Annotated in this window: 35 protein-coding genes and 2 riboswitches (1 of these 37 cut by a window edge); of the genes, 20 read left to right on the plus strand and 15 right to left on the minus strand. The window is 66.6% G+C overall.

Features of this window, described 5'->3' with window-relative positions:
• The 4 genes from ABIB26_RS17970 to ABIB26_RS17985 all read left to right on the plus strand — a co-directional run.
• Window positions 1–363 carry the 3' end of a glycine C-acetyltransferase gene (locus ABIB26_RS17970; RefSeq protein WP_354246143.1) on the plus strand. It extends 846 nt beyond the left edge of the window, so 363 of the gene's 1209 nt are visible here — the last part of the coding sequence; its start codon lies off the left edge, out of view; it ends in the stop codon at window positions 361–363.
• A 615-nt stretch (window positions 364–978) separates the two neighbouring features.
• Window positions 979–2106, plus strand: coding sequence for an NAD(P)/FAD-dependent oxidoreductase (locus ABIB26_RS17975; RefSeq protein ID WP_354246145.1), 1128 nt, complete (start codon window positions 979–981; stop codon window positions 2104–2106).
• Between the two features lie 11 nt (window positions 2107–2117).
• Window positions 2118–3350 carry an amidohydrolase family protein gene (locus tag ABIB26_RS17980; RefSeq protein ID WP_354246148.1) on the plus strand — a complete coding sequence of 411 codons (1233 nt, stop codon included), beginning with the start codon at window positions 2118–2120 and terminating at the stop codon, window positions 3348–3350.
• Between the two features lie 189 nt (window positions 3351–3539).
• The gene (locus tag ABIB26_RS17985) at window positions 3540–6713 is read left to right on the plus strand and encodes a bifunctional cytochrome P450/NADPH--P450 reductase (protein ID WP_354246151.1); all 3174 of its coding nucleotides are present in this window, start codon (window positions 3540–3542) and stop codon (window positions 6711–6713) included.
• 28 nt (window positions 6714–6741) lie between these two features.
• On the opposite strand, the gene ABIB26_RS17990 is transcribed toward ABIB26_RS17985, so the two are convergent.
• Window positions 6742–7422 carry a histidine phosphatase family protein gene (locus ABIB26_RS17990; RefSeq protein ID WP_354246154.1) on the minus strand — a complete coding sequence of 227 codons (681 nt, stop codon included), beginning with the start codon at window positions 7420–7422 and terminating at the stop codon, window positions 6742–6744.
• An 88-nt stretch (window positions 7423–7510) separates the two neighbouring features.
• On the opposite strand from ABIB26_RS17990, the gene ABIB26_RS17995 reads away from it, so the two are divergent.
• The gene (locus ABIB26_RS17995; RefSeq protein WP_354246156.1) at window positions 7511–8344 is read left to right on the plus strand and encodes a CPBP family intramembrane glutamic endopeptidase; all 834 of its coding nucleotides are present in this window, start codon (window positions 7511–7513) and stop codon (window positions 8342–8344) included.
• A 149-nt stretch (window positions 8345–8493) separates the two neighbouring features.
• Here ABIB26_RS17995 and ABIB26_RS18000 read toward each other — a convergent pair whose 3' ends face one another.
• Window positions 8494–9132: a VOC family protein gene (locus ABIB26_RS18000; RefSeq protein ID WP_354246159.1), complete on the minus strand. Its 639-nt coding sequence runs from the start codon at window positions 9130–9132 to the stop codon at window positions 8494–8496.
• Between the two features lie 201 nt (window positions 9133–9333).
• Window positions 9334–9449: riboswitch (SAM riboswitch) on the plus strand.
• A gap of 62 nt (window positions 9450–9511) precedes the next feature.
• Between ABIB26_RS18000 and ABIB26_RS18005 the strand changes: the two genes are divergently transcribed.
• The 3 genes from ABIB26_RS18005 (at window position 9512) to ABIB26_RS18015 (ending at window position 13909) form a co-directional block, all read left to right on the plus strand.
• Window positions 9512–10828, plus strand: coding sequence for a bifunctional o-acetylhomoserine/o-acetylserine sulfhydrylase (locus ABIB26_RS18005; RefSeq protein ID WP_354246162.1), 1317 nt, complete (start codon window positions 9512–9514; stop codon window positions 10826–10828).
• A 129-nt stretch (window positions 10829–10957) separates the two neighbouring features.
• Window positions 10958–11073: riboswitch (SAM riboswitch) on the plus strand.
• Between the two features lie 11 nt (window positions 11074–11084).
• The gene (metX, locus tag ABIB26_RS18010) at window positions 11085–12308 is read left to right on the plus strand and encodes a homoserine O-acetyltransferase MetX (RefSeq protein ID WP_354246165.1); all 1224 of its coding nucleotides are present in this window, start codon (window positions 11085–11087) and stop codon (window positions 12306–12308) included.
• Window positions 12309–12526: 218 nt separating this feature from the next.
• Window positions 12527–13909: an MFS transporter gene (locus tag ABIB26_RS18015; protein WP_354246167.1), complete on the plus strand. Its 1383-nt coding sequence runs from the start codon at window positions 12527–12529 to the stop codon at window positions 13907–13909.
• Between the two features lie 124 nt (window positions 13910–14033).
• On the opposite strand, the gene ABIB26_RS18020 is transcribed toward ABIB26_RS18015, so the two are convergent.
• The gene (locus ABIB26_RS18020) at window positions 14034–14933 is read right to left on the minus strand and encodes a LysR family transcriptional regulator (protein WP_354246236.1); all 900 of its coding nucleotides are present in this window, start codon (window positions 14931–14933) and stop codon (window positions 14034–14036) included.
• A gap of 159 nt (window positions 14934–15092) precedes the next feature.
• Here ABIB26_RS18020 and mmsB point away from each other — a divergent pair, with 159 nt between their 5' ends.
• Both mmsB and ABIB26_RS18030 read left to right on the plus strand, forming a co-directional pair.
• Window positions 15093–15995: a 3-hydroxyisobutyrate dehydrogenase gene (gene mmsB, locus ABIB26_RS18025; RefSeq protein ID WP_354246170.1), complete on the plus strand. Its 903-nt coding sequence runs from the start codon at window positions 15093–15095 to the stop codon at window positions 15993–15995.
• 77 nt (window positions 15996–16072) lie between these two features.
• Window positions 16073–17557, plus strand: a complete 1485-nt coding sequence (locus tag ABIB26_RS18030; RefSeq protein ID WP_354246173.1) for a CoA-acylating methylmalonate-semialdehyde dehydrogenase — start codon at window positions 16073–16075, stop codon at window positions 17555–17557.
• 91 nt (window positions 17558–17648) lie between these two features.
• Here ABIB26_RS18030 and ABIB26_RS18035 read toward each other — a convergent pair whose 3' ends face one another.
• The 6 genes from ABIB26_RS18035 to ABIB26_RS18060 all read right to left on the minus strand — a co-directional run bounded on the left by ABIB26_RS18035 (window position 17649) and on the right by ABIB26_RS18060 (window position 25517).
• A complete protein-coding gene (locus ABIB26_RS18035) occupies window positions 17649–18233 on the minus strand; it encodes a hypothetical protein (RefSeq protein WP_354246176.1) in 585 nt (194 codons plus the stop codon).
• 206 nt (window positions 18234–18439) lie between these two features.
• The gene (locus ABIB26_RS18040) at window positions 18440–20626 is read right to left on the minus strand and encodes a putative bifunctional diguanylate cyclase/phosphodiesterase (protein WP_354246178.1); all 2187 of its coding nucleotides are present in this window, start codon (window positions 20624–20626) and stop codon (window positions 18440–18442) included.
• Between the two features lie 610 nt (window positions 20627–21236).
• Complete coding sequence (locus ABIB26_RS18045) at window positions 21237–21935, minus strand: response regulator (protein ID WP_354246181.1); 699 nt, start codon at window positions 21933–21935, stop codon at window positions 21237–21239.
• Entirely contained in the window at window positions 21923–23128 is a 1206-nt protein-coding gene (locus ABIB26_RS18050) for a sensor histidine kinase (protein ID WP_502913704.1), read from the minus strand. Before ABIB26_RS18050 ends, ABIB26_RS18045 begins: the two co-directional genes overlap by 13 nt.
• Window positions 23129–23301: 173 nt before the next feature.
• Window positions 23302–23688: a hypothetical protein gene (locus ABIB26_RS18055; RefSeq protein ID WP_354246186.1), complete on the minus strand. Its 387-nt coding sequence runs from the start codon at window positions 23686–23688 to the stop codon at window positions 23302–23304.
• Window positions 23689–24152: 464 nt separating this feature from the next.
• A complete protein-coding gene (locus ABIB26_RS18060; protein ID WP_354246188.1) occupies window positions 24153–25517 on the minus strand; it encodes a DJ-1/PfpI family protein in 1365 nt (454 codons plus the stop codon).
• Between the two features lie 230 nt (window positions 25518–25747).
• On the opposite strand from ABIB26_RS18060, the gene ABIB26_RS18065 reads away from it, so the two are divergent.
• Both ABIB26_RS18065 and ABIB26_RS18070 read left to right on the plus strand, forming a co-directional pair.
• Window positions 25748–25996, plus strand: a complete 249-nt coding sequence (locus tag ABIB26_RS18065) for a ribbon-helix-helix domain-containing protein (RefSeq protein WP_354246191.1) — start codon at window positions 25748–25750, stop codon at window positions 25994–25996.
• 14 nt (window positions 25997–26010) lie between these two features.
• Window positions 26011–26334 (plus strand): type II toxin-antitoxin system PemK/MazF family toxin, encoded by a 324-nt coding sequence (locus ABIB26_RS18070; protein WP_354246194.1) that lies wholly within the window; start codon window positions 26011–26013, stop codon window positions 26332–26334.
• Here the strand turns inward: ABIB26_RS18070 and ABIB26_RS18075 are convergent.
• The 5 genes from ABIB26_RS18075 to ABIB26_RS18095 all read right to left on the minus strand — a co-directional run bounded on the left by ABIB26_RS18075 (window position 26323) and on the right by ABIB26_RS18095 (window position 29124).
• Window positions 26323–26835, minus strand: coding sequence for a hypothetical protein (locus ABIB26_RS18075; protein ID WP_354246197.1), 513 nt, complete (start codon window positions 26833–26835; stop codon window positions 26323–26325). The two genes, ABIB26_RS18070 and ABIB26_RS18075, sit on opposite strands and share 12 nt — an antisense overlap.
• Window positions 26836–26920: 85 nt before the next feature.
• Window positions 26921–27367 (minus strand): DUF5956 family protein, encoded by a 447-nt coding sequence (locus tag ABIB26_RS18080; protein WP_354246200.1) that lies wholly within the window; start codon window positions 27365–27367, stop codon window positions 26921–26923.
• 83 nt (window positions 27368–27450) lie between these two features.
• Window positions 27451–27771, minus strand: a complete 321-nt coding sequence (locus ABIB26_RS18085; protein WP_354246202.1) for a hypothetical protein — start codon at window positions 27769–27771, stop codon at window positions 27451–27453.
• A 325-nt stretch (window positions 27772–28096) separates the two neighbouring features.
• On the minus strand, window positions 28097–28462 hold the full coding sequence (locus ABIB26_RS18090; protein WP_354246205.1) for a YciI family protein: 366 nt from the start codon (window positions 28460–28462) through the stop codon (window positions 28097–28099).
• Between the two features lie 383 nt (window positions 28463–28845).
• Window positions 28846–29124: a helix-hairpin-helix domain-containing protein gene (locus ABIB26_RS18095; RefSeq protein WP_354246239.1), complete on the minus strand. Its 279-nt coding sequence runs from the start codon at window positions 29122–29124 to the stop codon at window positions 28846–28848.
• Window positions 29125–29398: 274 nt separating this feature from the next.
• Between ABIB26_RS18095 and ABIB26_RS18100 the strand changes: the two genes are divergently transcribed.
• Window positions 29399–30034 (plus strand): LysE family translocator, encoded by a 636-nt coding sequence (locus tag ABIB26_RS18100; RefSeq protein ID WP_354246208.1) that lies wholly within the window; start codon window positions 29399–29401, stop codon window positions 30032–30034.
• A 218-nt stretch (window positions 30035–30252) separates the two neighbouring features.
• On the opposite strand, the gene ABIB26_RS18105 is transcribed toward ABIB26_RS18100, so the two are convergent.
• Window positions 30253–30468: a hypothetical protein gene (locus tag ABIB26_RS18105; protein ID WP_354246210.1), complete on the minus strand. Its 216-nt coding sequence runs from the start codon at window positions 30466–30468 to the stop codon at window positions 30253–30255.
• 333 nt (window positions 30469–30801) lie between these two features.
• Here ABIB26_RS18105 and ABIB26_RS18110 point away from each other — a divergent pair, with 333 nt between their 5' ends.
• The 7 genes from ABIB26_RS18110 (at window position 30802) to ABIB26_RS18140 (ending at window position 41006) form a co-directional block, all read left to right on the plus strand.
• Window positions 30802–31449, plus strand: a complete 648-nt coding sequence (locus ABIB26_RS18110; protein WP_354246213.1) for a hypothetical protein — start codon at window positions 30802–30804, stop codon at window positions 31447–31449.
• A 410-nt stretch (window positions 31450–31859) separates the two neighbouring features.
• Entirely contained in the window at window positions 31860–33857 is a 1998-nt protein-coding gene (locus ABIB26_RS18115; RefSeq protein WP_354246215.1) for a glycosyltransferase family 2 protein, read from the plus strand.
• A 746-nt stretch (window positions 33858–34603) separates the two neighbouring features.
• Window positions 34604–34987: a hypothetical protein gene (locus ABIB26_RS18120; protein ID WP_354246217.1), complete on the plus strand. Its 384-nt coding sequence runs from the start codon at window positions 34604–34606 to the stop codon at window positions 34985–34987.
• The gene (locus tag ABIB26_RS18125) at window positions 34984–38298 is read left to right on the plus strand and encodes a hybrid sensor histidine kinase/response regulator (RefSeq protein WP_354246219.1); all 3315 of its coding nucleotides are present in this window, start codon (window positions 34984–34986) and stop codon (window positions 38296–38298) included. The genes ABIB26_RS18120 and ABIB26_RS18125 overlap by 4 nt, the downstream gene beginning before the upstream one ends.
• On the plus strand, window positions 38295–39227 hold the full coding sequence (locus ABIB26_RS18130) for a GGDEF domain-containing response regulator (RefSeq protein ID WP_354246222.1): 933 nt from the start codon (window positions 38295–38297) through the stop codon (window positions 39225–39227). The genes ABIB26_RS18125 and ABIB26_RS18130 overlap by 4 nt, the downstream gene beginning before the upstream one ends.
• Window positions 39228–39688: 461 nt before the next feature.
• Window positions 39689–40321 (plus strand): Type 1 glutamine amidotransferase-like domain-containing protein, encoded by a 633-nt coding sequence (locus tag ABIB26_RS18135; RefSeq protein ID WP_354246225.1) that lies wholly within the window; start codon window positions 39689–39691, stop codon window positions 40319–40321.
• Between the two features lie 226 nt (window positions 40322–40547).
• Window positions 40548–41006 (plus strand): hypothetical protein, encoded by a 459-nt coding sequence (locus ABIB26_RS18140; RefSeq protein WP_354246228.1) that lies wholly within the window; start codon window positions 40548–40550, stop codon window positions 41004–41006.
• The last annotated feature ends 75 nt before the right edge of the window (window positions 41007–41081 follow it).

The raw sequence follows: 41081 nt of genomic DNA on the forward strand, positions 1-41081 counted from the left end.
CTCGCCCCGGCCATTGTCGCGGCCACGCTCACGGCCCTGGACCTCGTGGAGAACTCCGGCGAACTGCGCAGCAAGCTCTTCGCCAATGCGGAGCTGTTCCGGAACCGCATGGGCGACGAGGGCTTCGAGCTGCTCCCGGGCGAACACGCGATCGTCCCGGTCATGTTCGGCGACGCCGTGATGGCCGCCAAGGTCGCGGACCAGATGCTGCACAACGGAGTCTTCGTCACGGCGTTCAGCTACCCGGTGGTGCCCAAGGGCGCCGCCCGGATCCGGGTGCAGCTCTCCGCCGCGCACAGCGCCGAAGACGTCGAGGCCTGTGTGCAGGCGTTCGTCCGCAGCCGGGACGCCGTGGCCGCCTAACCGGGAAGTCGCCGGCTAGTGGTCATTTTTCGTTAGTTCGTCCGGGGTTTAGGGGCCACGACCTCTTCGCGTCGGAGGACATGCCCAGTCTTCGGGCCCGGGACCGGGCACAACCGGAATATGTCCTCGCGCCGGCCCTGGCATAGGGCATGCCCCGTCCGGTGGGCATTTTCGTTTCCTTGGTCGTGCGCAGGCAGCCAGCGGGGCGCTCCTTCCCGGTTGCCCGCCGCCCGGCCGCTTGCCGGCCCTGGCAAAGCCCGGAATCCCGCGCGCGTTTGGCGCCCGGCGCCGAAGCAACTGGGCAGGACCGTCACGGCATGGGCGCGTGGGGCCGGTCCCGTCAAGCGTGGGGCGTGTCCGGCGGCGGGGCGTCGGGCTGCTCCCCGGGAGGACATGCCCAATTCTCGCGCCCTGGAGAGGGCACAAGCGGAATATGCCCATCCGCCGACCCCGGCGCGGGGCATGTCCTTAAGCCCGGGCACCCCACCGCCTGAACCTGAACCCCCGACGAACCAACAAAAATGCCTACTAGCCGGGGAGTCGCCCGCCCAGCGGGAATCTGTTTGCGGCGCCGCAACCCGTGCCGCAACCAAGTCCGTCTGCAAGGATGGAGCCATGTCAGCTCATTACGATGTCGTGATTGTCGGCGGCGGTATCGCCGGCCTGTCCCTTGCCTCCACCCTCGCCGGACAATGCAGCGTCGCCCTGGTCGAGGCCGAGCAGACCCTGGCATACCACACCTCCGCGCGCTCGGCCCGGCAGCTGATTCCCAGCTACGGCCCGCCCGTGGTCCAGGAGCTCACCCTCCGCACCCTGGAACTGATCGCCGCGCGCGACGTCGAACTGCCGGAGCCGGTGCTCTCGCCCCGCAGTTTCATGCTGATCGGGGACGACGCCGACGTCGGTGCGGCAGCAAGCGGCCACATGCGCCGGATCACCCACGCTGAGGCCCTGGAGCTGTGCCCGGTCCTGGTCCGCGAATCCTTCAGCGCCGCAGGCCTGGATGCCGGATCCTTCGCCTGCAACGCCCCCGTTCTGCTCGAGGACCACCGCCAACGTGCCGAGGCCGGCGGCGTGGACATCATCACCGGCGCCAGGGTCCATTCCGCCCAGCGCCTCGGCACCGGCTGGGAACTCGGCGCCGGGCAGGAAGGCTTCCAGGCCGCCGTCGTGGTCAACGCCGCCGGTGCCTGGGCGGACGAACTCGCCGTCCTCAGCGGTGTCGAGAAGGTCCAGCTGCAGCCGTACCGGCGCACCGCGGCGATCGTCGACGTCGAACATCCCCTTCCGGACGGCACCCCCATGGTGGCCGCTGCCGACAAGTCGTTCTATTTCAGGCGTGACGGCGAGCAGGTGCTGATCTCTCCCTCGGAGTCCGTTCCGAGCGGCCCCGAGGACGCCCAGCCGATTCCGGGCGACGTCGAGGCCCTGATCGCCCGGCTAAACAGCATCACCACCCTGGGGATCCGCGGTGTCCGCAAGGCGTGGACAGGGCTTAGGACCGAGGCGGCCGACGGCGTCCCGGTGGTGGGATTCGACGCCGAGGCCACCGGATTCTTCTGGCTCGCAGGCCAGGGCGGTTACGGGTTCCAGACCTCCTCCGGCCTCGCGGAACTGGCCGCCGGGCTGATCCTGGCCGGACAAGGAGCCGGCACCGGCACCGCGGCCCCGGCCCGAGCCGCCAGTCCGGCATCCCGGACAGTGGAGGCGCTGGCGGCTATGCGCTGGTCCATCCGGCGCTGAAGAATGGACTCATGAGCACCCTCATCACCAACATCGCCGAACTGATGACCCAGGACGCGGATCACCGGGTCCTGAAGAACGCGGCAGTGGTGATCGAGGGGGAGCGGATCGCCTGGCTCGGCGCCGCTGCCGATGCGCCGGCCGCGGACGGGGCTGTCGACGCCGGCGGCCGTGCCCTGCTGCCGGGCTGGGTGGATTCGCACACCCACCTGATCTTCGCCGGGGACCGGACCGCCGAGTTCGAGGCCCGGATGGCGGGGGAGAGCTACAGTGCCGGGGGCATTGCCGTCACCACCGGCGCCACCCGCAGCACAAGCGACTTCGACCTGACGCGGCTGGCGATGGGCCGGGTGGCGGAGGCCGTCTCGCAGGGCACCACGTACCTGGAGACCAAGACCGGCTACGGACTGGACGTGGAAAATGAGGCCCGCAGCGCCCGGATCGCCTCGACCGTGGTGGACGAGGTGACCTACCTCGGCGCGCACCTCGTGCCCGACGGCGTGGATTCCGAGGAGTACACGGACCTCGTCTGCGGACCCATGCTTGCGGCGGTCCGCCCCTACGTCCGCTGGGCGGATGTCTTCTGTGAACGCGGTGCCTTCACCGAGGACCAGTCCCGCCGCGTGCTCCGGGCCTGCAAGGAGGCCGGCCTGGGGCTGCGCGTCCACGGCAACCAGCTGGGCGTTGGCCCCGGCGTGCAGCTCGCCGTCGAATTCGGCGCGGCCAGTGTGGACCACGTGAACTACCTCTCCGCCGCCGACGTCGATTCCCTCGCCGCTAGCTGGACCGGCTGGGACGCCGCGGACGGTGCCGGCGGTGTTGACGGTGCCGGCGGCAAACGGGGAACAGTGGCCACCTGCCTGCCGGCCTGCGACCTCTCCACCCGGCAGCCGCTGGCTCCGGGCCGGGAGCTGCTCGACGCCGGGGTGCAGCTGGCGCTGGCCTCCAACTGCAACCCGGGCACCTCCTACACGAGCTCCATGGCGTTCTGCGTCACCACCGCGGTGCTGCAGATGCGGCTCAGCGTCCACGAGGCCGTGCGCGCGGCGACCTACGGCGGCGCACTGGCTCTCGGCCGGGAGTCCGGGAACGACGCCGACGGCGAGCGCGCCGTCGGTTCGATCGCCGTCGGACACCGCGCGGATCTGCACCTGCTCAACGCGCCTTCCGCAACCCACCTGGCCTACCGGCCGGGCATCCCGCTCACCCACGCCGTGTGGCGGGCGGGCGTCCGCGCCCGCTGACTGTGCCGCCAGGTCATCGCGCGGCCCCGGCCAGGCTGACGGTCACCCGGGAGGCTTCCCCGCGACGTCACCGGACCCATAGTGCCCTTGATCTGGCCGGAGTATCGTGGATCGAAGCCGGACAGTCTCGTCGGTTCAGGCAGCAAACGTAGCTCACAAGCGTCGATTGGCGACCGCCCAGGAGGGCCCATGCCTTCGCCCAGCGTCCCCATACCCCAGCCTCCGCCGCGGCCGGTGGTCGGCAACCTGCCCGATATCGACTCCAGCAAGGGCGTCCTGGGAATAGTCGAGGTGGCCGAGCAGTATGGCCCCATCGTCCGCATCCAGTTCTTCAACCGCAGCGTCGTCGCCGTCTCCTCCCAGCAGCTCGTCAACGAGGTGTGCGATGAATCCCGTTTTGGCAAGGTGCTGGGGATTGCCCTGCGGGAGGTCCGGCAGTTCGCCGGCGACGGCCTGTTCACCGCAGAAACACAGGAACCCAACTGGCAAAAGGCACACCGGATCCTGATGCCGGCGTTCGGGCCCGCGGCGCTGAAGCGCATGTTCGCGGGCATGGACGACATCGTCGAGCAGCTGCTGCTCAAGTGGGAGAGGCTCGGCCCCACCGCCCGGATCGACGTTCCGGACAACACCACCCGGCTGACGCTGGACACCATCGCGCTGTGCTCGTTCAGCTACCGGTTCAACAGTCTCTACCGGGCGGAGATGCACCCCTTCGTCGGCGCCATGGTCCGCGCCCTGGTCGAATCCAGGGACCGAGCGCGCAGGCTCCCTGTGCAGAACAAGATCATGCTGCGCAGACGGCACCAGCTCGAGGAAGACAATGCCCTGATGTTCGAGGTAGCCGAGCAGATCATCAGCGACCGGCGGCGCAATCCCAGCCCGGCGGGCAGCGAGGACATCCTCGACACCATGCTCAGCGCGGCGGACCCGGTGACCGGTGAGCGGCTGTCCGAGGAAAACATCCGCTATCAGATGGTCACCTTCCTGATCGCCGGGCATGAGACCACCAGCGGCCTGCTGTCCTTTGCGCTCTACGAACTGCTGCGCCATCCGGGCGTCCTGGCCAAGGCGCACGCCGTGGTGGACGAGGTTCTTGGCACCGACAGCGCCACGTTCGAACACCTGCCCCGGCTGGGGTACCTGGACCAGATCCTCAAGGAGACGCTTCGGCTGTGGCCCACCGCCCCGGCATTCAACGTCGCTCCATACGAGGACACGACGCTCGGCGGCCGCTACGAAGTCCCCGCGGGCCAGCCCATCCTTGTCCTGATCCCGCAGCTGCACCGGGACAAGGCGGCGTGGGGCGAGGACGCCGGCATCTTCGATCCGGAGCGGTTCTCCCCGGAACGGGCCGCGGAAATCCCCGCCAATGCCTGGAAGCCTTTCGGCAACGGGCAGCGCTCCTGCATCGGCCGGGGTTTTGCCCTGCAGGAGGCCATGCTGTTCCTGGCCAAGCTCCTGCAGCGCTTCGAGATCACGGCGGCGGACCCGGGCTATGAACTGCAGATCAAGCACACCCTGACGATGAAGCCTGAAGGGCTGTTCATCCACGTGCGCCGGCGGGACGTCCGGATCAACACGGCAAGCCAGGCCGCCGTCGAACATGCCCGGCAGGCGGAAGCGCCAGCCGCCGCCCCCAATGGTGTCCCGATCCGGGTGCTCTACGGTTCCAATGCAGGCACGTCCAGGGATTTCGCCCAGCGCATTGCCAACGACGCCGGACGGCGCGGCTACAGCCCCACCATCGCTCCGCTCGACGAGGCAGCCGGCGGACTGCCGACGGCGGGGCTCGTCACCATCGTGGCCTCCTCCTACGAGGGGCAGCCGCCGGACAACGCCCGGAAGTTCCTGACCTGGACCGAGGGCCTGCAGCCCGGCGGCCTCGCCGGGGTGCGGTACACGGTCTTCGGCAACGGCAACAAGGACTGGGCGCGGACCTACCAGCAGGTGCCCAAGGCCATTGACGCCCGGCTCGAGGACGCCGGTGCCGAGCGGATCTATGCCCGCGGAGAGGCCAACGCCCGCGGCGACTTCTTCGGCGATTTCGACGAGTGGTACGCGGGATTCTGGCCCGCCGTGGACGCCGCCCTCGGGCAGAGCACCAGCCCGCCGGCCGCGCAGCGCCAGCTGGAGCTGCAGTTCGTGGGCAACGTCCGGGACCCGCTGCTGCGCGAGAGCGGGCTGGCACTGGGTACCGTCGTGGTGAACCGGGAACTGGTCGATCTGTCGAAGCCCGGCGCCCGGTCCAAGCGGCATGTCGAGATCGCCCTGCCAGACGGGATGAGCTACCGGACCGGCGACTATCTGGCCGTACTGCCGCTGAATCCCAGCGACCTCGTGCAGCGCGCGCTGGCCCGCCTCAGCCTCGACTACGACTCGCACGTCCTGTTGAGCATGGAGCAGGGAGACACTTTCCTGCCTACGGGTACTCCCGTGGCCGTGGGTGAGCTGCTGAGCAGTTATGTCGAACTTGCGGTCCCGGCCACGCGGACCCAGCTCGAGTACCTGGCCGAGGTCGCGGCGGATCCTGCCCACCGCCGGGAGCTCGAGGCACTGGCGCAGGACCGCGGGCGCCATGCGGCGGAGATCCTCGACAAGCGGGTCTCCATCCTGGACCTGCTCGAGACGTATCCGTCATGCCAGCTGTCGTTCACCTCGTTCCTGCAGCTGCTGACCCAGCTGACGCCTCGGCGGTACTCCATCTCCTCGTCCCCGCTCTGGAGCCCCGACCACGCAACCCTGACCTTCGCCGTCATCCAGGCCCCGGCGTGGTCGGGCCGCGGCGTCTTCGAAGGTGCCTCATCCACCTACCTCGCCCAGGCCAGGCCCGGTTCAAGGGTTGCGGTCAATGTCTGTCCCTCGAATGCGGCCTTCCACCCGCCCCCGTCCCTGGACGTCCCGCTCATCATGGTCTGTGCAGGAACCGGGCTGGCACCCTTCCGCGGATTCGTCCAGGACCGGGCGCTGCGGGCCGAGGCCGAGGATACGACTCCGGCGCCCGCTTTGTTGTTCTTCGGCTGCCGTGCCCCGGATGCCGATTTCCTCTACCGTGCGGAGCTTGCGTCGTGGGCGGGCCAAGCCAATCTCGATCTCCGGCCGGTCTTTTCCACCGCGCCCGAGGACGGCCTGAAGTACGTTCAGGACCGGCTCTGGGCAGACCGGGCCGACGTCGTCGAGCTGGTCAAACAGGGCGCCACGGTCTACGTCTGCGGCGACGGCAAGCACATGGCGCCGCAGGTCCGCGACACGTGCGCGCTCATCTACCGGGAGGCCACCGGGGCCTCGGCGGCGGACGCCGAGGCGTGGATGGACGAGGTGGAACGCACCCACGGCAGGTACGTGGCCGACATCTTCACGTGAAGATGCCACCGCTCAGGAGAACATCGGCTCAGAAGAACATCGGCGGGGCGTCCAGGACGGTCTCGTCCACGCGCCGGTCCACCCACTGGCTGAAGGGCTTGTCCAGTTCATACTTGCCGCGGCTGGTCCGCAGCAGCGTCCGGACCTCGGCGTTGTCCGGGTTGTTCAAGGACTCGAAGTACTCCACGGACCAATGGAACCAGCGCATGCAGAACAGCCGCATGGTGAGCCCGTGTGTCACGAACAGGGCGTTCGGGGCATAACTGGGCTTGGACCAGTGCCGGTACAGCGTCTCCATGAACGAGGAGATCCTGTCGTACACATCGGAGCCGGACTCGCCCTCCCGGAAACGGTAGAAGAAGTGGCCGTAGGCGTTCCGGAGCTCCTTCTGGTCCTCGATGTCGCCGGCGATCTGGAAGTTCGCCCAGTCCTGCTCGCGCAGCCGCGGCTCCTCGATGACCCGCTCTGTCAGCGGGCCCAGGTTCAGGGCCTCGAGGGTCTGGTACGCCCGTAGATACGGGGAGACATAAACGCAGACCTGGCGGCCATCGAGCAGGCGCCGGACCTGCTCGCCGGCGGCCCGGGCCTGCTCGAGGCCCAGCCCCGTGAGCGGGATCCGGTAGTCCGGCACCCGGTTGTAAATGGAGGTGTCGGCGTTGGCGGCAGACTGGCCGTGCCGGATCATGATGATTTTCCCGGGCGCACTCATACATCCCAAGCATAGGGCCCTGCCATCCGGCGGCCCCGCCAGAGCCCGGAAGCAGGCAACTGCCAGCAACTGCAGGCAAGATAGGAACATGTTGGTTCCCTCCCGCCGTCGGCTGCGGATAGAAGTGTTGATTGTGCTGGGCCTGTCGCTGGGGCAGTCGGCTGTGTATTCCGTGGTGCAGCTGCTGGACAAGATGACCAGGGCGCCGCTGGCGCAGGGGACCTCCACGCTGAACCGCTCGCAAAGCAGCCGCGAGTACTTCGACCTCACCTACCAGCTGCTGGACATCATCTTCGCGCTGGTGCCGGTGGCCCTGGTGATCTACTTCCTCACCGAGCACCGGGCCGGCCTGACCGTGAACAGCAGCCTGTCCGGAAACGGCAGCCTGTCCGGAAGCAGCAGCGTGACCGGAAGTAGCAGCCACGGCGCCACCGCCTTCGGCAAGCTGGGCTTCAATTTCGCCCGGCCCGGCAAGGACCTGCTGCAGGGACTCGGCCTGGCCGCGCTGATCGGGATCCCCTCGCTGGGCCTGTACGCCGCCGGCCGGGCGCTGGGGATCACGACGGCGATCATCCCCAGTGCGCTGGACTCCTATTGGTGGACGGTGCCGGTGCTGATCCTCTCCGCGGTCCGGCACGGGATCGTGGAGGAGGTCATTGTGGTGGGCTACCTGCTGGACCGGCTGGGCAAGTTCGGCTGGAGCATGCCCGTGGCAATCTTTGCCAGCTCCATGCTGCGCGGCAGCTACCACCTGTACCAGGGCTTCGGGCCGTTCATCGGCAATGCGGTCATGGGCGTGATCTTCGCGCTGATCTACACCCGGACCCGCCGGGTGATGCCGCTCGTCATTGCCCACGCGCTGCTGGACATCGTGGCGTTCGTCGGGTTCAGCCTCTTCGGCAAGGCCATCGGCCTGGGCTGAGCCGGCCGGGGCTGAGCCGCCCCGGCCCGCGCCTGGCTGAGTAGCGCCCGGCCCGCCCGCGCCCGCCGTTAAACGATCTCGGCCGCCATCAATGGGTGACGTCATTGGCACCCGCTGATGGCGGCCGAAGTGTTAGGGCGGTGAAGGCCTCAGATGGTGACGGCTCCGGAAGCGGTTTCGAAGGTGACGGAGAGGATGCCGGGCGTGCCGTGCGGGGCAAGCCAGTTGACGGCGACATCTTCCAGCGGGTTCTCCACCTGTTCACCCAGCCATTCCGTGACGCGGTCCGCCGAGCCGGCGATGGTCAGGGCCGTCATCTTGACGTCGCTCGGGTAGGCGTTGGAGGGGTGCAGCTCCGGATCGCCCTCCCACTTGAGCATGTACGGGACCTGGGGGTCGGCGATGAGTCCCAGGATGCCGATCTGCTTCCAGACCAGCTCGCGGCCGTCGGGGAACTTCCGGTTGCCGTTGGCGGCAGCGCGGCCGAGCCGCTGCTCGAACGGCGCCAGGTCGTCAACCTCGACGCACCAGCCCATCCAGCCGCCGCCCGCTTCGGAGCGGGCGCGTACGGCCTGGCCGAAGGGAGCCTTGTCCGAGGCCGGGTGGTTCAGGACCTCGACGACTTCCAGGTACTTGTGTCCCGCGAGCGGGATAATCATGTTGCGGGTCCCGAAACGGGGGTGTATTCCGCCCTTTACGGCTTCGACGCCGAGGGCGGACGCAATACGGTCGGTGGTGGCTGCCAAACCATCTCGTTCACAGGCGTAAGAGACGTGATCCATGCGCATGCCATCATCTTGGCACTTTGTGATGGAGCTCTCAGCTTAGGGCAGCCTAAGCGAGATGGGATGTCATTCTGTGGTGGTGCGGGGACCATCGTTGCGCCCGACGCGGCAGGACCCGCCCCCGGACCCGGGGCGCCGGAGGGCGGGCTTCATCTTCGTCACAAAGCTATCCAAGGCCCGCACAGCGTTCCTACACTGAAGCCAGGTCATGAGTGCCAGCGGATAGCCCCGGCTTGCTGGCCGGCAACCCTCGTATCGCGGTGGGGTGCCCCGGGTGAAGACCTGGCCGTCCGGCGCCCGCCGGAGGGCAAGCGCGGCGCCTGCACCGCCCCGGGCCGATGGCCTGTGGGTGGCCTGTGCCCGGTCCTTGAGGAGTATCCCGATGTCCAATGCCTGGTCCTTCGAAACCCGCCAGATCCACGCCGGCCAGGAGCCGGACAGCGCGACCGGCGCGCGTTCCCTGCCCATCTACCAGACGACGTCGTTCGTGTTCCCCAGCGCCGAAAGCGCCGCCAACCGCTTCGCGCTTGCCGAACTCGCCCCTATCTACACCCGGATCGGCAATCCCACCCAGGACGCGGTGGAGCAGCGGGTGGCGAGCCTGGAAGGCGGTCTCGGGGCGCTGCTGCTCAGTTCCGGCCAGGCTGCGGAGACCTTCGCGATCCTGAACGTCGCCGAGGCCGGCGACCACGTGGTGGCCAGCCCCAGCCTTTACGGCGGAACCTACAACCTGCTGGCCCACACGCTGAAGAAGTTCGGCATCTCCGTGACCTTCGTGGAGGACCCGGACAACCTGGAGCAGTGGCGCGACGCCGTCCGGCCCAACACCAAGCTGTTCTTCGGCGAAGTGGTCTCCAACCCCCGCCAGGACGTCCTGGACCTCGAGGGCATCTCGAAGGTGGCCCACGGGGCCGGGGTCCCGCTGATCGTGGACAACACCCTCTCCACGCCGTACCTGATCCGGCCGATCGAGTGGGGTGCGGACATCGTGGTCCACTCCGCCACCAAGTACCTCGGCGGCCACGGTGCCGCAATCGCCGGCGTGATCGTGGACTCCGGCAACTTCGACTTCGGCAAGGACCCGGAGCGGTTCCCCGGCTTCAACACCCCGGACCCCAGCTACAACGGACTCGTCTACGCCCGGGACCTCGGGGCGGACGGCGCCCTGGGCGCGAATCTCTCCTACATCCTCAAGGCCCGCGTCCAGCTCCTGCGTGACCTCGGCTCCGCCGTGTCGCCGTTCAACGCCTTCCTCATCGCCCAGGGCATCGAGACCCTGAGCCTGCGCGTCGAACGCCACGTCGCCAACGCCACCCGGGTGGCCGAATGGCTCGAGGCCCGGGCCGACGTCGAATCGGTCGCCTACGCCGGGCTGCCCTCCAGCCCCTGGTACGAGCGCGGCCGCAAGTACGGGCCCAAGGGAACGGGCGCCGTCGTGGCGTTCAACATCGCCGGGGGAGCAGAGGCCGGCAAGCGCTTCGTCGACGCCCTCGAACTGCACTCGCACGTGGCGAACATCGGCGACGTGCGCTCGCTGGTCATCCACCCGGCGTCGACCACCCACAGCCAGCTCTCGCCCGAACAGCAGACAATTGCCGGCGTCAATCCCGGACTCGTACGGCTTTCGGTGGGTCTGGAACACATTGACGACATCATCGCGGACCTCGACGCCGGCTTCCGCGCGGCCAAGGGCGTCTGAATCCGCCAGGTTCCCGGCACCCTGCCCCAGGGGTGCCGGGAACTTCCCCGGTGCCGGGCACCCGGCCTCGAGTCACATAGCCGTCACAATCTTCGCCGCACCGGCGCCTCGTTTCGTAAGCTAGTTGCAGGTCATGAGTGCCAGTGACAGCCCCGGCTTGCTGGCCGGCAACCCTCCTTTTGCGGCGGGGTGCCCCGGGTGAAGACCGGGCCTGCCGGTCTGCCGACGGCGGGCAAGCGCGAAGTTAGGTCCTTACATGACGATTGCCGCCACCCGCACGGGTGTACCCGGAAGCAAAACCGCCCATACGCCAGCCACCGGCCCGGCCGCCGCGCTGCCCGAAACAGTGCCAGCCACAGTTCCCGAAACACTGCCCGGCACAGTTCCCGATACCGTTCCGGACGGGACCGTCCGGTACCTCCGGACCGGCGGCCTGGAACTCGAATCCGGCGCCCGGCTGCCCGATGTCACCCTCGCCTATGAAACGTGGGGGACCCTCAACGCGGACCGCTCCAATGCGGTGCTGATCGAGCATGCCCTCACCGGGGACACCCACGTCACCCGCGGTGCCGGCGAGGAGCCCGGCTGGTGGGAACAGCTCGCCGGGCCCGGCGCCCCCGTGGACACCGACAGGTTCTTTGTTGTCTCCATCAACATCCTCGGCGGCTGCTACGGCTCCACCGGACCCTCGACGCCGGCTCCTGACGGCCGGCCCTGGGGCTCCCGCTTTCCGCTGGTCACCCTGCGGGACACCACCGCCGCCGAAGCCCGGCTGGCCGACGCCCTGGGCATCCGCAGCTGGTACGCCGTGCTCGGCGGATCCCTCGGCGGGGCCCGGGCCCTCGAGTGGGCCGTGACCTTCCCGGAGCGGGTCCGGCGCTGTGCCGTGATTTCCATCGGGGCCAGCAGCACCGCCGAACAGATCGCCTTTGCCCAGGCCCAGACGCTCGCCATCCGCCAGGATCCGAGTTTCAGGGGCGGGGACTACTACGGCGGCCCGGGGCCTGTTGCGGGCCTGGCCCTGGCGCGCCGGATCGCGCACATCACGTACCGCTCCGCCGCCGAACTGGACGGACGCTTCGGCCGGAATCCCCAGGCGTCCGAGGCTCCGCTGGAAGCCGGATCGCTGGCGGGCCGGGGGCGCTACCAGGTGGAGAGCTACCTCGACCACCAAGGCAGCAAGCTGGTCCGGCGCTTCGACGCGAACAGCTACATCGCCATCACCGAGGCCCTCATGAGCCACGACATCAGCCGCGGCCGCGGGGCGCTCGAGGAGGCCCTGGCGCCGGCCACGGCCGAGTTCCTGGTGGCGGCCGTGGACTCGGACCGGTTGTATTTCCCGGCGCAGTCCCGGGCGCTCGCCGAGGCGCTGCCCGGCGAGGTGGAGGTGCAGCTGATCGAGGCGCCGATCGGCCACGACGGCTTCCTGACCGAGATTGGCCAGCTCAGCGGCCAGCTCCGGGAAGGTTTCTTCAGCTGACCCCTGCCCGCCGCCCGTCAATGGCCTCAAACCGCCATCGCCTCGGCCGAAACGGCCGCCGATTGTGCATTTTTGCAGACGCGCCCTGCACTAATGGCCGTTGAGGCCGGGGCCGGGAGGGACCATACTCATTGGGAATGATGCCGCGTGTCACAAATCACAGGCGTCCTCTGCCCAATGGTCCACAGGGTGTCGACGGAGACACCGAAGGAGTCACGATGAGTACGGAAAACGCGGCCGCGAGGCGCGCAGAAGAGCCCGACGTCAAAACGTCCGGCCTGAAGAAGGTGGTTGCCGCCTCGATGGCCGGCACCGTGGTGGAGTGGTACGAGTTCTTCCTCTACGCGTCCGCCGCCACCCTGATCTTCGGCAAGATGTTCTTCCCCAACTCGGGGACCGAACTGGACGGCATCCTCGCCGCCTTCCTCACCTATGCGGTCGGCTTCATTGCCCGCCCCATCGGCGGGATCGTCTTCGGCCACTTCGGCGACAAGTTCGGCCGCAAGCAGCTCCTCCAGCTCAGCATCATCCTGGTCGGTGCCTCCACCTTCGCGATGGGCTGCCTGCCGGGCTTTGCCCAGATCGGCTACTGGGCCCCGGCCCTGCTGGTCTTCCTGCGCTTCGTTCAGGGCTTCGCCGTCGGTGGTGAATGGGGCGGCGCCGTCCTGCTCGTCGCCGAGCACAGCCCCAGCAAGTCCCGCGGCTTCTGGGCCAGCTGGCCGCAGTCGGCGGTTCCGATGGGCAACTTGCTCGCCACCGGTGTGCTGTTCCTGCTCTCCTCGGTCCTGTCCTCCGCTGACTTCCTCGGCTGGGGCTGGCGCATCGCGTTCTGGCTCTCCGCCGTGATCGTGGTTATCGGTTACTACATCCGCACCAAGGTCAGTGACGCCCCCATCTTCCTGGAAGCCCGCAAGGAGGTCGAGGCCGGCAAGAAGGGCTACGGTGTCGCCGAGGTTTTCCGCCGCTACCCGCGGGGCGTCTTCACCGCCATGGGATTGCGTTTCGCGGAGAACATCCTGTACTACCTCGTGGTCACGTTCTCCATCACCTACCTCAAGACGGTGGTCCACACGGACACTTCGCGGATCCTGCTGCTGTTGCTCGTTGCGCACTTCGTGCACTTCTGTGCCGTACCGATGGTCGGCAAGCTTTCGGACCAGTTCGGCCGCAAGCCCGTCTATATGGCCGGCGCTGTCCTCGGCGCCACCTGGGGTTTCTTCGCCTTCCCGATGATGGACACCGGGAACGATCTCGTCATCCTCGCCGCGATCACCATCGGCCTGCTGTTCCACTCGCTGATGTACGCCGGCCAGCCGGCCATCATGGCCGAGATGTTCCCGACCCGGATGCGCTACTCCGGTGTCTCGCTGGGCTACCAGGTCACGTCGATCGTCGCCGGCTCGCTGGCCCCGATCATCGCCGTCGCGCTGCTGAGCGCCTTCGGCTCCTCCACCCCGGTGGCCATCTACCTGCTGATCGCCTGCGCCATCACGGCAGTCGCGGTCTTCTTCCTGAAGGAAACCCGCGGCATCTCGCTGCACGACGTCGACGCCGCCGACGCCCAGGGCACGGCCGACCTGCTTGCCGCAGGCAAGAAATAACAGGCAGGAAGTAACAGGCAGAAAGTAGCAGGCAAGAAATAACAGGCAAAAAGTAACAGGCAAGAAACGACAGCCCCTGTCCCGCACTGCGGGAACAGGGGCTGTTGTTCTGTGCGTGCTGTGCTCAACCTGCCAGGACTGCCTGGCGCTCGGCGACCTCGGTGCGGATCGCTTCGAGCACGGCCTGCACGGGGGCCGAGCGCAGCGATTCCGAGCGCGCCACGGCCCAGATGGGGAGTTGCCGCTGGAAGTCGTCCGGCAGCACCGGCAGGAAGTCGGGATTCCCCACCACCAGGAAATTGGGCAGCAGCCCGATCCCGCCGCCCCGGCGCACGGCCTCGAGCTGGGCGAAGATGCTGGTGGCCTGGAAGCTGGACCGGGGCACGGGAAGCTGGGTGGAGCGGTGGCCGAGTTCGGCGACCTGCAGTGCCGATTCCACGTAGGAGACAAAGCCGTGCTGCCTCACGTCGTCGAGCGTGAGGGGCAGCCCACGCTCCTGCGCGTACTGCGGGCTCGCATACAGCCGGAGGAAGTAGTTGCTCAGGAAGATGGTCTGGGCGTTGCTGACGTCCAGGTTCCCCACCACCACCTCGAGGTCCACGCCGGAGCGGTTCTGGCTGACCTTGCGCGTGGCGCTGAGCAATTCCACGTTGAGCGTCGGATGTTCCTGCTGCAGCCGCACCAGCGCCGGTGCGACGAAGCCGGCGCCGAAGCCGTCCGGCGTCGCCATCCGGACCAGGCCGGAGAGCAGGTCCCCCGTCCGGGTGATGCGGCTGGACAGCGCGCCGAGGGTGCCCTCGATAGCCTCGGCCGCGGCGACCGCCTGGCTGCCGAGCTCCGTCAGCTCCCAGCCGTGCGGGTTCCGTTCCAGGGTGCGCCCGCCCAGCTGCTTGTCCAGGGCGAGGATCCGGCGGGAGATGGTGGTGTGGGTGGTGCCGAGTGTCTCCGCGACCGCATTGAACCGGCCCAGCCGCGCCACGGTCAGCAGGATCAGCAGGTCATCGGGGCTCGGAAGCCGCCTCAAGTCCACAATGCCTCTCCTCCAACGGGCCGATGTGCATCCATGCACATGCCGTCTGTAGTTTTTTGCCTTGATTGCACTGTAGCAGGGTGTGATGCTGGACACGGAACATCCCGGCGTTCCGGCCGGATGATGCGGACTTAAAGCAAAGGAGCTTTCGCCATGGCAGTAATCGCTTGGATCGGACTGGGGAACATGGGCGGGTCCATGTCGGTGAATCTCGCCCAGGCCGGGCATGACGTCCGCGGCTTCGACCTCAACACCGAGGCCCTCTCCGCCGCCGAAGCAGGCGGCGTGAAGCCGGCCGGCAGCATTGCCGAAGCCGTCGACGGCGCCGACGTCGTCTTCACCATGCTCCCCAAGGGCGAGCACGCCCGCGCCGTCTACCTCGGCGAGGACGGCGTCCTGGCCCACGCGGAGACCCGCACGCTCCTGGTGGATTCCTCCACCATCGACATCGCCTCCGCCCAGGCCCTGCACGACGCCGCCGCTGCCGCCGGCTTCCGCTTCGTCGACGCCCCGGTCTCCGGCGGGATGAGCGGCGCGAAGGCCGCAACCCTGACGTTCATGATCGGCGGCGAGGCAGGCGCCGTTGCCGAGGCCACCGAGTACATCCGTCCGATGGCGGCGAACATCATCCCGACCGGCGGCGCCACCACCGGCCAGGCCGCGAAGATCTGCAACAACCTCATGCTCTTCATCAACCTGGCCTCGACGGCGGAGGGTGCAGTGCTTGCCGAGCGGCTCGGCCTGGACAAGCAGGTGTTCTGGGACATCGCCTCCGTATCCTCCGGTGACAGCTGGGCCCTGCGGACCTGGTACCCGGTGGCCGGCGTCGTCCCCACCGCGGCCTCGAACAACCACTTCGCGCCGACCTTCACCACCGAGCTGGCCAACAAGGACATCGGGCTCGCCATCAGCGCCGCACGCGACACCGGCACCCCGCTGGAAATCGGCGAGCACGTCCAGCAGCTCTTCCAGCGGCTCATCGACTCCGGCCAGTCCGGCAAGGACTGCTCAATGATCATCAAACTCGTCGACGGCTCCCTCGAGTCCGCCAACTAGCCAAGCTGCACTGCGCCAAACTGCACTGCACCAAGCCGCACGCTTCGAACCCGCACCACACGAAAGAGACCCACCCCATGGAACGCATTCCGCACTTCATCAACGGCGCCCTGATTTCCGACGCCGACCGCTTCGGCCCCGTCTTCAACCCGGCCACCGGCGAACAGGAGAAAGAGGTCGCCCTGGCGTCCGCCGCCCGCGTCGAGGAGGCCGTCCAGGCTGCCCGCGCCGCCCTGCCGGGCTGGCGCGCCACGAGCCTGGCCAAGCGCACCGGCATCTTCTTCAAGGTCCGTGAACTGCTGATGCAGCGCCGTCCCGAGCTGGCAGCCCTGCTGACCAGCGAGCACGGCAAGGTCCTCTCCGACGCCGAAGGCGAAATCACCCGCGGCCTGGAGAACATCGAATTCGCCACCGGACTGTCCCACGCGCTCAAGGGCGAGCGCTCCGAACAGGTGTCCGGCGGCGTCGACGTCCACTCGGTGCGCCAGCCGGTCGGCGTCGTCGCCTGCATCACGCCGTTCAATTTCCCCGCCATGGTGCCGCTGTGGATGATCGGCAGCGCCCTGGCCTGCGGCAACACCGTGCTGCTCAAGCCGAGCGAGAAGGACCCGTCCTCCGCCCTCTTCATCGCCCAGGTCTTCGCCGAGGCCGGCCTGCCCGCCGGTGTGCTGAACGTGGTGCACGGGGACAAGGAAGCCGTGGATGTCCTCCTGGAACACCCGGACGTCAAGGCCGTCAGCTTCGTCGGCTCCACGCCGATCGCCCAGTCCATCTACAAGCGTGCCGCGGACCACGGCAAGCGCGTGCAGGCCCTGGGCGGCGCCAAGAACCACATGGTGGTCCTGCCCGACGCGGACCTGAGCATGGCCGCCGACGCCGCCGTCTCCGCCGCGTACGGTTCCGCCGGCGAGCGCTGCATGGCGGTCAGCGTGCTGGTGGCCGTCGGGAACATCGCCGACGAGTTGGTGGACGCGATCACCACCCGGATGGCCACGCTCAAGATCGGCCCCGGCACGGACCCTGCCTCGCAGATGGGACCGCTCATCACGGCCGAGCACCGCGACAAGGTGGCCTCCTACGTGGCCGGCGCGGCCAACGAAGGGGCCACCGTGGTGGTGGACGGACGCACGCAGGAGTTCGACTCCAAGGGCTTCTTCATCGGCGTCAGCCTCATCGACAACGTCAAGCCCGGCATGAAAGTCTACGACGACGAGATCTTCGGCCCCGTGCTTTCGGTGGTCCGGGTCGAGACGTACGCCGATGCGGTCAAGCTCGTCAACGACAACGAGTTCGGCAACGGTGTGGCGATCTTCACCCGCGACGGCGGCGCCGCCCGGCAGTTCGAGTTCGACGTCGAGGCCGGCATGGTGGGCGTCAACGTGCCCATCCCGGTGCCGGTGGGAACCTTCTCCTTCGGCGGCTGGAAGAACTCGCTCTTCGGCGACACCCACATGTACGGCCCCGAGAGCATCCGCTTCTACACCCGCGGCAAGGTGGTCACCACCCGCTGGCCGGACCCGTCCACCTCGGTGATCGACCTCGGTTTCCCGCAGGTCGACTGACACCGGCCGGCCCGGCGCCGGTGCACGTACGAAGAGAGGCCCCGCAGCTGCGGGGCCTCTCTTCGTTCGTGCCTGGCATGCGTGGGCACGGCTAGCCCTTCATGATCTCCGCGCGCTGGGCCATGTAGTCTTCCATGGCGAGCTCGCCGTTGCTGTAGCGCTGGTCCAGTTCCGCCAGTTTCCGCGCCCGGAAGCCCTGCGGGGCCGACGGCACGGGCGGCACCACCGGCGGGCTCTGCTGCCAGGACGGCTGCTGCGGGGGGTGCTGCTGTTCCGGTCGCTGTTCCGATCTCGGTTGCGGTTGCGGCGGATTGTTCAGGTACTCGGGGCTGTCCTCATAGGGCACCGGGGGCTGGTAGCCCTGTTGTCCGGGATAGCCTGGTTGTCCGGGGTAGCCCGGCTGTCCGGGGTACGGCTGGTTTGCTGGCGGCTGCGGGGCGCCCAGCTGGCCGAACCCGCCATAGTAGTCCCGCTGCGTGAAGCCGTCCCGCGGCTGGTTGCTTTGCTGGCCGGGGAACTTCCCGAACTGCGTGGGGAACGGGCCGCCCTGCTGGTCCGGGTACCCGCCGGGCATGCCCTGGTCCTGGTTCCGGCGTCGCACGGATTTCTTATACAGGCGCATCGCCATCGGGACCAGGAATGACAAAACGATGATCCAAAAGAACAAACTGTTCACGGGGCCGCGCCTTTCAAAGGGTGTCCTTTCAGCTTAACCCCATCGTCTCCGGGTCAGCGCCGGACAGCCGGCATCCCGAGATAGCTGCGTACGCCGCCACCGCGGCGCCGACCGACTGCCCACCGTCGGCCCCGGTGCCCGGCTGCGGCCGGATATCCAGTTCGCAGCTGCGGCAGCCCAGCCAGACCGTCGACGCGTGCCAGCGCCTATCCAGTCAGACAGTCCAGGCCCGGACCTTTGTGGGACCGCGCCAGCGAAGACTGTGAGTCCGGCTGGTTGGCCCCGCTTGTGGGCCTGTTCTGTTCGGTGAGGTGGCGTTGAAGGTCGGCCGCGGGCATCGGCCGGTTGAGAAGAAAGCCCTGGACGGCGTCACAGCCCAGTTCGCGTAGTTGGGCGAGTTGGGCGGAGGTTTCGACTCCTTCGGCGACGACGCGCAGGCCCATGCCGTGGGCCATGGCCACGACGGCGTTGACGATGATGTCTTTCGGACCGGTGTCGGTGAGTTCGTCGATGAAGGATTTGTCGATCTTGAGGGTGGTGAAGGGAAGGTTGCGCAGCCGGGCGAGTGAGGAGTGTCCGGTGCCGAAGTCATCGACCGCCAGCTTCACGCCGAGAGCGCGCAGTTCCCGCAGTTGGACCGCGATGGCGGCATCGGGTCCGGCGAGCATGCTCTCGGTGACTTCCAGTGTGAGGCGGTGGGCGGGCAGCCCGGCTTGGTCGAGGGCGCGAGTGACGATGTCGACGAACCCGGGTGATGCGAGTTGCCTGATGGACAAGTTCACCGCGACCGTGATCTCGCCTGTGACGGTGGGCATCTGGGTGACCTGACGGCATGCTTCGTTGAGTACCCAGGCGCCGATGGGCACGATCAGCCCAGTCTGTTCGGCGATCGGGATGAACTCAACCGGAGGGATCGAGCCGAGGGTGGGGTGCTGCCAGCGCAGCAGGGCCTCTACAGCGCGGGTCTGGCCGGTAGCAACGTCGCAGATGGGCTGGTAGAACACAGTGAACTGGCCAGCCTCCAGGGCGGTGCGCAGGTCGGTCTCAAGCTGCACCCGCGCGGTAAGCGCGTGGTGCATTTCGGGCTGAAAGGCGCACCAGTGGGCTTTGCCGGCCGTTTTGGCCGCATACATGGCCAGGTCGGCGTTGCGGAGAATTTCCTCAGGGCTGACTGGCCGTGCCGCGTCGGTCACGGCGAGCCCGATGCTGGCACGTGGGATGATGCGCTGGCCGCCGATCTCCACCGGAGTGGCCAACGTGTCCACGATCCTTTGAGCCAGCCTTTGGCCGTGGCCGGTCGAGGTCTGCTCGGCGAGGACCGCGAACTCGTCACCGCCGAGCCGGGCCACGGTGTCGCCGGCTCGAACGATCGCACCCAGCCGTGCCGCGATCTCGCAGAGCAGCAGGTCGCCGGCGTTGTGCCCGAGGGTGTCGTTGACGTCCTTGAAGTCATCGACGTCGATCATCAGCAGCGTCATGGTGGCGCCGGTGCGCCCGGCTTGGGCCAGCGCGAGCCCGAGCCGGTCCATCAGCAACGCCCGGTTCGCGACCCCCGTCAGTGGGTCATGAAAGGCCCGGTGCTCCATCTCCGCGGCCTGCCGGGCCAAGGCGTCCCTCGTCTCGCGCAGCCGCCGATCGGCGGCCTTGGCCGCGGTGATATCGCGCCCGACATACGCCAGCCGCAGCACGGCCCCGGCCTCGTCAAACACAGGCGAGATCGTCAGCGACACGTCCACCGCCGTACCGTCGGCCCGTAGCCGGATGGTCTCCAGCTGTTCGACCCGCCGCCCCGCGGCCACCTCGGCCAGGATGAAATCGAACTCAGCCGACCGGTCCGCCGGCACCAGCCGCACGAAGGACTGACCGATCATGTCGGCCGCCGGGTAGCCGTAAATCTGCTCCGCGCCGGGGTTCCAGGTCCGTACCGTGCCGTCCAGCTCGCTGCTGATGATCGCGTCGGAGGAGGCGGTGACGATGGCCGCGAGCTGTCCGGAGGACTCCGCCGCCGTCACCCGCTCGCTGACATCGCGCAGGAACGCGTACAGCGACACGCCGTCGGGTTCGTCCTGGGCCCAGATCGTCAGGTCGATGGGGAATTCGCGGCCCTCTCGGTGCCGGGCGGTGACCTGCACCGGTCGGCCCACCAGCCGGGCCTGACCGGTGTTCAGGAACCGGCGCAGCCCCGCCTCATGCGGGGCCCGGTCCTGTTCACGCATGATCAGCTCGCTCACGGTGCGGCCGACTGCCTCGTCTTTGGTGTAGCCGAACAGTTCCTCGGCCGCCTGATTCCAGTCGGTCACCACCCCGCCGCCGTCCATCCCCACGAAACCATCGGCTGCGGTGTCGATTAACCGCTGCGCGCGGCCATCTACCGCCAGTTGGGTCGCCTGCATCTGTGCTTGAGGCCTTTCTCCGCGCATGCGACGGTTTCCGATCCGGGCGAACTCGTGAAGAGCCGCAGTTCGAGGCTGGATGCTGACACCAACGTCAGAGTTACTTATCGGCCGCCGAACGTTCTTCGTTAGGGCCGGCAACCGGGCGCGCACCACCTGCGGCGCACGTCACCGGCTCGCGGACCCGATCTGCGCCGGGCTCACCCACGCCGCCCGGGGAAAAGCGTTGGCGCGCAGCGGCTCTTCGAGCGCGGTGCGGCCCGACTCGGGGAGTACGGTTTCGGCGAAGGGCCGACCTACGGGCTCGACTTGTCCGCCGTTGTGAGTTGCACACGTGATCGGATGCGCACCGGCCGCTGAGCTGGCGACCAGCATCCTCGCGGGAGGCGGCGGAGGAACTATTTCCGGGGGACTGCCGAGAGTTTGCTTGACCGTTAACCTGTCCCACAAGGGGAACTAACCTGTCCCATAAGGGGAACCGTAAACGGGACTCAGGCTTCGGTGGGTTCTCATCGGCTAAGCCGACGCCGCTTTTCAAGTCTGCGGCTCGTTGCCCAGCAAGCAGCCCAGACTGCACACAGAGTGACGCTTCGCCCCAGTCCTCCCACAGTCAGTCCGGCCGGCGGTGGCCGGTCAAGCCGTGTTCGTAGGCGAAGATGACGGCGTGCACACGGTCCCGCAGCCCGAGTTTCATCAGGATTCGGCCCACATGGGTTTTCACCGTTGACTCCGCCACGAACATCCGTTCGGCGATCTCTGTGTTTGTCAGTCCGCCGGCGATGGCGGAGAGGATTTCCAGTTCCCTTGGTGTCAGGGCCGCGACGGCTTCGTCACCCCCGGAGGGGGGACCGGAGGGAAGCCTTTGGCTGAAGAGATCCAGCATCCGGCGGCTGACCCTGGAGGAAATGGCGGCGTCTCCTCCGGCGACGGCTCGAATGGACGCGAGCAACTCAGCTGGTCCGACGTCCTTGAGCAGAAAACCGCTGGCACCGGCCCGGAGCGCCGCGAAGGCATACTCGTCGAGATCGAAGGTCGTGAGGACAATGACCCGTGACTGCGGACACTCCTCGACAATGCGCCGGGTCGCGGCGATGCCGTCCGTGTCCGGCATCCGCACATCCATCAGCACCACGTCCGGTGCCAAGGTACGACACATGTCGATGCCAATCCTGCCATCAGCGGCTTCGCCAGCAACTTCGATCCCGTCCTGGGCATCCAGCACCATGCGGAATCCCATTCGGACGAGTGTCTGGTCATCGACCAGCAGCACCCGGATGGGGCGCGTGGGAGGGGCAGCTACCGTTGCCATGGGGCTCCCTTTTGCGGTGGGAACCGGGCGGTCACGGACCATCCACCGTTGCCCAGAGGACCCGCGCGCAGCGTGCCGCCATACAGTTCGACGCGCTCACGCATTCCGACGACGCCACGCCCAGCATGGTCGGCACGGAAGAGCACCGGTTGGCCGTCGTCGGTCACCGAGACCATGATCGCCTGGGCGCTGAACTGCGCGCGAACCGTGACCGCTGTTGCTGCTCTGGCGTACTTAAGCGCATTGGTGAGCCCTTCCTGGATGACCCGGTAGATAGCGAGTTGGATCCCGGGGTCGCCCGGAGGAAGACCGGCCGAATGCAGGACCACCGGAAGGCCCGCAGAACGGAAAAGCTCCACCAAATCGGGGACCTCCGCCACCCCGGGCGAAGGTGCTACTGCGCCGGCCAAGTCCCCGGTGTTGCCTTCGTCCAGAACTCCAAGCATCCGGCGCATGTCCGCCACCGCAACGCGCCCCGTCTCGGCGACCTGACGCATGGCCTGGACGGCGCGGGCAGGATCAGTGGAGGCAATCTCCGCAGAACCATGCGCCAGGGAAATCATCACAGCCAATCCGTGCGAGACGATGTCGTGCATCTCCCGGGCGATCGCGTTGCGCTCCGCGGCGGCTGCAATGCTGGCCAGATGCTCCCGTTCACGAATCAGCCGGTCTGCACGGTCCACGAGGGCGTTTACGTAGCCGCGGCGCGTGCGTACGTTCAGACCGATCAGTGTCGCGATCACCAGCACGATAGTCGCCTGGACGGCCTGGCCAAGGTCCACCATCGACCAGGGCTGTAGTGCCGCGGCGACAAGGAGGATTGCGCTGGTACCCAGCAGGCCAAAGACGGCGTGCCGCGCTGACCGGTAGACGGCGACGGCGTACAGCGCCATGGCCGCCGCCACCGCCGCGAAGCTCGCCGGAACCGAGAACGTGATGAGCATGACGCCGGCCGTGGCCGCCAACGACGACATTGGAGCTTGCCGCCGGAGCAAAAGTGCAGTGCCGGAAACCACCACCGCGAGCAATGGGAGAAGGAACCCTGGACCTTCGGCCTCGTGAACGATAGCGGCTGCTGCCAGGGCCGGCCCTGTATATGCGGCGGCGGCCAGGAGGTCGATAATGCGCGGGCGGGAGCGCCATCCGCCTCGCCGAAGCGGTTCGCCCGACGAAACCGGCGCCGTCAAGGCCACTTCCGGCAATGCTGCCAGGCGTGTAGTGTCCCTGTCTCGGTCATGCTCCGGACTCTACCCGTCGTGGAGTGCATAAGGGTCCCTAGGTCTTCTTTCTGGAGGTGGCGGTCTTGTTGGCGGGCGCCGACAGGACCGAAGCTCAAGTTTGCCGGTCCTGCAAGCCCTGCTGGAGATCACTGGAGTGCAAGGGCCAGGTAGAGGGCTGTGAGGACCAGCGTGGTGGGGGTCATGATGAGGCGTTCAGGTTTGCTGCGGGAGATTCCGTTCATGAGGACGCCGAGCACGAAGTATGCCGTCATCACCCACACGGTGATCGCCGTAAAGGATTCGCTGACCAACGGCGGGACAAGACCTGCCTTGGCCAGCGCTGCATAGGCGAAGAGGGCATACCCGGATATGGAGAGGGCGCTCCCGATTCGGAGTTTGGCAGGGAGGACACGGTGTTGTCCGCCCCACGCCATCCTCCCGAGCGGGGCTCCGGCGATGAGCGCGCCCTGGAAGCTGGTCAGGCCAGCCAGAAGTGCGCAGGCGAGCATTGCGGAAAGCTGATCCAACGGCATTACAAAACCATCCTCTTGTCCAGCACCAAGCAATTTGTACCCCCGGCTGTGAGGGTGCGTTTCTTCCCGGGCATGTGGGGGCTGTCCATGATGCGACCCCTCAGCTGAAGTTGTCGAACGCGCGTGGGCAACGTGTGTCTTGCGGGTGCTGCCGTCATCTCGCAGATTGCCCGCCAGCTATGACGTTTGTGCCGCATGTAGAGGGCCATCGGTACGGTCATGTTGAGCGCCATAACGACGTTTGACAGCACAGGCAGCCGACCCCACGGGTCGCTGACTCCGGCAAGGCCCGCCACAAGATCGTAGAGGGGGTCCAGCACGAACATTCCCGCGTACATCAACACGACCATCACGGCGAAATGCTTGGCAACGTAGAAGTATCCGGACCGGCGCTTCGGGCCGGCGTGATCGGCCCCGCCCAGGGAATCAGCTGGGCGGAGGGGGGGAATTCGGCAGGTGCGGCGTCATGTCATCTGCCCCTGTGCCCGGCGGCGGATAGCGGTTCGTATGATCGCCGGCAGGGAACCGACGAGAATGGCGAGCAGCAGGCCGAGCGCGAACAGGACAGGAACCCGGACAGATGTCCCTCCAGCGGGGAGGTTCAGATGCGCCGTGGGATAGTCGATCATCTTGGCTGCGGACAGCGCGGTGGCACGGTCGGCATGCTGCGCCAGATACTCGATGGCGCCGTCGAATCCGAGCACCCCGCCGGCGCCGGCAAAGGCATCGACGGGCACGTTGCGGGACGCGGCCCAGTCCCTCAATTGCGGGTCAATGTCCTGGTCCCGAGCCCTGCCGGGTGCGATGACCCGGTCCACGGCAGGTGCTTGCCGTTCCGGGACGGTCAGGAGAATCAGCCCATGTTTGGTGGTGACTGTGTCCGTGGGGGCGACCGCCACTGCCCGGGCTGCGAAGGAGACGTTGTAGACCTCGAACGCGCTGGCGACGTCGATTTCACTCACCCCGTTGAAGAGCCCCACTCCGATCGTGGGCCGGAACCACGGGATCAGGGCGTTGAGTCCGACGGGAATGTCCCCGGCGTCGAAGGACTGGAAAGGTATCCCGGCCGGTGCAGCGACTGACCAGCCCGGGTAATTCACGAGCCGGCCGACTCGTTCGGCCTCCTCAGCCCCCGCCAGATCTTCCATGACTTTCAAAGCGCCTGGGATACCGGACGTTACGCCGGCGGTAGTGGTGAGCATGCCGTCCTGGACGAACCGCAGACCTCCCATCCATTGGACCTCGGGATGATTCTGCTTCAGAGCACCCAGACGCGACCAATGGCTGGTCGCCTTATGTCCGCGCAAAAGACCCGTCCCGGCCAGGACCATCGATCCGCTGCAGACGCCCAATATGCGGGCCCCGCGACCGGATTGCTCCACGATCCACTCCCGCATTGGGGCTTCCTCCGCGCCCTCCGGGGTGCCGACGGCCGGGACAACGACCACGTCCGGCTGCCGGGCCCTGCCCGATCGGACATCCTCGAACGTGTACGTGGGCACTATGGCCGGACCTCCGTCGATGGGCGCAGGGGCGGCCTGCGCTGCGACTGTGTACACGGAAAACTTCGGGGAGCTGGCAAACACTTCGTAGGGAGCCAGCACGTCGCTCCCCACGGTGCCCGACGAACCCAGGACAACGGCTACAACTATCGCGCCGGATGAGGAGGGCCGATTCGTAGGGAGGTCTTTCAGCCCCTGAGCGGACGGCCGGACGTGGCTTTCTGCATCCGCCACCTCGGTGCCGGCGAAAGCCAGCGCGACCACCGTGAGGAGGGACAACCCGACCGAGAGTACGGCGTAAACATAGCGTTTTGAGCGCGAAGCCATGGTGAGTCTCGATTCCGTTTGGAGGTGCGGGGCCACCACCTTGTGTGTGCCCTGCGTTGCTCTTTCACGCTACGGAGTGCCCACTACACGTACATCGGTCGACGGGACATTCCCCAGCAGGTATAACCGGTACCCGGGTACTACTCTTGCCACAACCGCGCTGGTCCAGGCCGACCCGTTTGAGGAACCGTAATCGCGACGACCGGGTCATACCGGGTTATACTTTGTTTATGAAGACTGCGATTTCGCTTCCCGACGATACCTTTGAACGTGCCTCGCGTCGCGCGCGGGACCTCGGCCTCAGCCGTTCGGAGTTTTTCGCTCGTGCGGCAAACCACTATCTCAAGGAACTGGACGCTGAGTCAGTGACTAAGCAGATTGATGCCGCGCTGGAGCGGACCGGCGGGGGTGACGAATCGAGCGACGCCGCTGTTGAGGCAGGCCACCGACTCCTGCTCGATGCCTCCAACGAATGGTGAGGGAACGTGGCGGAGTGTATTGGGCCGAATTAGGTCCGGTCATTGGCAGCCGTCCGGCAAAGCGTCGCCCCGTCCTCGTGATCCAGTCGAACGCATACAACGAGAGTCGACTGGCAACCGTATTAGTCGCCGTCATCACTTCAAACACGGCACTGGCGACGATGCCCGGCAATGTGTTCCTGCCGTCGGTTTCCATCGGTCTGCCCCGCGACTCCGTCGTGAACGTGACCGCTGTCGTAACCCTCAATAAGTCCGATCTTGGCGATTACAGCGGTCAGATCCCCGACAGCCTCATGGACGAGGTCGATCGCGGGCTACGGCGCATCCTAGATCTCTAAACGAGCTTCATCCACGTCGTGCCGAATCGCGGACCGTCCCAGCCCGGTTGCGGTTCCCACCACCGCGGCCAGGCCGAGAGGAAGAGCCGCGGGCGTGCCTGGGACCAGCAGGTAGACGATCGCCGTCGTCAGCAGGGCGAACCCGGCGCCGAACGCCAGCACGTGGATCCACTGCCGGCGCACCGGACGCAGCAGCAAACTCAGGACCAGCGCCGCCGGCGCCCCGATCAGCACGGCGATGAAGAAGCTGAACAGCAGCACCACGCCCCACAGGCTCCAGGCCAGGGAGGTCTGCGAGGAGAACGAATCGATGATGGTGACCAGCAGGGAAAAGGCAAACCATGCCCCGAAGGACACCAGCCAGCCCTTGATGAACGCATAGGCCCCCAACGTGACCCGGTGATGAGCCCGGCGCGGCTTCGCCGAGTGCCGACGGTGAAGGATCTCGTCGTTGCCCGGCCAGACAAACCGGGGCTCCTCCTCCTGTCTGTGCATGCTCACGCGCTAGCCCACCGGATGGCCATTGCGGACAGGCGCACGAACGAGGACCGCATGCCGGACCGCCACCACCGGGTCAAGGTCACCGTCAGGATCCCTGTTTCCCGGCGTAGAGGTCCCTGATGGTGGCCCCGAGGTTGGCCGCCTCGCGCACCAGGTCCCGGTTCGTATGCGACATCCGGCTGTCGGCCTCGCCGAGCTGGCCCCAGAAGTCCTCCTGGTCCCGTACGCCGCCGGGCAGGCGCAGGAACCAGCGGTAGCCGCGCGGCCGCGGCGGCAGCCCGGAATCCGTGAGGTAGGAGTCGATGTCGTCTTCGATGGCCCGGATGTCCTCCTCCGTGATGGTCTCCTCCCAGGAGGTGACGGTGCCGTCTGCCCTCTCGCAGGCAACCCTGACGATGTCGGTGCGTTCGCCCATGGGCTCGCGCGTCACGTTCTCCGGCCCGGCGAACCAGGCGGCGATTGCGCCCCAGCCGTTCTCGGTCAGCTCGATCCACCCCTCCGGGCGGCCGTGCCCGTGGAAGCGCTGCCACATGTTGAACCGCCTTTCCTGCCGGGCCGGCCACGATCTGATGGACCTTATCCTGCCAGTCCCTAAGCGGCGGTGTCAGCGGATCCTCAAGAACGTTGAACCATTTCGGCGCGCAGGCGGGCCTGGACCCCGTTGCCGTCCTCCAGCGGTCCGTCGTTCGCGTCATCGCCGGTGAGCCAGATCAGTCCCGGTTTGCCCCGTTCATCGGCAGCAACGAGCGCCACCGAGAACATGCGTCCCTCGGCGCTATTGTCCGCCCAGGCCATTACTTCAAAGAACGTGGCATCCGTGACGTCAAACGTGGAAACAGCCAAGCCAGGTCCCGGCCCCTGGAAGAAGTACACACAGAATCTGCCCGCATGCTGCTCCCAGCAGCTATCCCGCTCATCGACAGCTTCAATCCGCATACTCGCAGCCTACAACCCGGCGGGCTGCCACCTCCCCGTAAGCCGGTCGCGGACCTGCCACTGAATCATGGTGTGGAGTGGTCGAGGCTTCGAGGCGTGGCAGTCCCGAATGGGGAACCTTCAGCGGGACAGCTCAGATCGGATGTTGCGATGGAGGACCCTTCAGCGTGCGTTGATTCCGGTACTCGGGTGGCGGCCACATGTGCACCGTATGGCCGTCGCATGTGCCGAAGGTGTGGTGTGCGGTAGCAAGATCATGACCAGGCTGCCTTCCTTGTGGGAGAACTTTCCGGTTTGAGCGTTTGCCTCCGGGGTGGGTTTCCGTTCAGGCGGGTGCGTCCTGGAACGCGCGAACCTCGACCCGGGCCGCGCATGCTCTGGAGGCGTCTTTGGCCCACGCCAGTGCGGCGTCGAGGTCGTTGGCCTCGATGACCCAGAAACCGCCGAGGTATTCCTTGGACTGGGCGTATGGCCCGTCAGTCACGACCGGTGTGTCGCCGGTGTTGTCGACCGTGGTGGCCGTCTGGATGGGGTGCAGGCCGCCGGCGAATACCCAAGAGCCCTCGGCGCGGAGTTTGTCGTTGAACGCATCGACCGCGTCCAGGATCGGCTGGATCACGGCGGGGTCCATGGTTTGCATCGTCGGGGCCTCGGCCGTGTCGTGGCCTACCGAGATCATGTACTGCGTCATGTCGTTCCTCCTGCGGGTCGGTTCGGGCGGCTGCCTGTCACTCTACCTAGGAACAGGTGGCCACCAATAGGTATGGCTTTTACCAAATTATGGCGGCGTTCTGACCCAGTCGAGCCCTATGTCCTCCCCATTGAGCCCGAGATAGTCCGCGTAGAACGCCCTCGCCTCCTCAATGTCGGGCACCGTGAGGTCGGTCGTTACGCGGATGACGTGCATGGGCTTCTCCGGTCGTTGATGCCTCTCAATCGTGCCGCGCGGCCCCGATGGGTGTCCACCGCAGACGACCCAACGCCAGCCGGGGCCGATCTTTGACAGACGTAGGTGCAAGGCGAACACGACAATCCGAGGTCTTGCGCGATCATCGAAAGGGGAACGTTCATCGCTTATGGGTCTTCTTTATCGAGAGCCTGTTGAAGTAGCCTGACAGCTTTCGGACCGACGCCGTGCAAATGCGCGATGTCGTCGAGAGAATAGCGTCGAACATCGCTGATGGACGCTATGCCCGCGTCTGCCAGCGCGCGAGCGGCGGGACCGCCGAGCTTCGGCAACTCGGACTTATCATTTGCAGTCATACATCGGAATGTAGTTGATCCTTCGGCGACATTCACCGAAAGATTCCATGGCAAATAATACGAGGTGGCCCCTGCAGCCGTCGTCATCATGGCGCGCGCGGCAGATTGACAACCGCCACGATTGATCAGCTGAACCACCCGAAAGACGGACGTTGAACGGACGCACGGTGAGCCGACCGACCGCTGTCCGCGGGTACCGAGCGTCGTGCCCGCAAACGAAACCCTTAGTCGCCTCAACCTAGTGGAGGAGCGGCGGGGGCCAGAGCGCAGCGGGGACCGTTTTCAGGGCATTATCCGATCTACGGCCCGGGCGGCGTATTGCTGCAATTGCAACCAGGCAGCCAGCACCCGGACAATGGTGCTCATGACTGCTGTAACCCTGCTGGCCTTCGCCGGGCTGTGCCTGCTGCTCTCCGTCACCCCCGGCCCGGATACCTTCCTGGTGCTGCGGATCTCGCTGCAGAGTGCCGGGGCCGGCATTGCGGCGGCGCTCGGCTCAGCTGTGGCATCCCTGGTCTGGGCCGCGCTGGTGGGCGTGGGGCTCGCCGCCGTGCTGGAGGACTCCGCGGAGGTGTTCCGCTGGCTAAAGATCGCAGGCGGGTTGTACCTGCTGTACCTGGGAGTCTCGTCGCTGATCCGGGGCCGCCGCACAGCAACCTCCGCAACGGCCGGGCACTCTCCCCGCCGAAACTACAGCCGAAAGGCAGGGTTCGGCGCCGGCGCACTATCAACACTGCTCAACCCCAAGGTCGGCCTGTTCTACCTCGCCGTCGTACCACAATTCATTCCACACGGCGGCAACACACTGGACACCGCCATGGTGCTGGGCGCCGTCGAAAGCGCCATCGGTTTCCTCTATCTGGTGGCCGTATCCATCACGGCGGCGAAGGCAATGGCCTGGCTGCAGCGCCCCCGAGTGAGCAGCTGGCTCGAACGCGGCAGCAGCGGCATCATCGCTGCACTCGGCCTGGGCGTGCTGGCATCCAGCACCAGCTCGTAGCGCGTGCCGGATGCTCGCGGTGACCTTCCCATCGTGTCCTATAAGCCGGACCTCCAGCGGGCACGTCATAGCGTGAGAGCGCCCGCGTTGACCCCTCAGGGAGGTGCCCGCAAGGGGAACCACAAGCGGGCGGGACTCGGGGGCGCTCATGCGAGATAACAGCTGGTCGGGCCTGATTCGGGGGCTCGGAGCCTTCCCGATTGGTGGCTAGATCTGTACTAGTCGAGAAGCAGTTCGATCTCGTTAAGGACGGCTGTGACGTCGCTGGATGTCGGCCGGTCAATGAAGAAGATCTTGCTGCCGATCTTGTTGAGCGACGTTCCAAGAATGACGCCTCGAGTTCGATCGGCGATCCAGAACCGGTCGTGAAAGTCGCCGGAGTGTGTCGTCCGGATCTTCAGGTTCGGTACCGCGGCCGTGAGTGCCGTGGTCACCTCGTCTTGCACGGCCGGGCAGCTGACCTTCTTGTCAGCGACGAAGAGGAGCGATGTCCCCGCCGTTGAGTATCGGCCCGATGAACCTCGTCACCGACGCGGCCCTTCAAAGAGGCCAGGCGCTCACACAACCGTGCCGAGCCCTACGGTGAGTTGGCTGTGACAGGTTGTCCCGGTAGGACGGATGTCTCCCCGTGAGGCCCACGAAAGGTCTCCCCCAGGCTCCAGCCAGGAATTCGATTGCTGACCTACTCAGCCGCCACGCCTGCTTTGACTCTGCAGACGTCCGGTGTCGATTGCTGGCGAGGCTGGGGATGGCGTTGAATGTTGTCTATGGTCGACTGGGTTCTACTCGCCAACCTCGGCACCGCTCTCGGTACGACGGTGCTCGCCGTCGCGACGTTCCTCTCCACGAGGTCAGCCAACCGGTCGGCGCGGCTGGCCGAGCGCGCACTGCTGAACGGTTTGCGCCCCATCCTGCTGCCTTCCAACTGGTCGGATGCCCCGCAGAAGGTGCGGTTTATGGAAGGCAAGTGGATGGTCGTGCAGGGTGGCCACGCCGCCCTCGAGATCGCCGACAACACCGTGTACCTGGTTATGTCTGTGCGCAACGCCGGCCCGGGGGTGGCGATCCTGCACGGCTGGCATCTGCCACCGGACGCCAGGGCTCCGCTGGTACCAGTCGAGGAGTTCCACCGGCTGACACGCGACATCTACGTGCCGTCCAACGACGCCGGTTTCTGCCAGGTCGCCATCCGGGACCCGGAGTCGGCCGACTACCGTAACGCCACGGAGGGAGCCGCCGGCGAAGGCTTCGCCGTCGACGTGCTCTATGGAGACGCCGAAGGCTCGCAGCGCGTCGTCTCGCGGTTCTACATCACACCAGGACCCGTGGGCCTTGGCCGCGACGGGGACGACACCGGGTGGCTGCTGATGGTCTCGCGCCACTGGAACCTCGATTTGCCGGCGCCGCGCGGCTGAGCCTGGGGGGAGTCGCCGAGCACGGGCTTTGTCATGCCTGAGTCAGACCACATCTGAATCGTGGCTCTCACAAACGAAGGATTTCAAGAACACCTTGAATCGAGAATGGCGGCGCTTGAAGCGAGGGGCCGGAAAGCCGCGCCGTTCTGCGGGAAACCGCGATTGTGATGTCATTTTCCAAAGACGACTGCACGAAATGTCCAAAGTCGTCTGCACGGCCGCCCCTATCCGTAAGGGGAAGGTCTAACGGGCGATCAGCAGCTGGTCCAAGGTGCAACTGAGCAACCAGCACGTAAGCCGGCCCTCCGATGCGCATTCTTGTGTGAGTTTTAGCGCTGGCGGTCCGCTGCGTGTCCTCCCGGTTGCTAGGCTCCCCATGTAGAGCAACGGATCGAGCTGAGGGAGATCTCGTGCTTAGTGATAATGTCCGGTTGCGCGCAGAAGAAGTGTTCGTGGTCTCCCGGAGCGCACCTGTCGGGGCCAAGGCCCTGTCCAGGGCAGGCATTGCAGGCTGGGCTGCCCGGTTGGGGCCTCCGGGATCCGAAGCGCCCCGCTCCCGGCGCTTGGCCCATATCGGCGGTCTCGCAGCCATCTTCGTGCTGGTTCTTTACCTGATCTGGCGGGTGCTGTTCACCATGCCGTCCGGCGATTGGAACCTGACGATCGCGTGGATTTTGGTGGCCTTTGAAGCGCTGCCGCTGACAGGCCTCATTCTGAAGGCGGCGTCCGTCTGGAACATCGACAGCAACCCGCCCGAGCCGGTCACCGAAGCGCCCAACGGCATGCGTGTGGCGGTCCTGATTCCCACCTACAACGAACCCATCGAAGTTCTGACACCCACTGTCGCGGCGGCCTGCGAGTTGGCCCCGGACCATGAAACCTGGGTCCTCGACGACGGCGGCCGGCCCTGGGTGGAGCAGATGTGCGCCGCGTACGGTGCGCGGTACGTCCGGCGCGACCGTCACGACCACGCCAAGGCCGGAAACATGAACCATGCCCTGGACCTGATGGCCGCGGAAAAGGCGGCGGGCGCACCCGGCATCGACATCATCGCGGTGCTGGACTGCGACCACGTCCCGCTGCCGACCTTCCTCACGGCCACCCTGGGCTGGTTCGACGACGCCGACGTCGCGCTCATCCAGGGCCCCCAGTCCTTCTACAACGGGGGCGCGTTCGACGACGACGGAATCACCGGCGAGCAGGGCATGTTCTTCAACGTCCTCATGCCGTCCCGCAACGTTCCCGGCGCCGGGCCCTTCTGGTGCGGATCGACGTCGTTGTTGCGCGTCAGCGCACTCCAGGAGGTGGGCGGCGTAGCCACGGAGACCATCACCGAGGACATGCACACCACCCTCAAACTGATCCGCCGCGGCTGGAGGACGGTGTACCACCACCAGACGCTGGCTGTCGGGCTGGCCCCGGCAACACCGGACCAGTACCTGCTCCAGCGCCGCCGCTGGGGCATGGGTGCCATGCAGATCCTTGTCCATGAACGGCTGTGGGCGGCGAAAAGCTGGATGTCGTGGCGCAACTACCACGAATACCTCAACGGGACGCTGTGGTGGCTTGAAGGAATTGCCACGCTGGTGGCGTTCCTGATTCCCGTGCTGGTGATGCTCTCCGGGGCCCAGACGTCCACTGCCGGCCCGGTGCTCTTCACCGGGGTGTTCATCGTCATGTTCATCGTCCGGCTGTGGGGCTCCAAGCAGCTCATGCGCAATGAAATCCACTGGCCCACGGCCTTCGCCCTGCGGATCTTCCGCGTCCCGGTGGGCCTGGCGTGCCTGTGGTGGCTGATGTCCCGGAACATCCTCGAGTTCGAGGTAACGCCAAAGGGCGCCGCCGATCTTCGGCTCCGGGGCCGGACGCCGCGCATCCTGATAGTGATGTTTATCCTCATCACCGGGATGATTCTTTACGCGGCGGCAGGGCTCGCCGGGCTGGTTCCCTGGCGTACCTCGCCCGGCTCCACAGTCGCGTCCGGCGCGTGGCTGGTCCTCGCCGGCGTCGTCCTGGTTCTCGGGACACGGCGTATCCGCGCCGCGGAATTCTCGACCTCCCGCCGCAACGGGCACCGCGTTGAAGTGACGGCCCCGGTTGAAAGTGACGGAGTCCCGGGGGAGCTGCTGGACATCTCTGTCGGGGGCGCGGCCGTCAGGTTCCCCCAGGGAACGCTGCCGCCGTCGGGCCCGGTCATGCTCCGGCTCCCGATGTCCGGACCGGTCCAACTGGAGGTCATCAGGGTCATCGAGCAGCCGGACGGATCGCAGATCGCATCCCTGAAGGCGGTCGACGACGACTGGGCTGCCTACCGCGCGCTCTCTTTGTGGATCTTCCACACACCCGCCGGGGCCTTGCCCGACTTCCCGCCCGGCGTCCCGGCCGCGGCGTCGCTGCGGGGCCGCTGAGGCCCCCGTCTTCCTCGAAATGGCACTTCACGGTAGCCTGCGCGCGAAGTACTGCCGCGGAATACCGTCTGGGGGGCGATGCCCTTCCCCCCGCACCACCATCCGGCCGTGCTAGTCCGCGGTGCCTGTTCTGTCCGGCAGGCCGGCATCGCCCGGGAGGTCATGAACGCCGGCGTCTCGTACGGATGCACGGACAGCGCGGCGTCGACGACGGCGCCGAAAGTCGGGGTCGCACCCGGCAGCGGGGTGAAGCGCCCGGTGCCTTCGAGGCTGAACGAGCAGTGCGAGTAGTTGCCCAGCCTGCCCGCCTCTGCTGGGCGGCTTCACCGTCTTCACCGGCGTCCTGGTCGCGATCGGTGCCACGCCGGCCCGTCCGCCGCCTAATCGCAGCCGGCAAACAAGACCCCGTCCGGGCCCGACCACGCCCGGTTGTTTCTGTCTAACTGGTCACGCCGGAACCGTCACCAACCCGTTGCACGGACGCACCCCAGCTTGGATCTATTTCGTGACCGGTGCCATCAACCGAGTATCCGGACGTTTTCCTGGGGTCTCCTTGAACCGTCCGGGAGCATCTCCGGCGCCGGGAATGGCCCCGGCGGGGGATGCTGTGCAGATCCTTCGGTTCTCCTGCGCAAACGCGCCGGACGCGTTTCCCCCCGGTGTGGGACGGTAGATTGACCATCATCTGAATATGAAGTCCGGCAGCTGGGAAATGAATGTTAGCTCGTCAACCGGCCGGAACCGCCGTGGTTAAGCGGATCGGGCGTGCACGGAAATCCGTCGACCACCACCAGATCGTGGCGGTGGTCCGGACCCCCGTCATCCCGGGCGGGGGCGTGGACGGGCTGGTGGACATCTCCAGGGGCGGGGCGTCAGTCGGGTTTCGGGCAGCAGTATTGCCCGGCGGCTGGCGCATTCAGCTGGGCATGCCCGCTGCGCCACGGATCGGCCTGGAGGTCGCGCGGGTCTGGGAGAACGCGGCCGGGACACAGACGGCCTGGCTCCGCGCAGCGGAGGGCGGCCGGCGCGCGTACCGCGCCCTGGCACTCCGGCTTTCCCACACACCACCGGATGCCCTGCCGGGCTTTCCTCCCGGTGTTCCCGCCGCCGCGTCGCTGCGCCGCGCATGAGAGCGTCCCGTATCGTACCCGTACGCTGGCTGATCGCTGCCGGCTGCACGGCCGTTGCAGCCCTGGCCGGATTCCTGGCCGCTGTCCCGGGGACGACCCTGGCGTTGACCGTCGGTGATCTGACCATTCTGCTGGCCGTGCTCGTCGCTGTGGCCAGTTGCGCGCGTGCTGCCCGGCGCCCGGGCGAAAACGCGCGGGGCTGGCGGTTCATGACCCTCGCCGTCTCCCTCTGGGCGGCAGGGCAGGGGGTCTGGACGTTTTTCGGCCTCACCCAACACAACGTCTATCCGTTCCCGTCGCTGGCGGACGCCGCGTTTCTCGGCTACGCGGTACCGGCGGCAATTGCCCTGTTTTCCTTCCCGCGGCCTCAGGGCTCCGGCGTCGCCCTCATGCGGACCCTGCTGGACGCGGCGGTGATCGCGAGTGCAGTCCTGTTCATCAGCTGGGCCACGGTGCTTGGCCCCGTATCCCGTGCCGACGGCGGGGATCTTCTCACCCACCTCACCGGAGTGGCATACCCGGTCGTTGATGTCCTCATGGGTTCGCTGGTTCTGGTGCTGACCATGCGCAGTGCGCCCGGAGACCGGCTGCGGTGGCTCTGCCTGGGCGGCGGCCTGCTCGTCCTGGCGCTGACCGACAGCGCATACGTGCGGCTGACCTTCGAGGGCGTCACCGGGGTGACCGGAACGCCGCTGGCCGCGGGATGGGTCTCTGCGTTCCAGCTGATAGCGCTGGCTCCGTTGGCCCGCCACACGGAACGGAGCCGGACCGACCGGCGCGTGTACACCCTGGCGCTGGAACTGCTGCCCTACGTCCCTGTCGCCGTCGCAATCCTTGTGTCCCCGGGCCGCCTGAGGGAGGAAAACGATCCATTCCTCCTGCTCACCGGGCTGACCGTGGTGATGCTGGTCGTGGTGCGCCAGTTTGTCATTATCTATCAGAACGTCACGCTGACCCGTGATCTTGAATCGAAGGTGGCCGAGCGCACCGCGCAGCTGGAGGGCCTGGGCGCGATCGTGAATTCCTCGGACGACGCGATCCTCGGCTCGGACAGGCAGGGTTTGATCACGATCTGGAACCCCGGGGCGCAACGACTCTACGGTTACGCGGCGTCCGAGGTGATCGGCAGGAACCGCAGCTTCCTCATGCGCGACCAGGACCGCGAGTCCGAATTGGCCACCATCAAGGGTGTCTTTGACAGCGGGGATGCCTGCAGCTACGAGACCGAACGTGTGCGGAAAGACGGGTCCATGCTGCCTGTTTCGATGACCGTCTCACCCATCCGGGGCGAGCATGGCGTCCGTGGAATAGCGACAATTGCCCAGGACATCACCGCCCGCCGGGCTGCCGAAGCGGAATTGCTGGTCGCCCGTGAGGCGGCGGAGGAATCGAGCCGTCTCAAATCGGAGTTCCTGGCGACGATGAGCCACGAAATCCGTACTCCCATGAACGGCGTCATCGGCTTGACCTCGCTGCTGCTGGCGACGGACATGAATGAGACGCAGCGCCAGTATGCCGACGGCGTCAAGGGCGCCGGCGAAGCCCTATTGACGCTGATCAACGACATCCTGGATTTCTCGAAACTCGAGGCGGGCAAGGTTGACCTGGACCCCGCCCCGTTCGATCCGCGCGTGCTCGTCGAAGAAGTCGCCGTCCTCCTGGCCGAACCGGCGCAGGCCAAGCGGCTCGAGCTTATCGCCTACTGCCGCCCCGACGTCCCGGCGCGGCTGGTCGGCGATGCGGGCCGCATCCGCCAGATCCTGCTGAATCTGGCCTCCAATGCCGTGAAATTCACCGCCTCCGGCGAGGTCGCAATCCGCGTCCACGTTGTGGAGGCGCACGCCGACCGTGTCGCGGTGCGTTTCGAAGTCCGTGACACCGGGATCGGGATCGACACCGCCGATCACGACCGTTTGTTTGAATCCTTCTCCCAGGCCGACGCGTCCACCACCCGCCGCTTCGGCGGAACCGGCCTCGGCCTGGCGATCTCTCGTCGACTTACCGAGGCCATGGACGGGGAAATCGGCGTCTCAAGCGCCCCGGACCAGGGCAGCACCTTCTGGTTCACCATCCCGCTGCCTGTTGCGCCGGCGGCCCCTGCCGCGGCCATTCTCCCCCCGGATCTGCTGACCGGGCTCCGGGTGCTGATCGTGGACGACAACGCGACCAACCGCCTGGTCCTTGAATCGCAGCTGGCGGGCTGGGGAATGAAGCCTGACACCGTCACGGGTGGCCAGGAGGCGCTGGTCAGGTCCAGGGCAGAGGAAGCGGCCGGACGGCCCTACGACATCGCTGTCCTGGACATGTGCATGCCACACATGGACGGGCTGGAGCTTGCACGCATCCTCAGCACCGAAGGAGCCGCGGTGTCCGCCCGGATGATCATGCTGACCTCCACGATGCAGGTCGACAGGGCAGAGCTTGCCGCGGCCGGGGTCCGGGAATGGCTGACCAAACCCGTGCGCAGCTCAGCGCTGTTCGACCGTCTCATGCGCCTGGTGGCCGCCCCGTCCGCGGCGGTGTCCGGGCCAGCAGTTGTCCGCACCGAGCCCGCGCAGCACAGCGGCCCCTCACGCGGCAGGATCCTCGTCGTCGAGGACAACGAAGTCAACCAGCTCGTAGCGCGGGGCATGGTCGCGAAGCTGGGATACCAGGTTGACCTGGTCGAGGACGGTTCACAGGCTGTCGCCGCCACCGGGAAGGTCCGGTACGCAGCCGTGCTGATGGACTGCCACATGCCGGTCATGGACGGCTTCGAGGCGACCGGTGCGATCCGGGCCCGGGACGGGAACGGCCGCCGGCTGCCGATCATCGCCATGACGGCCGGCGCCCTGGACGAGGACCGCGACCGATGCAGCACCGCAGGCATGGACGACTACCTCTCCAAGCCCGTGGATCTGGCAAAACTGGAGGCAGTCCTCGCTCGATGGATACCCCCTCTCGCGCCGCCCGGCGAAGAGCCGATACTCGATCCGGCCAGGCTGTCGATCCTTCGGTCCCTCGGGGCGCCGGACGGGCAAGGGCTGCTGCCCCAAGCCGCAGAAGCCTTCCGGCAGGACATTCAACCGAGCCTGGACTCTTTGCGCCGGGCACTCGATGACGGCCGCGGCGAAGCCCTCGAAGAGGCCGCCCACAAGCTCAAGGGCGCCGCGGCCAGCATCGGCGCCAACCGGGCGGCGGCGCTCTGCCACCAACTCGAACGCACTGCGGGCACTCCGGATCACGCCCACCCGGACCTGCTGGCGCGGCTCGAAGCGGAACTCGCTTTGGTCGAAGCGGCGCTGGGCTATGCACTGGCGGGGAAGCCATGAAAGTCCTGGTAGCGGACGACGACTACGTTTCGCGGCTGGTTGCGAAGGCGGCGGTGGAGCAGTCCGGGCACGAATGCATTGTCGCCGCCGATGGAGACGCGGCCTGGGAACTGTTCCAGCTCCACCGGCCCGAGGTTGTGGTGACCGACCTGAAAATGCCGGGCCTGGACGGACTGGCTCTTTGCCGCGCCATCCGGGCCACCGAAAAGAACTCGTACACGTACCTTGTCCTCGTGACCTCCCACGGGTCGCAGGACGATGTCCTGGCAGGGCTAGAGGCAGGGGCTGACGACTACGTGACGAAGCCCCTGGACCCCTTCACCCTTCACACCCGCCTTCTCGTGGCACTCAGGGTAACGTCGCTGCACACGGACCTCGCCCGCTACCGCACCGCACTGGCCGAACAGGCACGCAGGGATCCTCTGACCAAGCTCCACAACCGGCTCAAGCTCTCCGAAGACATCGAACGGCTGCAAAACAGCAGCGAGCGGTACGGGCAGGACTATTCCGTCGCCCTTTGCGACGTCGACAATTTCAAGAGCTACAACGACCTCTACGGACATCCGGCCGGCGACGCTGCACTGCAGGCCGTCGCGGACACACTCGCCAGCCATGCCCGGACAAGCGACGGCGTCTACCGCTACGGCGGAGAGGAATTCCTCCTCGTACTGCACAACCAGACGATGTCCGGGGCCAGAATGGCCGTGGAACGGGCAAGGGCGGCGGTCCAGGCCATGGGAATCCTGCACTCCGGCCGTCCCCTCGGCGTCCTGACCTTGAGCGCGGGCATATCGGCCTACTCATCCGGACACCGCGCCAGCACCGAACAGCTCCTGAAGGAGGCCGACGTCGCCCTGTACGCTGCCAAAGCCGCCGGAAGAAACACCGTCGCCGAGGCAGAGACAGCCAGCGCCGATCTGCACCGCTGAAACACCGAAAGCCGCACGGCTGCGGGACCGGCTCTCGTTCAGCACCCTGCCCGTCCGGATCCGGTAGCCAACCGCCCAGGACCACGTCCGGGCCTGCACCCGTCCACCCCCGAGCGCCGACAAGAACGCATATTGTGAATCAGGAGGGAGACCGCCCCGCACTGAGTCGGGCCTCGGGCCTCAGGCAAAACCGCCATTTCAACGGTGAAATAACCGCCATTCTCAACGAACAGTCACAGGCGGGGATCCACCGGCCAAACGCCGATGTCTTCGATCAAGTAGTTGGACTTCAGGCTGTGCGTAAACGACCGTTCACGAGAGTAGTTCCCGGAAGATTCGAACTGTGACTGTTAACCCGAAATGGCGGTTAAGTCGCAGCTTGAAATGGCGGTTTTGCCGTTCCGCTTACGGAACCACTTGTGGGACGCCGTGAAGGGCCTTCCACTGCGACAATGGTTGTTGTGCGGCTCTATCTCTCGTCATATCAACTCGGCGATCATCCCGAATTGCTCTCCGGGCTCGTACGCGGCGACCGGCGGGGGTGGGTGATTATGAACGCGCTTGACGGGCTCGACGACGATCGACGCCGGCGAGACACCGAACGTCAGATTGCCAATCTCGAAACACTCAACCTCACCGCAGACAACTTCGACCTGCGCGAGCACGACGCGGAATCGATAGCGGCTGATTTCGGGGACCCGGCGTTCGTGTGGGTACGCGGCGGAAACGTCTTCACTCTGCGTGCCGCAATGGCACGATCAGGCGCTGACCATGTGATTGTGCATGGCCTTCAGCAGGATGCGTTTGTCTACGCGGGCTTCAGCGCAGGAGCGTGCGTGTTAGCCCCGAATCTAGCCGGACTGGAACGATGTGACTCAGTTGAAGACTGTCTAACCACGTACGACGACGTGGAGTTCGATGGCCTGGGCATCCTTGACCGTCCCGTCGTGCCGCACCTTTCCTCGCCTGACCACCCAGAAACCGAAGTCCTCGGGGAAGTCGCAGCACGATACAACATAGAACATCAGCCCTTCTGGGCCCTCCGGGATGGTCAGGCCCTCGTCGTCGACGGGGGCGAAACGACGATCCATTGACGATGGGCTATCGGGTCACCCTGGACCGTACCGAGTGACCCGTGTCCCTCCCTACCAGTGGAATCTTCGACTCAGACATGGAGAACCTTCTGGTTGAGATAAGGCTACGAACGAATCTAATAGGTTCCCGCAAGCGGAACGGTCACCGGACCGGTGGGCGTTCGGCAATCTCTTCCACACATACAGGCTCCCGATCACGTGTTTGGTTCATAATCGAGGCATGAGAGTGGCTGGAATTCTCCCCGAAGACGCGCCCGACCCTCGTGTCGAGCAGGCTGAGCGCCTGAAACTCATGCCCATTCCGGTGATGGGACTCATGTCCCAGCCCTCGCTGGAGGACACGGATACCGTCGGTCTGGGATACGGTCAGGACGCGCGTGGATACAGTGAAATGACAGCGAGCGTCACCTATACAGTCTGGCGAAACCCGATTGACCGCTCCGACCCGATAAACCTCGCGGACCTCGACGAGCAGACGCGGAGGGCGATCGAGGATGTTCCGCCATGGCCGCGACCCGCGTGGCTGGTCGAGCAGGTGGAGCGAATGCGATACCCGCAGCTGTGGGAGGCCGTGCGAACTACCTGGCACCGTGACCCATCCGAGCGTTCTTCGGTTCGCAGCGTGCTGGTCGACCACGTCAACTACATCCTCATGAACCAGTACCGAGGTGTACTACTGATGTGAGACACAGTTTGAAAGGATTGTGCCCATGTCTTCCCGTCCTAGTTATTCCGATGAGTTCAAGTCCGATGCCGTGAA

Source organism: Arthrobacter sp. UYEF20 (assembly GCF_040546335.1).
GTDB lineage: Bacteria > Actinomycetota > Actinomycetes > Actinomycetales > Micrococcaceae > Arthrobacter.

Coding starts and splice junctions, on each gene's coding strand:
- ABIB26_RS17975 (WP_354246145.1), top strand. CDS start 979: ATGTCAGCTCATTACGATGTCGTGATTGTCGGCGGCGGTATCGCCGGC.
- ABIB26_RS17980 (WP_354246148.1), top strand. CDS start 2,118: ATGAGCACCCTCATCACCAACATCGCCGAACTGATGACCCAGGACGCG.
- ABIB26_RS17985 (WP_354246151.1), top strand. CDS start 3,540: ATGCCTTCGCCCAGCGTCCCCATACCCCAGCCTCCGCCGCGGCCGGTG.
- ABIB26_RS17990 (WP_354246154.1), bottom strand. CDS start 7,422: ATGAGTGCGCCCGGGAAAATCATCATGATCCGGCACGGCCAGTCTGCC.
- ABIB26_RS17995 (WP_354246156.1), top strand. CDS start 7,511: ATGTTGGTTCCCTCCCGCCGTCGGCTGCGGATAGAAGTGTTGATTGTG.
- ABIB26_RS18000 (WP_354246159.1), bottom strand. CDS start 9,132: ATGCGCATGGATCACGTCTCTTACGCCTGTGAACGAGATGGTTTGGCA.
- ABIB26_RS18005 (WP_354246162.1), top strand. CDS start 9,512: ATGTCCAATGCCTGGTCCTTCGAAACCCGCCAGATCCACGCCGGCCAG.
- metX (WP_354246165.1), top strand. CDS start 11,085: ATGACGATTGCCGCCACCCGCACGGGTGTACCCGGAAGCAAAACCGCC.
- ABIB26_RS18015 (WP_354246167.1), top strand. CDS start 12,527: ATGAGTACGGAAAACGCGGCCGCGAGGCGCGCAGAAGAGCCCGACGTC.
- mmsB (WP_354246170.1), top strand. CDS start 15,093: ATGGCAGTAATCGCTTGGATCGGACTGGGGAACATGGGCGGGTCCATG.
- ABIB26_RS18030 (WP_354246173.1), top strand. CDS start 16,073: ATGGAACGCATTCCGCACTTCATCAACGGCGCCCTGATTTCCGACGCC.
- ABIB26_RS18040 (WP_354246178.1), bottom strand. CDS start 20,626: ATGCAGGCGACCCAACTGGCGGTAGATGGCCGCGCGCAGCGGTTAATC.
- ABIB26_RS18045 (WP_354246181.1), bottom strand. CDS start 21,935: ATGGCAACGGTAGCTGCCCCTCCCACGCGCCCCATCCGGGTGCTGCTG.
- ABIB26_RS18055 (WP_354246186.1), bottom strand. CDS start 23,688: ATGCCGTTGGATCAGCTTTCCGCAATGCTCGCCTGCGCACTTCTGGCT.
- ABIB26_RS18060 (WP_354246188.1), bottom strand. CDS start 25,517: ATGGCTTCGCGCTCAAAACGCTATGTTTACGCCGTACTCTCGGTCGGG.
- ABIB26_RS18065 (WP_354246191.1), top strand. CDS start 25,748: ATGAAGACTGCGATTTCGCTTCCCGACGATACCTTTGAACGTGCCTCG.
- ABIB26_RS18080 (WP_354246200.1), bottom strand. CDS start 27,367: ATGTGGCAGCGCTTCCACGGGCACGGCCGCCCGGAGGGGTGGATCGAG.
- ABIB26_RS18085 (WP_354246202.1), bottom strand. CDS start 27,771: ATGCGGATTGAAGCTGTCGATGAGCGGGATAGCTGCTGGGAGCAGCAT.
- ABIB26_RS18090 (WP_354246205.1), bottom strand. CDS start 28,462: ATGACGCAGTACATGATCTCGGTAGGCCACGACACGGCCGAGGCCCCG.
- ABIB26_RS18095 (WP_354246239.1), bottom strand. CDS start 29,124: ATGATGACGACGGCTGCAGGGGCCACCTCGTATTATTTGCCATGGAAT.
- ABIB26_RS18100 (WP_354246208.1), top strand. CDS start 29,399: ATGACTGCTGTAACCCTGCTGGCCTTCGCCGGGCTGTGCCTGCTGCTC.
- ABIB26_RS18110 (WP_354246213.1), top strand. CDS start 30,802: ATGGTCGACTGGGTTCTACTCGCCAACCTCGGCACCGCTCTCGGTACG.
- ABIB26_RS18125 (WP_354246219.1), top strand. CDS start 34,984: ATGAGAGCGTCCCGTATCGTACCCGTACGCTGGCTGATCGCTGCCGGC.
- ABIB26_RS18130 (WP_354246222.1), top strand. CDS start 38,295: ATGAAAGTCCTGGTAGCGGACGACGACTACGTTTCGCGGCTGGTTGCG.